General features: G+C 59.7%; 55 protein-coding genes (2 of these 55 only partly in view). 20 read left to right on the top strand and 35 right to left on the bottom strand.

All coding sequences use genetic code 11. The annotated features are described in order from the left end of the window. Together G7016_RS01875 and G7016_RS01880 are read right to left on the bottom strand one after the other, a co-directional pair. A protein-coding gene (locus tag G7016_RS01875) for a PstS family phosphate ABC transporter substrate-binding protein (protein ID WP_181111289.1) crosses the window boundary here: on the bottom strand, window positions 1-114 show its 5' portion. The gene continues 888 nt to the left of window position 1, outside the view; the window shows 114 of its 1,002 coding nt (coding positions 1-114); it begins with the start codon at window positions 112-114; the stop codon falls past the left edge of the window. Between the two features lie 147 nt (window positions 115-261). Further along, on the bottom strand, window positions 262-1,551 hold the full coding sequence (locus tag G7016_RS01880; protein ID WP_181111131.1) for an MFS transporter: 1,290 nt from the start codon (window positions 1,549-1,551) through the stop codon (window positions 262-264). A gap of 208 nt (window positions 1,552-1,759) precedes the next feature. Between G7016_RS01880 and G7016_RS01885 the strand changes: the two genes are divergently transcribed. Next, a complete protein-coding gene (locus G7016_RS01885) occupies window positions 1,760-2,161 on the top strand; it encodes an acyl-CoA thioesterase (RefSeq protein ID WP_008366910.1) in 402 nt (133 codons plus the stop codon). A gap of 55 nt (window positions 2,162-2,216) precedes the next feature. Next, window positions 2,217-3,116: a D-hexose-6-phosphate mutarotase gene (locus tag G7016_RS01890; RefSeq protein WP_181111132.1), complete on the top strand. Its 900-nt coding sequence runs from the start codon at window positions 2,217-2,219 to the stop codon at window positions 3,114-3,116. 36 nt (window positions 3,117-3,152) lie between these two features. Here the strand turns inward: G7016_RS01890 and G7016_RS01895 are convergent, their stop codons facing one another. The 4 genes from G7016_RS01895 to purE form a co-directional block, all read right to left on the bottom strand. Continuing rightward, entirely contained in the window at window positions 3,153-3,686 is a 534-nt protein-coding gene (locus G7016_RS01895) for a DUF3299 domain-containing protein (RefSeq protein WP_181111133.1), read from the bottom strand. Window positions 3,687-3,739: 53 nt separating this feature from the next. Further along, window positions 3,740-3,985 (bottom strand): GlsB/YeaQ/YmgE family stress response membrane protein, encoded by a 246-nt coding sequence (locus G7016_RS01900; RefSeq protein WP_181111134.1) that lies wholly within the window; start codon window positions 3,983-3,985, stop codon window positions 3,740-3,742. Between the two features lie 134 nt (window positions 3,986-4,119). Continuing rightward, window positions 4,120-5,202, bottom strand: coding sequence for a 5-(carboxyamino)imidazole ribonucleotide synthase (locus tag G7016_RS01905; protein WP_181111135.1), 1,083 nt, complete (start codon window positions 5,200-5,202; stop codon window positions 4,120-4,122). Between the two features lie 2 nt (window positions 5,203-5,204). Beyond that, on the bottom strand, window positions 5,205-5,696 hold the full coding sequence (gene purE / locus G7016_RS01910; protein WP_181111136.1) for a 5-(carboxyamino)imidazole ribonucleotide mutase: 492 nt from the start codon (window positions 5,694-5,696) through the stop codon (window positions 5,205-5,207). 429 nt (window positions 5,697-6,125) lie between these two features. On the opposite strand from purE, the gene G7016_RS01915 reads away from it, so the two are divergent. Next, entirely contained in the window at window positions 6,126-6,659 is a 534-nt protein-coding gene (locus tag G7016_RS01915; RefSeq protein ID WP_181111137.1) for a hypothetical protein, read from the top strand. Between the two features lie 3 nt (window positions 6,660-6,662). Here the strand turns inward: G7016_RS01915 and G7016_RS01920 are convergent, their stop codons facing one another. Further along, window positions 6,663-7,568: a LysR substrate-binding domain-containing protein gene (locus G7016_RS01920; RefSeq protein WP_181111138.1), complete on the bottom strand. Its 906-nt coding sequence runs from the start codon at window positions 7,566-7,568 to the stop codon at window positions 6,663-6,665. A 176-nt stretch (window positions 7,569-7,744) separates the two neighbouring features. Here G7016_RS01920 and G7016_RS01925 point away from each other — a divergent pair, with 176 nt between their 5' ends. The 6 genes from G7016_RS01925 (at window position 7,745) to G7016_RS01950 (ending at window position 15,168) form a co-directional block, all read left to right on the top strand. Continuing rightward, complete coding sequence (locus tag G7016_RS01925; protein ID WP_181111139.1) at window positions 7,745-9,169, top strand: aspartate ammonia-lyase; 1,425 nt, start codon at window positions 7,745-7,747, stop codon at window positions 9,167-9,169. A 229-nt stretch (window positions 9,170-9,398) separates the two neighbouring features. Next, window positions 9,399-10,814, top strand: coding sequence for an alanine/glycine:cation symporter family protein (locus tag G7016_RS01930; protein ID WP_181111140.1), 1,416 nt, complete (start codon window positions 9,399-9,401; stop codon window positions 10,812-10,814). Window positions 10,815-10,817: 3 nt separating this feature from the next. Next, on the top strand, window positions 10,818-11,825 hold the full coding sequence (locus G7016_RS01935) for an asparaginase (RefSeq protein WP_181111141.1): 1,008 nt from the start codon (window positions 10,818-10,820) through the stop codon (window positions 11,823-11,825). 61 nt (window positions 11,826-11,886) lie between these two features. Beyond that, on the top strand, window positions 11,887-12,879 hold the full coding sequence (locus G7016_RS01940; RefSeq protein ID WP_181111142.1) for an AraC family transcriptional regulator: 993 nt from the start codon (window positions 11,887-11,889) through the stop codon (window positions 12,877-12,879). 145 nt (window positions 12,880-13,024) lie between these two features. Next, window positions 13,025-14,068 carry a histone deacetylase family protein gene (locus G7016_RS01945; protein ID WP_181111143.1) on the top strand — a complete coding sequence of 348 codons (1,044 nt, stop codon included), beginning with the start codon at window positions 13,025-13,027 and terminating at the stop codon, window positions 14,066-14,068. After that, on the top strand, window positions 14,068-15,168 hold the full coding sequence (locus G7016_RS01950) for a polyamine ABC transporter substrate-binding protein (RefSeq protein WP_181111144.1): 1,101 nt from the start codon (window positions 14,068-14,070) through the stop codon (window positions 15,166-15,168). The genes G7016_RS01945 and G7016_RS01950 overlap by 1 nt, the downstream gene beginning before the upstream one ends. A gap of 39 nt (window positions 15,169-15,207) precedes the next feature. Here G7016_RS01950 and pdxR read toward each other — a convergent pair whose 3' ends face one another. Beyond that, the gene (gene pdxR / locus G7016_RS01955; protein ID WP_181111145.1) at window positions 15,208-16,749 is read right to left on the bottom strand and encodes a MocR-like pyridoxine biosynthesis transcription factor PdxR; all 1,542 of its coding nucleotides are present in this window, start codon (window positions 16,747-16,749) and stop codon (window positions 15,208-15,210) included. Between the two features lie 93 nt (window positions 16,750-16,842). On the opposite strand from pdxR, the gene G7016_RS01960 reads away from it, so the two are divergent. Genes G7016_RS01960 through G7016_RS01970 form a run of 3 tightly spaced genes read left to right on the top strand, consistent with a single transcriptional unit; the run spans window position 16,843 to window position 18,622 of the window. Then, on the top strand, window positions 16,843-17,499 hold the full coding sequence (locus G7016_RS01960; protein ID WP_181111146.1) for an FMN-binding negative transcriptional regulator: 657 nt from the start codon (window positions 16,843-16,845) through the stop codon (window positions 17,497-17,499). Beyond that, entirely contained in the window at window positions 17,496-17,942 is a 447-nt protein-coding gene (locus tag G7016_RS01965) for a GNAT family N-acetyltransferase (RefSeq protein WP_181111147.1), read from the top strand. The genes G7016_RS01960 and G7016_RS01965 overlap by 4 nt, the downstream gene beginning before the upstream one ends. Window positions 17,943-17,950: 8 nt before the next feature. Beyond that, window positions 17,951-18,622: a GNAT family N-acetyltransferase gene (locus G7016_RS01970; RefSeq protein WP_181111148.1), complete on the top strand. Its 672-nt coding sequence runs from the start codon at window positions 17,951-17,953 to the stop codon at window positions 18,620-18,622. A 61-nt stretch (window positions 18,623-18,683) separates the two neighbouring features. Here G7016_RS01970 and oadA read toward each other — a convergent pair whose 3' ends face one another. Both oadA and G7016_RS01980 read right to left on the bottom strand, forming a co-directional pair. Continuing rightward, window positions 18,684-20,492 carry a sodium-extruding oxaloacetate decarboxylase subunit alpha gene (gene oadA / locus G7016_RS01975; RefSeq protein ID WP_181111149.1) on the bottom strand — a complete coding sequence of 603 codons (1,809 nt, stop codon included), beginning with the start codon at window positions 20,490-20,492 and terminating at the stop codon, window positions 18,684-18,686. A 100-nt stretch (window positions 20,493-20,592) separates the two neighbouring features. Continuing rightward, on the bottom strand, window positions 20,593-22,008 hold the full coding sequence (locus G7016_RS01980; protein WP_181111290.1) for an acetyl-CoA carboxylase biotin carboxylase subunit: 1,416 nt from the start codon (window positions 22,006-22,008) through the stop codon (window positions 20,593-20,595). Window positions 22,009-22,170: 162 nt separating this feature from the next. Here G7016_RS01980 and G7016_RS01985 point away from each other — a divergent pair, with 162 nt between their 5' ends. Beyond that, window positions 22,171-23,112 carry a LysR family transcriptional regulator gene (locus G7016_RS01985; RefSeq protein ID WP_181111150.1) on the top strand — a complete coding sequence of 314 codons (942 nt, stop codon included), beginning with the start codon at window positions 22,171-22,173 and terminating at the stop codon, window positions 23,110-23,112. On the opposite strand, the gene G7016_RS01990 is transcribed toward G7016_RS01985, so the two are convergent. From G7016_RS01990 to G7016_RS02000, 3 genes are all read right to left on the bottom strand, one after another. Then, complete coding sequence (locus G7016_RS01990; RefSeq protein WP_181111151.1) at window positions 23,075-23,275, bottom strand: PA3496 family putative envelope integrity protein; 201 nt, start codon at window positions 23,273-23,275, stop codon at window positions 23,075-23,077. The genes G7016_RS01985 and G7016_RS01990 overlap by 38 nt on opposite strands. A gap of 90 nt (window positions 23,276-23,365) precedes the next feature. Next, entirely contained in the window at window positions 23,366-24,232 is an 867-nt protein-coding gene (gene hexR / locus G7016_RS01995; protein ID WP_181111152.1) for a transcriptional regulator HexR, read from the bottom strand. A 75-nt stretch (window positions 24,233-24,307) separates the two neighbouring features. Then, entirely contained in the window at window positions 24,308-27,193 is a 2,886-nt protein-coding gene (locus G7016_RS02000; protein WP_181111153.1) for an EAL domain-containing protein, read from the bottom strand. Between the two features lie 185 nt (window positions 27,194-27,378). Here G7016_RS02000 and uvrD point away from each other — a divergent pair, with 185 nt between their 5' ends. The 3 genes from uvrD (at window position 27,379) to G7016_RS02015 (ending at window position 31,126) form a co-directional block, all read left to right on the top strand. After that, window positions 27,379-29,565, top strand: coding sequence for a DNA helicase II (gene uvrD, locus G7016_RS02005; RefSeq protein ID WP_181111154.1), 2,187 nt, complete (start codon window positions 27,379-27,381; stop codon window positions 29,563-29,565). Window positions 29,566-29,734: 169 nt separating this feature from the next. Next, window positions 29,735-30,598 carry a Tim44 domain-containing protein gene (locus G7016_RS02010; RefSeq protein ID WP_181111155.1) on the top strand — a complete coding sequence of 288 codons (864 nt, stop codon included), beginning with the start codon at window positions 29,735-29,737 and terminating at the stop codon, window positions 30,596-30,598. A 120-nt stretch (window positions 30,599-30,718) separates the two neighbouring features. Beyond that, window positions 30,719-31,126 carry an SMI1/KNR4 family protein gene (locus G7016_RS02015; protein ID WP_181111156.1) on the top strand — a complete coding sequence of 136 codons (408 nt, stop codon included), beginning with the start codon at window positions 30,719-30,721 and terminating at the stop codon, window positions 31,124-31,126. Window positions 31,127-31,150: 24 nt separating this feature from the next. Here the strand turns inward: G7016_RS02015 and G7016_RS02020 are convergent, their stop codons facing one another. Next, the gene (locus G7016_RS02020) at window positions 31,151-32,914 is read right to left on the bottom strand and encodes a cation:proton antiporter (RefSeq protein ID WP_181111157.1); all 1,764 of its coding nucleotides are present in this window, start codon (window positions 32,912-32,914) and stop codon (window positions 31,151-31,153) included. Between the two features lie 209 nt (window positions 32,915-33,123). On the opposite strand from G7016_RS02020, the gene G7016_RS02025 reads away from it, so the two are divergent. After that, window positions 33,124-33,609, top strand: a complete 486-nt coding sequence (locus tag G7016_RS02025; RefSeq protein WP_181111158.1) for an acyl-CoA thioesterase — start codon at window positions 33,124-33,126, stop codon at window positions 33,607-33,609. 3 nt (window positions 33,610-33,612) lie between these two features. Here G7016_RS02025 and pdxY read toward each other — a convergent pair whose 3' ends face one another. Beyond that, a complete protein-coding gene (pdxY, locus tag G7016_RS02030; protein ID WP_181111159.1) occupies window positions 33,613-34,479 on the bottom strand; it encodes a pyridoxal kinase PdxY in 867 nt (288 codons plus the stop codon). 117 nt (window positions 34,480-34,596) lie between these two features. On the opposite strand from pdxY, the gene G7016_RS02035 reads away from it, so the two are divergent. Continuing rightward, window positions 34,597-34,986: a DUF3301 domain-containing protein gene (locus G7016_RS02035; protein WP_181111160.1), complete on the top strand. Its 390-nt coding sequence runs from the start codon at window positions 34,597-34,599 to the stop codon at window positions 34,984-34,986. On the opposite strand, the gene G7016_RS02040 is transcribed toward G7016_RS02035, so the two are convergent. After that, window positions 34,945-35,898, bottom strand: coding sequence for a CobW family GTP-binding protein (locus tag G7016_RS02040; protein ID WP_181111161.1), 954 nt, complete (start codon window positions 35,896-35,898; stop codon window positions 34,945-34,947). The genes G7016_RS02035 and G7016_RS02040 overlap by 42 nt on opposite strands. On the opposite strand from G7016_RS02040, the gene G7016_RS02045 reads away from it, so the two are divergent. Continuing rightward, window positions 35,897-36,271, top strand: a complete 375-nt coding sequence (locus tag G7016_RS02045; protein ID WP_181111162.1) for an NADH:ubiquinone oxidoreductase — start codon at window positions 35,897-35,899, stop codon at window positions 36,269-36,271. The two genes, G7016_RS02040 and G7016_RS02045, sit on opposite strands and share 2 nt — an antisense overlap. Window positions 36,272-36,291: 20 nt before the next feature. Here the strand turns inward: G7016_RS02045 and G7016_RS02050 are convergent, their stop codons facing one another. Further along, window positions 36,292-36,819 (bottom strand): DUF3617 domain-containing protein, encoded by a 528-nt coding sequence (locus G7016_RS02050; RefSeq protein WP_181111163.1) that lies wholly within the window; start codon window positions 36,817-36,819, stop codon window positions 36,292-36,294. A gap of 125 nt (window positions 36,820-36,944) precedes the next feature. Between G7016_RS02050 and cls the strand changes: the two genes are divergently transcribed. Further along, window positions 36,945-38,384 carry a cardiolipin synthase gene (gene cls / locus G7016_RS02055; RefSeq protein WP_181111164.1) on the top strand — a complete coding sequence of 480 codons (1,440 nt, stop codon included), beginning with the start codon at window positions 36,945-36,947 and terminating at the stop codon, window positions 38,382-38,384. Between the two features lie 50 nt (window positions 38,385-38,434). Here the strand turns inward: cls and glmS are convergent, their stop codons facing one another. The 18 genes from glmS to yidC all read right to left on the bottom strand — a co-directional run. Beyond that, window positions 38,435-40,267, bottom strand: a complete 1,833-nt coding sequence (glmS, locus tag G7016_RS02060) for a glutamine--fructose-6-phosphate transaminase (isomerizing) (protein ID WP_181111165.1) — start codon at window positions 40,265-40,267, stop codon at window positions 38,435-38,437. 4 nt (window positions 40,268-40,271) lie between these two features. Continuing rightward, entirely contained in the window at window positions 40,272-41,045 is a 774-nt protein-coding gene (locus G7016_RS02065) for a DeoR/GlpR family DNA-binding transcription regulator (protein WP_181111166.1), read from the bottom strand. A gap of 85 nt (window positions 41,046-41,130) precedes the next feature. After that, complete coding sequence (gene glmU, locus G7016_RS02070) at window positions 41,131-42,495, bottom strand: bifunctional UDP-N-acetylglucosamine diphosphorylase/glucosamine-1-phosphate N-acetyltransferase GlmU (RefSeq protein ID WP_181111167.1); 1,365 nt, start codon at window positions 42,493-42,495, stop codon at window positions 41,131-41,133. Window positions 42,496-42,572: 77 nt separating this feature from the next. Next, complete coding sequence (locus tag G7016_RS02075; RefSeq protein WP_181111168.1) at window positions 42,573-42,998, bottom strand: F0F1 ATP synthase subunit epsilon; 426 nt, start codon at window positions 42,996-42,998, stop codon at window positions 42,573-42,575. A gap of 43 nt (window positions 42,999-43,041) precedes the next feature. Further along, window positions 43,042-44,418 (bottom strand): F0F1 ATP synthase subunit beta, encoded by a 1,377-nt coding sequence (atpD, locus tag G7016_RS02080; RefSeq protein ID WP_181111169.1) that lies wholly within the window; start codon window positions 44,416-44,418, stop codon window positions 43,042-43,044. Between the two features lie 27 nt (window positions 44,419-44,445). After that, the gene (gene atpG / locus G7016_RS02085; RefSeq protein ID WP_181111170.1) at window positions 44,446-45,306 is read right to left on the bottom strand and encodes a F0F1 ATP synthase subunit gamma; all 861 of its coding nucleotides are present in this window, start codon (window positions 45,304-45,306) and stop codon (window positions 44,446-44,448) included. Between the two features lie 48 nt (window positions 45,307-45,354). Continuing rightward, window positions 45,355-46,899, bottom strand: a complete 1,545-nt coding sequence (gene atpA, locus G7016_RS02090) for a F0F1 ATP synthase subunit alpha (protein WP_181111171.1) — start codon at window positions 46,897-46,899, stop codon at window positions 45,355-45,357. 21 nt (window positions 46,900-46,920) lie between these two features. Beyond that, window positions 46,921-47,457, bottom strand: a complete 537-nt coding sequence (locus G7016_RS02095) for a F0F1 ATP synthase subunit delta (protein ID WP_181111172.1) — start codon at window positions 47,455-47,457, stop codon at window positions 46,921-46,923. A gap of 12 nt (window positions 47,458-47,469) precedes the next feature. Continuing rightward, on the bottom strand, window positions 47,470-47,940 hold the full coding sequence (locus G7016_RS02100; RefSeq protein ID WP_181111173.1) for a F0F1 ATP synthase subunit B: 471 nt from the start codon (window positions 47,938-47,940) through the stop codon (window positions 47,470-47,472). 54 nt (window positions 47,941-47,994) lie between these two features. After that, window positions 47,995-48,252: a F0F1 ATP synthase subunit C gene (atpE, locus tag G7016_RS02105; RefSeq protein WP_003097235.1), complete on the bottom strand. Its 258-nt coding sequence runs from the start codon at window positions 48,250-48,252 to the stop codon at window positions 47,995-47,997. A 159-nt stretch (window positions 48,253-48,411) separates the two neighbouring features. Then, window positions 48,412-49,281 (bottom strand): F0F1 ATP synthase subunit A, encoded by an 870-nt coding sequence (atpB, locus tag G7016_RS02110; protein WP_181111174.1) that lies wholly within the window; start codon window positions 49,279-49,281, stop codon window positions 48,412-48,414. Window positions 49,282-49,297: 16 nt separating this feature from the next. After that, on the bottom strand, window positions 49,298-49,705 hold the full coding sequence (locus G7016_RS02115) for a F0F1 ATP synthase subunit I (RefSeq protein WP_181111175.1): 408 nt from the start codon (window positions 49,703-49,705) through the stop codon (window positions 49,298-49,300). A gap of 147 nt (window positions 49,706-49,852) precedes the next feature. Next, the gene (locus G7016_RS02120; protein WP_181111176.1) at window positions 49,853-50,725 is read right to left on the bottom strand and encodes a ParB/RepB/Spo0J family partition protein; all 873 of its coding nucleotides are present in this window, start codon (window positions 50,723-50,725) and stop codon (window positions 49,853-49,855) included. A 9-nt stretch (window positions 50,726-50,734) separates the two neighbouring features. Next, complete coding sequence (locus G7016_RS02125) at window positions 50,735-51,526, bottom strand: ParA family protein (protein WP_181111177.1); 792 nt, start codon at window positions 51,524-51,526, stop codon at window positions 50,735-50,737. Between the two features lie 18 nt (window positions 51,527-51,544). Then, a complete protein-coding gene (gene rsmG, locus G7016_RS02130; protein WP_375139196.1) occupies window positions 51,545-52,189 on the bottom strand; it encodes a 16S rRNA (guanine(527)-N(7))-methyltransferase RsmG in 645 nt (214 codons plus the stop codon). Further along, window positions 52,189-54,081: a tRNA uridine-5-carboxymethylaminomethyl(34) synthesis enzyme MnmG gene (mnmG, locus tag G7016_RS02135; protein ID WP_181111179.1), complete on the bottom strand. Its 1,893-nt coding sequence runs from the start codon at window positions 54,079-54,081 to the stop codon at window positions 52,189-52,191. Before mnmG ends, rsmG begins: the two co-directional genes overlap by 1 nt. Window positions 54,082-54,523: 442 nt before the next feature. After that, on the bottom strand, window positions 54,524-55,894 hold the full coding sequence (mnmE, locus tag G7016_RS02140) for a tRNA uridine-5-carboxymethylaminomethyl(34) synthesis GTPase MnmE (protein ID WP_181111180.1): 1,371 nt from the start codon (window positions 55,892-55,894) through the stop codon (window positions 54,524-54,526). A 64-nt stretch (window positions 55,895-55,958) separates the two neighbouring features. Next, window positions 55,959-57,128 carry the 3' portion of a membrane protein insertase YidC gene (gene yidC / locus G7016_RS02145; protein WP_181111181.1) on the bottom strand. 510 nt of this gene lie beyond the right edge of the window, so 1,170 of the gene's 1,680 nt are visible here — the last part of the coding sequence; the start codon falls outside the window, past its right edge — the gene reads right to left on this strand; its stop codon occupies window positions 55,959-55,961.

The following is a 57,128-nucleotide window of genomic DNA, read 5'->3' on the forward strand; positions in this document are numbered from 1 at the left end:
ATAGTTCGCAAGGCCGGGATCAACCGTGAGGGGGCCAGGTGCTGGCGGTTCCGCCGCGCCTGCAAAGGCCGCAGCCAACGGCGCAGCCAACGGCGCAGCCAACAGGCAGATCATCACCGAAAGGCGCGGGAAGATCATAGGAATGCTCCGAGCGGCAGGACGCACGCGATCAAAGGCCGCCGTTGCAGGCAAAGGGCAGAGTGTAATTCCCAATTGTTACAGCCTGATGACCGGCCGCCCTGCCCCGCGGCCGTCCTCGGTTCATCGCCGGCGGGCGAGCAGATAGAGCCCTACCACAAAGCCCAATACACACAGCCCGGCCACGTACCACGAAGCGCCCATAGGGTTGTATTTGACCATCATCGAGACAGCCAAGGGCGTAAGCCCGCCAAATATTGCATAGGCCAGGTTGTAGGAGAACGACAGGCCGGTAAAGCGCACCACGGCCGGGAATGCTTTTACCATGACATAAGGCACGGCGCCGATCACCCCTACACACAGGCCGGTTACGGCATAGAGCGGGAACAGCCAATCGGGGTGAGCCTGCAGGCTGTGATAAAGCGTCCAGGACGTTACGCCCAGCGCAACGCTGCCTACGCTGAATACCTTACCCCCGCCAAAGCGATCGGCCAGTGTGCCTGCCAGGATGCAGCCCAGGCTCAGGAACACGATTGCCAGGCTGTTGGCCTGCAAGGCTATCTTTGCCGGGAAGCCGTAGATTTTCTGCAGCAAGGTGGGGGTCATCAGGATTACCACCACGATCGCCGCCGACAACATCCAGGTCAGCAACATGGAAAGGACCACCGCGCCCCGGTGATCACGCAACACCGCTTGCAGGGGAAGCTCGGCCGCCAACGCTTTGCGCTGCTGCAGCTCGGCGAATACCGGGGTTTCGTGCAGCCAGCGGCGAAGGTAGACCGAGAACAGGCCGAACACCCCACCCAGGATAAATGGAATTCGCCAGGCGTAGGCAGCCACTTCTTCGGGCGCGAACAAGCTGTTGATCAGCGTGGCCACAAGCGAGCCCAGAAGGATACCTGTGGTCAGCCCGCAGGTAAGGGTGCCGCAGGCATAGCCGATGTTGCGTGCCGGCACATGCTCGGATACGAATACCCAGGCTCCGGGTACCTCACCGCCAATGGCCGCGCCCTGGATCACCCGCAATATCAGCAGCAGTACGGGGGCAGCAATGCCGATCTGGGCGTAGGTGGGCAGCAAGCCCATGCACAGGGTGGGAACCGCCATCATGAAGATGCTCAGGGTGAACATCTTCTTGCGCCCCAGCAGGTCGCCAAAGTGCGCCATTACGATACCGCCCAATGGGCGGGCAAGGTAGCCAGCGGCGAAAATCCCGAAGGACTGCACCTGTTTCAGCCATTCCGGCATGTCGGCGGGGAAAAACAGCTCTCCCACCACCGCCGCGAAGAACACGAAAATGACGAAATCGTAGAATTCCAGCGCGCCGCCAAGGGCCGACAGCGATAAGGTCTTGTAATCATTACGGTTCAGCGGGCGCGTTGACGGCGCGGCGCTGGATGGCGCGGTGCTCATGTGTGCATTCTCTTATTGATCGCGTTCGGCAGCAGGCTCCGCCAGAGCAGGCGTCGGCGGGTGTAGGAAGATAGCAAATTGCTTGATAAAGCACATATATCTGTGTTTGAACGGTTATGCACAAGCAGATGGCTCTATATACTGGGCCGCAATGGCTGTCACCTTTTATGAGCCATCATTTCGAAGTCATGGGTCCGAGGCCCCCGGCATGATTGAACTCGAACAAGAAGATCCTATTCCGCAAGGCGACCTCGCCTTGCAGATCACCGCGCTCCCACGGGAAACCAACGGCTTCGGCGATATATTCGGCGGGTGGCTGGTGGCCCAGATGGACCTGGCCGGTACCGCCATGGCCAGCAAGGTCGCTGGTGGGCGTGTGGCGACCGTGGCCATCGACCGCATGGCTTTTCTGGTTCCGGTAGCCGTCGGCGCACAGTTGTCCTTCTATACGCAAACGCTGGAAATCGGCCGTAGCTCGATCCAGATGATGGTTGAGGTATGGAGCGACGACCCGCTGTCCAGCGAGTGGCGCAAGGTAACCGAGGCGGTGTTCGTGTTCGTGGCCATCGATGGCAGCGGCCGCACCCGCAGCGTTCCACCCCGGCGTTAAACTTGCCACCGGCGGCGCGGTCAACGCCACACTCCCACTGTATCGAGGAAGCGATATGTCGACCCCCACGCTGGAAAAGCTCAAGCAGGGCGAACTGGATATCTGGCGCGTGAAAACCGCCCACGCGGAGCTGCTGGTGGCCGAGCAAGGCGCGCAGGTATTGAGTTATGGCCGGACGGGCGAGCAGCCGCTGATCTGGCTCAATGACCACGCCGATTTCAAGCAAGGCAAGGCCATCCGCGCAGGCGTGCCGGTGTGTTGGCCCTGGTTCGGCAATCTGGCCCGCAACCCTGAACCTATCCAGCGCATGCGCGAGGCTACCGACCCCGCCACGGCGCACGGCCTTGTACGCACACTGAAGTGGAGCCTGGCCGAGCCAGTCATCGAGGGTGACAAGGTGAGCCTGACGTTCACCCTGCCCGAGGCCGACGGCCAGCTTCCCGGCTGGCCCCACGCAGCACGCCTCGAGCTGAAAATCGAGCTGGCCGACACCCTGACGCTTTCACTTGCCACGCTCAACCTTGGGGTAGAACCCCTGCACCTGAGCCAGGCCTTGCACACCTACTTCGCCGTCAGCGATGTGCGCCAGGTAGCCGTGGAAGAAGTGGCGGGGCTGGAATACATCGAAACCCTCGAAGACTGGGCGCGCCGTAACCAGAACGGTCGGCTGGAAGTGACTGGCGAGACCGACCGCATCTACCTTCAAACACCGCCGCGGTTGACCATCGCCGACAGTGAATGGAAGCGGCGCATCCTGATCGATACCCAGGGTTCGGCGAGCGCGGTGATCTGGAACCCCTGGATCGAGCGTGCCGCCGCCCTTCCGGATATGGCCAACGACGGCTGGCAGCGCATGTTCTGCATCGAAACGGCCAACGTGATGGCAGATGCCAAGGTACTCGGCCCTGGCGAATCCCATACCTTGGCAGTGACCATTTCCAGCGAAGCGCTGTAACGTTCCAATGCCGCGCCCCGGCTCCGGGGTGCGGATCTACAGATCGTTGTCTTCTACTACCCGCACCTTGCTGGCGTCCATCGCGTAGGCGGCGTCGGCGAGGTCGTTGCTCACCTGTTCAATCTTGAGCGTACCGATCGCCCACAACGGGGTGTAGATGTCGCTCAACTTCAAACCCTTGGGGTAGCGGATAAGAATCAACTGATTGGGCGGTGGCGGCGGTACGTGGATACACGCACCCGGGTAGGGCACCAGAAAGAACAGCGTGCTGCGGCCCTTGGCATCGGTTTCCAAGGGAACCGGATAACCACCGATTCGAATGGTCTTGCCATCCATTGCCGGCACGGTCTTGGTGGAATACATCACCGCGGGCAGCCCCTTGGGGTTCTTCAGCCCACCTTTGCCGGTGAAGGAGCCGGAAGCTTCCGGGGTGTTGTGGTCGATTTCCGGCATGTCCTCCAGGGCTTTCTGGTCGGACTTCGGCATCAGGGCCAACCAGTCCGTTTCCGGTGGCTCTCCCCAGGCCAGGGTGCAGAACGACAACAAGCAGGCAAGCAGTACAACGCGCATCAACGATGAGTCTCCAGAAACGGGGGCGAATTTCAGCCCCCGTTTCCGAGGGATCAATCCTTTTTGATCATGCCGTAGATCACCAGCAGAATGATCGCGCCAACCAGTGCGCCGAGGAAACCTGCCCCTTCGCCTGCCTGATAGATGCCCAGTGCCTGCCCGCCGTAGGTGGCAGCCAACGAACCGCCAATGCCGAGCAGGATGGTCATGATCCAGCCCATGCTGTCATTGCCGGGTTTCAGAAAGCGCGCCAGCAAGCCAACGATCAAGCCGATTACGATGGTTCCGATAATGCCCATTAAGTATCCCTCTCGGTAACAGGGCCGGCTGTGTGGCAACCGGCGTCTTGCAATGAGAGGGCGAGGCGCCACGGAGGTTCCGCTTCGGTATGCGCTTCGGACCCGCTACGGCACCGGTACGGCCCCCACTACAGTCAATCGGCGACAAGGGCCTGCACGTTGGCGATGCCTTGACGCAGAGCAGCGGCATCAGCGCAGCGAACAGTCGCGTGCCCTACCTTGCGCCCAGGCTTGAACGCCTTGCCATAGTGATGCAGATGGCAACCGTCGATGGCAATCACCTGTTCCACGGGCGGCACTTCGCCGATGAAATTGAGCATCGCGCTTTCACCAACCTTGGCGGTAGACCCCAATGGCAAGCCGGCAATCGCCCGCAGGTGATTCTCGAACTGGCTGCATTCCGCGCCTTCGATGGTCCAATGGCCGGAGTTGTGCACCCGAGGCGCAATCTCGTTGGCCTTCAGCCCGCCATCCACTTCGAAGAACTCGAAGGCAAGCACACCCACGTAATCGAGCTTTTCCAGCACGCGCCCGACGTAGTCTTCGGCCAGTGCCTGCAACGGGTGGCTGCTGCTGGCAATCGAAAGTTTCAGGATGCCCGCTTCGTGGGTGTTGTGGGCCAGAGGGTAGAAGCGCGTTTCACCGTCCCGGGCGCGCACCGCTACCAGCGATACTTCCCCGCTAAAAGGCACAAAACCTTCAAGCAGGCAGGGCACGCTACCAAGCTCGGCAAACGTGCCCGCCACATCGGCGGCGCTGCGCAGCACCTTCTGGCCCTTGCCGTCATAGCCCAGGGTGCGGGTTTTCAATACCGCAGGCAGGCCGATGCTGGCGACTGCCGCGTCCAGGTCCGCCTGGGATTGAATATCGGCGAAATCGGGCGTGGGTATACCCAGCTCCCGGAACAGGCTTTTTTCGAACCAGCGGTCGCGGGCAATGCGCAGGGCTTGAGCACTGGGATACACCGGAACGAAGCCCGAAAGGAAATCGACGGTTTCTGCCGGAACGCTTTCGAACTCGAAAGTGACCAGATCTACCGCCTCGGCCAACTGGCGCAGGTGCTGCTCGCTGGAATACCCCGCAAGCACATGCTCGCCCAGCTCGGCGGCACAGGCGTCAGGCGCCGGATCGAGAAAGCTGAAGCGCATGCCCAGCGGCGCCCCCGCCAAGGCAAGCATCCGGCCCAGCTGGCCGCCACCGATAACACCGATTTTCATGGTCAGGCCTCGCGCGGGTCCGGGTTGTCCAGCACAGTCGTGGTTTGCTCGGTGCGGAAGCGCACCAGCGCATCGTGAAATTGCGGGTATTTGCCACCCAGGATGCTAGCAGCCAGCAACGCGGCGTTGATCGCCCCGGCCTTGCCGATGGCCAACGTTGCCACTGGAACGCCAGCGGGCATTTGCACGATGGACAGCAGTGAATCCACGCCCGAAAGCATCGACGACTGAACCGGCACGCCCAGCACCGGGAGGTGGGTTTTGGCTGCACACATGCCTGGCAGATGAGCAGCACCGCCAGCACCGGCGATGATCACTTCCAGGCCTCGCCCTTCGGCTTCGTCCGCGTACTGGAACAGCAGGTCGGGCGTGCGGTGAGCGGAAACCACCTTCACCTCGTAGGGGATACCGAGCTTTTCCAGCATGTCGGCGGTGTGGCTAAGGGTGGACCAATCGGACTTCGAGCCCATGATCACGCCAACCAGTGCACTCATCGTCGAGCCTCTTCATTTCGGGCGCCTGTGGCGCGACAGAAAACAACAAGCCACGCGGCAAAGCGGCGTGGCTTGACTTGGGTCGAAAGCCGGATCACCCACCGGCCAGAGGCCGCGCAGTATACCTCAACAGTCGGCGAAAGGGCGCAATTGTGACCGCCCCTGTGCCGACGGCCCGATGCATGTTTCGCACTGTGAGGAAGGAACATCCCCCACGTAATGGTCGCTGCTACAGCCTCCCGCTACCTTCGCCCACTTTGGTCAGATGGGCCCGGGCATAGACGCCCTTTGTCGAAGGAAGGATCCCATGCAAAAAACCATTTACGCTGTACGCTGCCAGCACCCTTGGCGCCCTCGCGGGCCTTGTGCTCTATAACCCCGCCGCTTTTGCCCAAGCTCTGCCGATCCGTCTGAATGTGGCTGTGCACGATGATGTACCTGCCTCGCAGCGAGGATCTGGAGGCCAGGTACCTCAAGCCATGGGTAAAGGAAATGGAAAGGTTTTGCGGCCGTAAAGTCGAGCTGCGCCTCAACGAAAACGTCGCGGGTATTTCGAACGCGGATTACCGTGTGGCGGATCGAAAACCACTCTGGGATCTGCTACTTCACCATAATGCTCAGGTTTGGGGGCAAGACAACAGCGACTGGAACTACCGGCTGGACAAGACCCTGCTACTGGTTCCAGGAAGCATTCCGGCGCAGGGTCCGGAACAAAGCGAAGTGCTCGGCGAGGGCCTGATACGCAATAGCGCGGGTTGGGCCTCACTGAAAACCTTCGCTGCCGCCGGTCACGAGCTAGGCCACATGTTCGGGGCCACCCACGAAGGCGCCGAAGTGTTGTTCAACGGATGGTTCTGCGAAACCTATACCCACCCGTACAGGCAAGCACTGCGCTCGAACTGCTATCGCTACAGTGACCGTAATCGAGAGGCCATCAATGCCTATCTGTCCGTAGCACCTTGAGGCTTAGCCCCGCTGGCCCGGCGCTTCAAGCTTGCGCCATAGCAACCGCACACTGGCCTTGCGCACAAGTGAGCAACGATAGAGCCTGATCTCAAGTGGAATGTGCCAGGGCGGCGCCCCGCACACCACCAACTCGCCGCGGTTGAGCTCTGCAGTTACGCTCAACCGCGGGACCCACGCCACCCCCAGCCCCTGCAGCGCCATGGCTTTGAGGCTATCCGCCATGGCGGTTTCGTATACCGTGGTGTAACGCAAGCCACGCTGTCGCAGCAACGCATTCACTGACCGCCCGAGGAAAGCGCCAGCCCCATAGGCAAGCAAAGGAACGCTGGCGCCGCTGTCCAGGTTGTACAGCGCGCTGCCGTCGGCCGCCGCTGAACACACTGGCAGCATTTCCGTAGCGCCCAGGTGCAGCGAGGGGAAGATCTCCGGGTCCATCTGCAACGTCGCTTCAGGGTCATAGAACGCTAGCATGATGTCGCAACCGCCTTCGCGCAGCGCATGGATAGCATCGCCCACGTTGGTTGCCACCAGCCGTGTAGCCATCGGCAGGCCTTCGTTACGCAGCCGCGCGATCCAGCCTGGAAAGAAGCCCAGCGCGAGCGAGTGGGCTGCGGCTACCTGCACAACTTCGCCCGGGCCGCCCTCCAGATGGTGAAGGTGACGCAATACCTCGGCCACCTGGTCAACCACATTGCGCGCGGTCACCAGAAACAGCTGGCCGGCCTCTGTCAACTCGATAGGGGTTTTGGCGCGGTTAACCAGGGTAAGGCCCAACGCTGCTTCGAGGCTACGAATGCGCCGGCTGAATGCCGGCTGGGTGACGAACCGCCGCTCCGCCGCTTGCGAAAAGCTACGGGTAGCGGCCAGGGCGCTGAGGTCTTCAAGCCATTTGGTTTCAAGGTTCATCAAAGAGCCTTCCGTTCAGCAAGGGGACACGCTCGGGAGCGACCATTCGTCACACCCATCGTTATGCCGTTTGTGCATGGGGCAGCGCGCAACAGCATTGGCGGCATTATCGCCTCAAAGCGCAGTATTAGCAGCATTCCGGTGCTTACCGGGTTCACTCAGAGCTAACCGCTATCATGTCCTCCGCTGCATCTTCGCGCATCGAAAAAGACCTCCTCGGCACCCTCGAAGTCCCCGCTGATGCTTATTTCGGCATCCAGACCCTGCGCGCCGTCAACAACTTCCGGCTTTCCGGCGTGCCACTGTCGCACTACCCCAAGCTTGTCGTTGCGCTGGCGATGGTCAAGCAGGCTGCCGCCGACGCCAACCGTGAACTTGGCCACCTCAGCAACAGCAAGCATGCGGCGATCAGCGAAGCCTGTGCGCGGATTATCCGCGGCGATTTCCACGACCAGTTCGTGGTAGACATGATCCAGGGCGGCGCCGGCACCTCTACCAACATGAATGCCAACGAGGTGATCGCCAACATTGGCCTGGAGGCCATGGGCAAGCAGAAGGGTGAATACCAGTACCTGCACCCCAACAACGACGTGAACATGGCGCAGTCGACCAACGACGCCTACCCCACGGCCATCCGCCTGGGCCTGCTGCTAGGCCACGACGCCCTGCTTGCCAGCCTCGATAGCCTGATCCAGGCCTTCGCCGCAAAAGGCGCGGAGTTCGCTCATGTGCTGAAGATGGGCCGTACGCAGTTGCAGGACGCTGTGCCCATGACCCTGGGCCAGGAGTTCAAAGCGTTCGCCACCACCTTGGGCGAAGACCTGCAACGCCTGCGCAGCCTCGCGCCGGAACTGCTCACCGAAGTGAACCTGGGCGGTACCGCCATCGGCACCGGGATCAACGCCGACCCGCGCTATCAGCACCTCGCGGTGGCTCGCCTGGCAACCATCAGCGGCCAGCCATTGGTACCTGCGGCCGACCTGATCGAAGCCACCTCCGACATGGGCGCGTTCGTGCTGTTCTCGGGCATGCTCAAGCGCACCGCGGTCAAGCTGTCGAAGATCTGTAACGACCTGCGCCTGCTGTCCAGCGGCCCACGCACCGGCATCAACGAAATCAACCTCCCGGCCCGTCAGCCCGGCAGCTCCATCATGCCCGGCAAGGTCAACCCGGTTATCCCCGAAGCCGTGAACATGGTGGCCTTCGAGATCATGGGCAACGACCTGGCCCTGACCATCGCCGCGGAAGGCGGCCAGTTGCAGCTCAACGTGATGGAGCCGCTGATCGCCTACAAGATCTTCGACTCGATCCGCACCCTGCAGCGCGCCATGGACATGCTGCGCGAGCACTGCGTCGTGGGCATCACGGCCAACGAACAGCGCTGCCGTGAACTGGTGGAGCACTCGATTGGGCTGGTAACGGCACTCAACCCTTACATCGGTTATGAAAACGCCACGCGTATCGCCCGCATTGCGCTGGAAACCGGCCGCGGTGTACTGGAACTGGTTCGCGAGGAAGCCTTGCTCGACGACGCCATGCTCGCCGACATCCTGCGCCCGGAAAACATGATCGCGCCGCGGCTGGTGCCGCTGAAAGCCTGATTACACACCGCATCACCAGGCTGAGGGACTAGACACCTCTCACCTTTTGCGAGCCCCGAAACGGGGCTCTTTTTTTGCCCGTTTTTCAGGCTTTTGCCTATGTTTTCAATGCCCGAACGTCAGCTTTGCACCAAGGCTGGGCAGACGATCACGCTATTGGCGGGTATAGTGCGCCCCTTTTTCGTCGGTGTGGCGTTTCGCTACCCGGCTGCCAACACGAGGAAACAATATGCTCGGGGTCCTTAATGACTTCCTGTCCGGCAAAGTGCTGATCGTGCTGATCGTCGGGCTGGGCGGCTACTTCACACTACGTTCGCGCTTCGTTCAGTTGCGCCATTTTCCCCATATGTTCAGCGTATTCGCTGACAGCCTGCGCAGCAGCTCCAGCCAACTCAGCTCTTTCCAGGCGCTGATGCTCAGCCTTGCCGGCCGGGTAGGCGCCGGCAACATCGCTGGCGTGGGCGTGGCGGTTACGCTGGGTGGCCCCGGCGCGGTGTTCTGGATGTGGGTAACGGCGCTGGTGGGCATGGCCAGCAGCTTCTTCGAATGCTCCCTCGCCCAGCTGTACAAGCGTTGCGACGACGAAGGCCAATACCGCGGCGGCCCGTCCTTTTATATCCAGCATGGGCTGGGCAAGCGCTGGCTGGGCATGGTCATGGCCGCGCTGTTACTGCTCACCTTCGGCTTCGCCTTCAATGGCTTGCAGTCTCACGCGGTCACCACCTCACTCAACGATGCCTTTGGCTTTGACGTGAAGTACTCCGGGCTGGCGCTGGCCGTGCTGATGGGCCTGGTATTCGTGGGCGGCATCAAGCGTATCGCCAAGGTCGCGGACCTTTTGGTGCCAGTGAAAACCCTGGCCTACATTGCCGTAACCGTTTACGTGATCGTGCTGCAATTCGATCAGGTGCCGCTCATGCTCGCGACCATCGTGAAGAGCGCGCTGGGTATCGATCAGGTGTTTGGCGGGCTGGTGGGCAGCGCGATCGTGCTGGGCGTAAAACGCGGTGTATTCGCCAACGAAGCCGGCCTTGGCAGCGCCCCCAACGTGGCTGCCGTGGCTGAAGTGCGCCACCCGGTTGCGCAGGGTGTAGTGCAGGCCTTCAGCGTGTTCCTCGACACCTTCGTGATCTGCACCTGCACGGCTTTGCTCATTCTGCTGTCCGGGGTGTACGGCACTGCATTCGACGGCAACGGTATCGTGCTGGCGCAGGACTCGCTGGCGGCAGTGGTAGGTCCCTGGGGCAAGGTATTCATCAGCGTAGCCCTGGCGTTGTTCGTGTTCACGTCGATGCTTTACAACTACTACCTGGGTGAGAACAACCTGCGCTTCCTGGGCGGCGGCAAGAAGATGATCTTCGTTTACCGCGTGATCGTGCTCGCCCTGGTGGTATGGGGCGCAATCGAAAACCTGGAAACGGTATTCGCCTTTGCCGACCTCACCATGACGCTGTTGGCGTTGGTGAACCTTACTGCCTTGTTCCTGCTGTTCAAGGTTGGCCTGCGCTTGCTGCGTGACTACGATGCACAACGCGCCGCCGGTATAAAAACGCCGGTGTTCGATGCGCGCCAGTACGCCGACCTTGACCTGGACACACGCGCCTGGCCCGTGACCAGCCAACCACACGAGACCAACCGGAGCTGACCCATGAGCCCTGCCCAGCCTGCTTCCCACATTCGCGTGCTCTATACCGGCGGTACCATCGGTATGCAGGCCACGGCCATCGGCCTGGCGCCTGCGGGCGGCTTCGAGGCACGGATGCAGGCTCGGCTGGACGCGTCCGGGCTGCAGACTGCGGCCTGGTCGTTCCAGGAAATGCAGCCGCTGATCGACAGCGCCAATATGTCCCCTGCTTACTGGCAACAGCTGCGAGAGGCAATTCGCCAAGCCGTGGACAGCGACGGCTGCGACGCCGTGCTGGTGCTGCATGGCACCGACACGTTGGCGTACAGCGCAGCGGCCTTGAGCTTTCAGCTGATCGGCTTGCCGGCGCCGGTTGTGTTCACAGGCTCGATGCTGCCTGCTGGCGTGGCCGACAGCGACGCCTGGGAAAACCTGGAAGGTGCTCTCGGCCTGTTGACCCAAGGCATGGAGCCTGGGGTATGGCTGCACTTCCATGGCCAGTCGATGCTCCCGACGCGGTGCGCCAAGGTACGCAGCAGCGGGCGCGACGCGTTCTCGCCGTTGCACCGGGACCACAGCGCAGCGGTTGCCGGTAAGTTGCCAGCACAACTGCATTATCAACAGCCCAAGGCCTTGGCTCGCGTAGCCGCCTTGCCCCTGGTGCCTGGGTTCGATCCGGCGTGGATAAGCGCGCTGGTAGCGACCGGCGTGCAGGGCCTGGTGCTGGAATGCTATGGCAGCGGCACCGGCCCAGGCGATGATGCAGCTTTCCTCAGTGCGTTACGCGAGGCTCGGGATCAGGGCGTGGTGATGGTGGCGGTCACTCAATGCCAGCAAGGCGGTGTGGTATTCGATGTGTATGAAGCCGGTAGCCGATTGCGCAACGCCGGCGTTGTCGCCGGTGGCGGGATGACCCGGGAAGCTGCCTTCGGCAAGTTACATGGCCTGCTGGGCATTGGCCTGGAAGCCGACGACGTGGCCTGCCTGCTTGAAGTGGACCTTTGCGGTGAGCTGACCGGCCTGCGCCGCTGAAGCAGGGCTCACCCCGCAGGCGCGAAGCTTGCACGCCTCCGGCAACTCTGGAGGCGCCCACATGCTGCACAGTCACCTCACCACGCTAAACGCCGTATCGCTGATCCTGGATGCCTTCCGCGCCGAGGGCATCGGCACGCCAGCACTGCTCTCGGGAAGCGGTATCGAAGAAGCCGACCTGGCACGGCCCGACCTGCACATCACCACCGCACAGGAGATGCAGGTCTGCGCCAACGCCTATGGCCTGCGGGACAACATCGGGCTGGAGTTGGGAGCCCGAATGCACGTGTCATCCTACGGCATGCTGGGTTACGCCCTGCTACTAAGTGCCACTTTCGGTGACGCCCTGACATTTGCGCTGCGCTACCCCGCGTTACTCGGAACGCTGTTCGAGTTACGCCTGGAGGAAGACGGTGACCTGGTGTGGCTGCGCGCCTCGAACTACACCGACCGCCCCGCGCTGGCGATCTTCAACGCTGAACTGTGCATGGCCTCGCTACGGGTGATCTGCAATGACGTGCTCGGCCAACCGCTTCCCCTGAAAGAGGCCCGCTTCAGCCACGCCCTGCCCCACTACGCTGATGATTACCAGCAAGCGTTCAATTGCCCGCTACGCTTCGGGTGTACAGACAACGCCTTTGCTTTCGAACGTGAATGGCTGGCCAAGCCTTTGCCCTTGGCCGACGCGGTTACCCACGGTGCCATGGCAGAGCGCTGTCGACGGCAGAATTCAGAATTTACCGGCCGCCAGGCCTGGCTGGGGCGCATCCGCCAGGCGCTTGCCCGGCAACTGCACGCGCCGCCTGGGCTGGAAGGGCTGGCACGGCAGATGAAGTGCTCAGGGCGCACGCTCCGCCGCCGCCTGCAGGATGTTGGCAGCAGTTACCAGGACCTGCTCGACGACCTGCGTTTCGAGCAGGCGAAACATCTGCTGGTAGAAGCGCGACTTCCCGTATACCGGATCGCAGAACAGTTAGGGTTCAGCGAAACCGCGAGCTTTCGCCACGCCTTCATCCGCTGGAGTGGCGTTTCTCCAAGTGCATTCCGCGCCTGAATGGTGCGCGCCGCCCTATGGAGGGGCGAAATATGGACACCCTCCGTGGCCACATTTATCCCCTTTTGGCCACTCCTGCCGTTCCCGCCGCCCTGCGCCCGGTTCAAGAATGGGGCACGGTAAACAGCCTGCGGAGAACAACAATATGCGTACTTACTATTCGGATGATCATCGTTTGCACCATGGTCGGTGTGAACTGATCGACGGAAAGCTGATGCCCTGCTTCGAGATGCCTTCACGCGCCGACCACGTGCTGGCCCGTGTACAACATCAGCAGTTAGGCGAGGTACTGCCCCCCGAAGACTTCGGGATGGCACCGTTGCAGCGAATACACAGCGAAGCGTATCTCGCGTTCTTCAAAGGCGCCTGGGACCGGTGGGCCACAATGGGCGAGGACGGCGACCTGCTGCCCTATACCTGGCCGGCGCGCACCCTGCGGCAGGTAAAACCCACCAGCCTGCACGGCGAGCTGGGGTACTACAGTTTCGATGGCGGCGCCCCCATTACCGCCGGTACCTGGCAGGCCGCCTATAGCGCCGCCCAAGTCGCCTTGAGTGGCGTCGCCGATATCCAACAAGGCGGCCATAGCGCGTTTTCGCTGTGCCGGCCGCCGGGGCACCATGCCGCCGCCGAGCTCATGGGCGGTTATTGCTACCTGAACAATGCGGCTATTGCTGCACAGGCGTTTCTGGATCAAGGCCGGGCGCGTGTGGCGATCCTCGATGTGGATTACCACCACGGCAACGGTACCCAATCCATTTTCTATGAGCGCAGCGATGTGCTGTTCGCATCGATCCATGGCGATCCAACAGCGGAATTTCCCTTCTTCCTCGGTTACGCCGACGAAACCGGGGAAGGCGCTGGCGAAGGGCTCAACTTCAACTACCCGTTGCCGGCTGGCAGCGGATGGAATGACTGGGCCGCTGCGCTGGATCAAGCCTGTGGAGAAATTGATGGCTATGACGCAGACGTAGTGGTGGTATCGCTCGGTGTAGATACCTTCAAGGAAGACCCGATCTCTCAGTTCAAGCTCGATAGCCCTGACTATCTGTTGATGGGCGAGCGCATCGCCCGCCTGGGCAGGCCTACGCTGTTTGTGATGGAAGGCGGGTACGCCGTCGAGGAAATTGGCATCAACGCAGTGAACGTGCTGGAAGGTTTTGAACGCGCCATCAAGGAAGCTCGATAATGACCCCATTCAAGCGACTGCTGTTGCCCGCGCTATGCGCCCTTGGCCTGATGAGCCAGGCCCAGGCCGATGAGCCTCGTACATTGAAGGTGTACAACTGGTTCGATTACATCACCCCCGAAACGCTGACCAACTTCCAGAAAGACGCCAGTGTGAAACTGGTCTACGACATCTTCGACACCAACGAAGCGCTGGAAGCCAAGTTGCTGGCGGGCAAGTCCGGCTACGACTTGGTCGTTCCGTCCAATGTGTTCCTGGCCAAGCAGATCCAGGCAGGTGTATTCCAACCGCTGGATCGCTCGAAGTTGAGCAACTGGCAGCACCTGGACCCCAAGCTGATGAAGTTGCTCGAGGCCAATGACCCGGGCAATAAATACGCTGTGCCTTACATGTATGGAACGATCCTGATCGGCTTCAACCCGGACAAGGTGAAGGCTGCACTGGGCGATAATGCGCCGGTGGATAGTTGGGACCTGGTGTTCAACGAAGCCAACCTCAAAAAGCTGCATGGGTGCGGCGTTGCCTTCCTGGATTCCCCCTCCGAGATCATGCCGCTGGCCTTGCAGCACCTTGGCCTGGACCCCAACAGCAGCAAAGCGGAGGACTACAAGAAGGCCGAGGCATTGATGGTGAAGCTCAAGCCTTACATCACCTATTTCCACTCCTCCAAGTACATGGCAGATATGGCGAACGGGGACATTTGCGTCGCCGTCGGCTACTCAGGCAGTTTTTCCCAAGCGGCCAACCGTGCCAAGGAAGCCAAGAACGGCGTAAAAGTGGACATGCGCCTGCCGAAGGAAGGTGCCCCTATCTGGTTCGACATGCTGGCAATACCGGCGGACGCCGCCAACCCCACAGACGCGCATGCCTTCATCAACTACTTGCTGCGCCCTGAAGTGATCGCACCGATCAGCGATTTCGTGGGCTATCCGAACCCCAACAAGGACGCCACAGACAAGGTTGACCCGGCCATCAGGGCCAACCCTAATCTCTACCCGACCGAGGAAGCGATGGCCAAGTTGTATACCCTCAAACCGATGGACCGAGAAGGCGAGCGCCTGCGTACGCGTTCCTGGACACGCATCAAATCGGGCAGTTGATCGCTTTCTGGCGTGCCGCCCGAGCGCGGCAAGCCAGGGTTATATTCGCCAAGCTGTTTTCAGCCGGGACACCGCTGCGCGGATAGCGTGTTCATTGATACCTGCAAAACCCAGCACCAGCCCGGCGCGCTTATCCACAGGCGTGTCGGAGCTGGGCAACCAGTAGCTGGACAACGGCTGGATATCTACAGCCGCATCAGCTGCCAACTGCACCAGTTCGGCTTCTCGATCAGCCGTGCTCACGTCCACTTTCACATGCAGCCCCGCGCTGACTGCCGGCATGGGGCTGCAGCCTGGAATACACGGGGGCCACGCGCTTAATAGCGCATTGCGTCGGCCAAGCGCTGCCTTGCGCATCCGGCGGATGTGCCTTTGAAAGTGCCCCCGGAGGATGAACTGCGTCATTACCCACTGGCTAGCCACTTCGGAATGCCGGATATCCACGGCGCGACGCCTGGCGAATGCAAGCGCCAGCCCAGGAGGTAGAACAAGGTACCCCAGCCGTAGCGCGGGGAATGCGACCTTGCCGAATGTACCTACGTAAATGACCCTGCCGTCGGGGTCCAGCGCAGCCAACGGGGCCAAGGGTGCACCGCTGTAGCGATACTCACCGTCATAATCGTCTTCAATGATCCAGCCGCCGGTTCGCCGCGCCCATTCCAGCAGCTGCAAGCGTCGCGGCAGGCTCATGGTCACTCCGGTCGGGTACTGGTGGGCGGGAGTTACATAAGCCACTTTGCAGGGTGGCGCCTGGTTCAGCGCCTGCGCACTCAAACCCTCACTGTCCACATTAATACCTACGAGGTGTGCTCCGGCACTGGCTAGCGCATGGCCCGCTGCCCGGTAACCCGGGTTCTCCACCGCAGCGTAATCTCCTGGCTCCAGAAGCAGCTGTGCACAAAGGCTTATCCCTTGCTGCGCTCCACAGGTGATTACTATCTGATCAGCAGTACAACTCAAGCCGCGGGAACTGCGTAGATAAGCAGCGACTCGGTCGCGCAGCGCCTCTTCCCCTGCGGGGTCTTGATAGGTGAAGGCACTGAGGTCGGGGTTGCGCCAAAAGGCGCTGTAAAGCTTGCCCCAAACCTCAAAAGGAAATAGGTCGAATGCAGGAATGCCTACTTGAAACGCACGTGGCGGCCCCTTTTTTGGCATTGCCAGGCCATCGGCCAATGCCAAGGAAAATGCCGACGTAAGCGGTGCGCCACTGGATGCAAATACAGTAGTTCCTGTGGATAAACCTGTGGTTAACCTAGGGGCATTTCCTGTTGATAACTCTGTGGATGAACGCGCTGGCGACGAACTGTTTTGCTTTGCCGTTGGGGTGACAGTCACATACGTGCCGTCACCCACGCGGGCTTCGGTGAACCCCTCAACCGTTAGCTGTTCATAGGCGCGCATTACAGTGTTTCGGGATAGCCCCAATACCCTTGCAAGGTCTCGGCTCGCCGGTAAGCGAACGCCACCGCTCAAACGCCCATCGAGCACTCGCTCACGCAGCTGCTCATATAACTGGCGAACCAGGCCCTGACCTTTGATGAATTCAAGGCCGCAGGGATCGAAGGGTAAGGGAGAGTTCACGTGGATTGGACCCTTGAATATTGCAGTTAATGGATCTTATAGCGGGCCAATAGGATACGTAGCATAGCGCATGTCCCTTCCGAGGAAACCGCCATGTACAACCCTACTGCGTTCAGGGATTCAGACGTAGACCGCTTGCTGGCGCAGATCAGTGACTGCGGCCTGGCGCTGCTGATTACCCACGGCAGCGAAGGCCTGCAAGCCAGCCATGTACCGCTGTTGCTCAAGCGCGAGGGGGATCAGGCCGTATTGCAAGGGCACTTGGCCAAAGCCAACCCGCAATGGCACGACCTCGCCGCAGGTACGCCTGCGCTCGTGGTGTTCAGCGGCCCGGATGCCTATGTAAGCCCGGGGTTCTATCCCAGCAAGGCAGATAACCCCAGCGTGGTGCCTACCTGGAATTACATCTCCGTGCAGGTACGCGGCACGCCATTCATCTTCCATGACCCCGAACAGTTGCATGCCGTGGTTGAAGCGCTCACCCAGCGGCATGAGGCGCAGCGCGCCGAGCCTTGGTCGATCAGCGATGCCCCCCCGGCTTACATCCAGAAGATGCTCACCGCTATCGTCGGCTTTTCCATTGCGATCGAGCACATTGAGGGCAAGCGAAAGCTCAGCCAGAACCGAAGCGCAGCCGACGTACAAGGGGTAAGAGACGCGCTGGCGGCCAGTACGCACTCGAGTGATCGAGCCCTGGCAAGCGCCATGGGCGCGTACCCTATCGTTCAACCAACAAGAGATACCCCATGAAGGCTATTGAAATCCGCTCCGTTCAGGCACACGATCAAGGCCACTGGCTACCGCTGTGGAAGGCTTACCAGGCTTTCTATGGTGTGGACATTCCGCACGCCGTCACCGAAGTGACCTGGCAGCGGATACTTGAGCCAAATGAACCCATCAACGCAGCGCTCGCCTGGTGCGATGGGCAGGCGGTAGGCATGGTGCATTGGATCTTTCACCGCTCCTGCTGGACGATCGAGAACTCTTGCTACTTGCAGGATCTAATCGTCGACGAGAGCCAGCGCGGCCTTGGAGTTGGCCGCCAATTGATCGAGCACGTCTATGCCCAGGCCAGGGGCGCCGGCTGTACCAAGGTTCACTGGCTGACCCACGAAACCAACGCCACCGCCATCGCCTTGTACGAACGTATCGCGGAGCGGCCGGGCTTTATTCAATTCCGCAAACCCCTTTAGGAGCCGTCATGGTAACCCCCGCAATGATCTGGAAACCGGTGAAGGCACCGGTCGCTGAAACCATCGAAGGGGAATACATCCGCCTCGAAAAGTTGGTGCCCGCGCGCCACAGCGAAGACCTGTGGGAAGTGTTGCAGGGCCCCGAAGCCGACCCGCTGTTCTGGGACTTCCTCCCGTACGGCCCTTTCAATAACCGAGAAACCTTCGACATCTGGCTCGACGGCTATGCCATCAGCAACGATCCGCTGGGGTTCTGTGTGGTCGACAAGCACACAGGCAAGGCCGAGGGCGTATTGAGCCTGATGTCCATCGTCCCCGCCCATGGCCGTATCGAAATCGGCCATGTAGCGTTCGGCGCTCCCATGCAGCGCACCCCCAAGGGCACCGAAGCGATCTACCTGCTGGCGCGGCAAGTATTCGCCGCAGGGTACCGTCGGGTTGAATGGAAATGCGACAACCGCAACGAACGGTCGCGCCGCGCGGCTGCCCGCTTCGGGTTCACGCCAGAGGGAGTATTCCGCCAGCATATGGTGGTGAAGAACCACAACCGCGACACCGCCTGGTTCTCCATGCTGGACTCACAATGGCCCGCCGCTGAAGAGGCCTTCCGGGCCTGGCTGGCGCCGGAGAACTTCCAGGATGGCAAGCAGGTGAAAACCCTGGAAGCGCTGCGTGGGTAAAGCCTGGTAGACGGCTGACAAAAAAAGGGGGCCGAAGCCCCCAGAGGTTAACCGTCTCGATTCAGCCTTCGATCTCGATCAATACTTCGCCAGGGGTAACGCGATCACCCTTGGCGACATGAATGGTCTTTACCGTGCCGGCGATGGGCGCCTGAATTTCGGTTTCCATCTTCATGGCTTCAGTGATCATCACCGCTTGCCCCGCCTTCACCTGGTCGCCTTCCTTGACCAGTACCTCCACGATATTTCCCGGCATGGTGGTGGTTACATCGCCCGGGGCGCTGGCCTGTTTGCGCTTGCCGATGCCGCTACCGACGAACTCGTTGAGCGGCTCGAACACCACTTCCTCAGGCATGCCATCAATGCTCAGGTAGAAGTGACGCTTGCCTTCAGCCTTCACGCCTACACCGGTGATGTCGACGCGGTAAGTTTCGCCATGCACATCGATGACGAACTCGGTCGGTACACCCTCGCCCTGCACGGAAGCCACCGCGCCGGCTTCCGGCACGGGCAGGAGGGCTTCGGGTTTGAGGGTGCCGGCGTTGCGTTCCTCTAGGAACTTGCGGCCGATGTCCGGGAACATGGCGAAGGTGAGCACGTCTTCTTCACTCTGCGCTACCTCGCCGATATCACCGCGCAGCTTATCCATTTCAGGCTTGAGCAAGTCAGCGGGGCGAACGTCAATCACGTCTTCGCTGCCAATGGCCTGCCGGCGCAAGGTTTCACTGACAGTACCTGGCGCCTTGCCATAGCCCCCCTGAAGGTACAGCTTCACTTCATTGGTAATGGTTTTGTAGCGCTCTCCTGCCAGCACGTTGAAGAACGCCTGGGTACCTACGATCTGTGAGGTCGGGGTTACCAACGGAGGGAAACCCAGGTCTTCGCGAACCCGCGGGATTTCGGCCAACACCTCGTTCATGCGGTTGAGTGCGCCCTGCTCCTTGAGCTGGTTCGCCAGGTTGGAAATCATGCCGCCAGGCACCTGGTTCACTTGCACACGCGTATCCACCGAAGTGAATTCGCTTTCGAACTGGTGGTACTTCTTGCGCACGGCATAGAAATACAGGCCGATCTCCTGAAGCAGCTCCAGGTCCAGGCCGGTGTCGTATTCGGTGCCCTTCAGCGCGGCTACCATGGATTCGGTACCCGGATGGCTGGTACCCCAGGCAAGGCTCGAAATCGCGGTGTCGATATGGTCAGCGCCGTTTTCCACGGCCTTGAGCTGACACATCGCCGCCAGCCCGGCGGTGTCGTGGGAATGAATGAACACGGGCAGGCTTTGCTCGGCCTTCAATGCCCGTACCAGTTCACCCGTGGCGTGCGGGGTAAGCAGCCCGGCCATGTCCTTGATGGCGACGGAGTCGCACCCCATGGCTTCCATCTGTTTGGCCTGCTCCACGAACGCCTGCACCGTATGCACGGGGCTGGTGGTGTAGGCGATGGTGCCTTGGGCGTGTTTGCCAGCGCTTTTCACGGCCTCGATGGCAACGCGCAGGTTTCGAATGTCGTTCATCGCATCGAAGATACGGAATACGTCGATACCATTGCTGGCGGCGCGAGCGACGAAAGCTTGCACCACGTCGTCGCTGTAGTGGCGGTAGCCCAGCAGGTTCTGGCCGCGCAACAACATTTGCAGGCGCGTGTTAGGCAGGGCTGCGCGCAGCTGGCGCAGGCGCTCCCAAGGGTCTTCCTTGAGGAAGCGTACACAGGCGTCGAAGGTGGCACCACCCCAGACTTCCAGCGACCAGTACCCGACCTTGTCGAGTTTGTCGCAGATCGGCAGCATGTCTTCGGTACGCATGCGGGTAGCCAGCAGGGACTGATGAGCATCGCGTAGCACGGTGTCGGTAACGAAGATCTTCTTGGGCATCTCAAAAGCTCCTTGGGCCGCAAGCTTCAAGCCGTAAGCTGCAAGTGAAAGCCGATGTGCTCTGACTTGTAGCGTTAAACTTGCCGCTTGCCGCTACGATTCATAGCCCGGCGTGGGCGGCGATGGCGGCGGCGATGGCCAGGGCCAACTCTTCGGGTTTACGCTTGATCGAGTAGTGCGTGAGCTCCGGGTGGCTTTCCACGAAGCTGGTATTGAACTGCCCGCTGCGGAATTCCGCGTTACGCAAAATCTCTTGGTAATACGCCGCCGTGGTTTTCACACCTTGCACGCGCATGTCATCAAGGGCGCGCAGCCCACGGTCAAGGGCTTCTTCCCAGGTGAGCGCCCACACCACCAGCTTCAGGCACATGGAGTCGTAGAAAGGCGGAATGGTGTAGCCCGTATAAATAGCCGTATCGGTGCGTACGCCTGGTCCACCAGGCGCGTAATACCGGGTGATCTTGCCGAAGCTCGGCAGGAAGTTGTTCTTCGGATCTTCGGCGTTGATCCGGAACTGCAAGGCGAAACCGCGGTGCTGGATATCTTCTTGCTTCACCGACAACGGTAGCCCGGAGGCGATGCGAATCTGCTCCCGAACGATGTCCAGCCCGGTAATTTCTTCGGTAATGGTGTGCTCCACCTGTACCCGGGTGTTCATCTCCATGAAGTACACCTCGCCCTCGGCGAGCAGAAACTCCACAGTACCCGCATTCTCGTAATTGACCGCCTTGGCCGCGCGCACGGCGAGGTCGCCAATGTAGGCGCGCTGCTCCGGGGTGAGCTGGGGGCTGGGAGCAATTTCGATCAGCTTCTGGTTGCGCCGCTGTATCGAACAATCGCGCTCGAACAGGTGCACCACGTTGCCGCTGCTGTCACCGAGCACCTGGGCTTCGATGTGCTTGGGATTGACGATGCATTTTTCGAGAAACACTTCAGCCGAGCCAAACGCCTTGGTGGCCTCTGAGATCACCCGCGGAAACGCCTGCTCGAGCTCCTCACGGCTGTTGCAACGGCGAATGCCACGCCCGCCACCGCCTGACGTTGCCTTGAGCATTACCGGGTAACCGATCCGGTCACCCTCGCGCAGGGCTTCGGCAATGTCCGCCACGTTGCCTTCGGTACCCGGTGTAACCGGCACCCCGGCGGCAATCATGGTGCGGCGGGCTTCGGTCTTGTCACCCATACGGCGGATCACATCAGCCGAGGGCCCGATGAATTTCACCCCACGCTGGGCACAGATTTCGGCGAGCTCTGCGTTTTCGGACAGAAAGCCATACCCGGGGTGCAAGGCGTCACAACCCGTCTCCACTGCCAGGTTCACCAGCTTGCGCGGGTTGAGATAGCCCGCCAAGGGCTCGGCACCAATGTTGTGAGCCTCGTCTGCCCGCTTCACATGTAACGCATGGCGATCGGCGTCGGAGTAAATCGCAACCGAGCGAATGCCCATTTCGGCGCAAGCGCGCACGATACGAACTGCAATCTCGCCTCGGTTAGCGATGAGGATCTTTTTTATCACGTTGTTTCCCTCGTCCAGCATGGGCGGCACGCAATGCCTCACGGCTTGAGCAGGCACCTTTTCACCCTAACCGGCAGCAACGATAAATAATAATTAGAGTTTGTTGGGCCACCCATCAGGGAAAGCTTATAGTTAACGCTTTGCTGGGCTTCGGAGCGACGCGTGCGTAAATCCCTGATGCGAATCACCCTGCGCCAGCTCCGGGTATTCAATGAAGTGTGTGACCTTCGGTCTTTCAGCCGAGCAGCCGAGGAAATGTCGCTCACTCAGCCAGCAGTGAGTCTGCAGATCCGCCAGCTGGAGGAAGTGATCGGCCAGCCTTTGTTTGATTACGTAGGCAAGAAGCTTTACCTCACCGAGGCCGCTGAAGCACTACAAGGTGCGAGCCGGGACATCTTCGGCCGGCTGGAAAGCTTCGACATGCAGCTCTCCGACCTTCAAGGTTCGCTGCAGGGCCAACTGAAGCTGGCAGTAGAATCCAGCGCCAAATATTTCCTTCCCCACTTGTTCGCAGCCTTCAAGCGAAAGCATCCGGAAGTGAGCCTTGTACTAAGCGTAGTCAACCGTGCGCAGGCGTTGCGGCGGTTATCCGACAATCGCGATGACCTGCTGATCATGTCCATGGTGCCCCAGGACATGGACCTTGAGTTCCTGCCGTTTCTTACCAATGACATCATTGCCGTTGCACCTGTCGGCCATCCGCTGGCTCAAGAAAGGGAGTTGCGCCTTCAGGCGCTCGAGCCATGGCCGTTGCTCATCCGCGAAGCGGGCTCGGGAACACGCATGGCTTGCGAGGTGTTCCTGAAGGAAAAGCGGGTGCATTTTGGCCAGACACTGGAAGTAGGGTCGGCCGAAGCCCAGAAAGAAGCCGTGGTAGCGGGCCTTGGGGTAGCGCTGTTGAGCCGCCATGCGGTGATCGGTGAGCTGCGCAGTGGGGCGCTACGAGAATTGGCTGTGGCCGAGCTGCCCTTGCGGCGAAGCTGGTGCCTGGTACGGGCGAAAGCCAGGCGCCCGTCACCCGTGGCTGCGGCATTCCTGGCGTTTATCCGAGAGGAGCGCGCGCAGCTCAGTAGCTTGGCTGAACGCTTTGTGCATTGTCCATGACGCCGGCTTTCCAGGCGTACAGCTCAGGGTAATCGAGGGTGTCGGCCAGTAGACGTCGCTCGTCGATGCGGCTTTCAATGGCACGGCGAAACGCCATCCGCCGTGCGTCTTCTTCCTGGCGGCGGGTCTTGCTATTGGTGGAGCCTTCATAGGAACGCGCCATGATGCCTCTCCTATCGGTTCAAGGGAGCTACAGCATGGCGGTGGTGCGTTAAGTTTTGACGGCAGGCGAGTGACGTCGAGGTTACAACGGCTATTCGTCAGGGTGCTTGATCGACTTGGGCGACAAGCGAAGGCTGCGCAAGCTGCGCTTCACACTCTTGAGGTGATTCACCAGCGTTGGGCCACGAGCCATGGCCACACCCATGGCCAATACATCGATAACCACCAGGTGTGCGATGCGCGAGGTGAGCGGAGTGTAGATCTCGGTATCCTCGTGCACATCGATCGCCAGATTGACCGTAGACAGCTCGGCCAGCGGGGTTTGGCTCGGGCAGAGCGTAATCAGCGAGGCACCGGTTTCGCGAACCAGGTTGGCGGTGATCAGCAGGTCTTTCGACCGGCCCGACTGGGAAATGCACACTGCAACATCGCCAGGCTGCAAGGTCACCGCCGACATGGCCTGCATGTGCGGGTCCGAATACGCCGCAGCGGTAAGCAGGAGTCGGAAGAACTTGTGCTGAGCATCGGCCGCTACCGCGCCGGATGCCCCAAACCCGTAAAACTCGACCCGCCGCGCCTGTGCCATGGCCGTCACCGCTCGCTGCAGGGCCTGGGCGTCCAGGTGCTCGCGGACCTCCATCAGGGTGTGCAGCGTGGTATCGAAGATCTTCAGGCTGAAATCGGCGACCGAATCGTCTTCGTGAATTGCGAACTGGCCGAAGCTCGCCCCCGCAGCCAGGCTTTGAGCCAGCTTGAGCTTGAGGTCCTGGAACCCTGTGCAGCCAATGGCCCGGCAGAACCGCACGATGGTCGGCTCGCTGATGCCCACGTTGTGGGCCAGGTCTGCCATGGAGCTATGCATGACGGCCGCCGGGTCGAGAAGCACGTGATCGGCAACCTTCAGCTCCGACTTGCGCAGCAGATGGCGGGATTGGGCAATGTGTTGCAGAAGGTTCAAGAGAGAGGACTCATTTGGTGTCGGGCTGGGCCACGGTTTTTTGTAGTTATACTACATGGGTGGTCGCAGGCCCAGTCAAACAAGGGGAACGCCCTCGTTGCCACGCACGGCGAGCCATTGTTGGAACTCCACGGCCGGTACCGGTCGGCCAATCAGATAGCCTTGCACTTCATCGCAGCCCTGCCCTTTGAGCACGCGCAGCTGGCCCGCCGTTTCGACGCCCTCGGCGGTCACCTTCAAGCCAAGCCCATGGGCCATGGTGATCACCGCTTGAGTGATGGTGGCGTCGGCACTGCTATCTTCCAGTTCGCGCACAAACGCCTGATCAAGCTTCACAAAGTCCACGGGCAGGCGTTTGAGATAACTGAGGGCGGAATAACCGGTGCCAAAATCATCAATGGCCAGCTTGACCCCAAGCTGCCTCAGCTGGGCGAAGGTGGCATGAATGGCACTGACATTGTCCAGCCACTGGCTTTCTGTCAATTCGAGTTCGAGTAGCGTAGGCGCCAGCCCGCTTTCAGCCAACACCTGGCGGATCAGGCTTACAAGGTTCCCGTAGCGTAACTGCTGCCCGGATAGGTTCACCGAAACCCTCAAGTCGCCCAGACCGTGGCGCTGCCATTCGCGGGCCTGACGGCAAGCGGTCCGTAATACAAACTCGCCTATGGCCGTGATCAGGCCCGTTTCCTCTGCCAGTTCGATGAACGCGCTTGGGCCTATAAGCCCTCGCTGGGGATGACGCCAGCGTACCAGTGCCTCTACACCGCCCAGCGCTTCGGTGCTCAGGTTCAGCTTGGGCTGGTAGAACACCTCCAATTGATTCAATGCCAGCGCACGGCGCAACTGGTGCTCCAACTGCAGGCGGTCATGGGCATCGGCCTGCATCGGCTCGGTAAAGAAGTGAAAGCGATCCCCGCCCAGGCGCTTCGCCTGCTGCAGGGCCATATCCGCTTGATTCAACAGGATCGGGCCTTCACGTGCCGTATCCGGCAACAGGCTGATACCGATAGAGGCCGTAAGGGTGAGTTCGTGACCATCCAGGCGCACCGGGGCGCGGATCTTTTCCAGCAGACGTGTTGTGACGCGTATAAGGCTCGACAAGCTGGTGTAGGCGTCGAACAACACCGCAAACTCGTCCCCTGCCAGCCTTGCCACGGTGTCGGCTTCCGGTAACGCAGCGCCGATCCGCTTGGCGATCTGACGCAGCACCTGGTCGGCCGCATCGTGCCCGAAGCTGTCGTTGAGCAGCTTGAATCGGTCCAGGTCAATGTGCAGCAGCGCCAGGCTGCGGCCGTTATGCCTGAGCCGCTGGCAGGCATCGTGCAATCGCTGCCGGAACAGCCCTCGGTTGCCCAGGCCAGTGAGTTCGTCGTGATAGGAAAGGTAATGCAGGCGCTCTTCGGAAGCACGCCTGGAGGTGAGGTCGGAGCAGAACACAACCACACGGCTGAGGGCACCTTGCTCATCGAGCACAGCGCTTACCTGCAACCATTGCGGATACAGCTCGCCGTTCTGGCGGGCCTCGACCACCTCGCCTTGCCAGCCACCTCGCTCCAGCAATGCCTGGTGAATCTGTGGGAACTGGCGCCGCAGGTCCCGGCTGCAGGGCAACTCCAGCAATAGCTGGCCGACGCAAGCCGGAGCGTGATACCCGGTAATGCAGGTGAAGGCCTGGTTGATGGCCAGCACCACAAACTCTGGATCGAGCACCACAATCCCCTCGCTCATGGCTTCGAATACGGTCGCCGCCAAGCGCTGTTGTTCCTCCTGTTCACGCAACCGGGTGATATCCCGTCGCGTACCCAGCATGCGCAATACGCGCCCCCCTGGCGTGCGCTCGACCGCACGGCCGCGGTCTTCTACCCAAAGCCAACGGCCGTCGTTATGCCGTATACGGTATTCAACGCGGTAGTCCTCCGTTCGCCCCTTGAGGTGAGCGATCAGGGTGCGCTTGAGTATTGGCACATCGTCGGGGTGCAATCGCGGGCGCAAATGCTTGAGCAATATCGGCACATCTTGCTGCGCGATGCCAAACAACCGCTCCAGTTCGGTATGCAACACCTCATCGGTGCGCAAGTCCCAGTCCCATAAGCCCAGTTCGCTGGCTTCCAAGGCCAGCGCCAAGCGCGCCTGGCTCTTGCTCAACGCCTGGTTTGCCTGGTCGAGTTGCTGGCTTCGGCGGGCCACATGTTCTTCAAGATGGGCCTGGATCGCACGCAGCTCCTGCTCGGCAGCGCGGCGTCGTTCCATTTCTTCGGTCATTTCCCGGTTAAGCCGGGTAATGACAGCTTGCTCTTCCCTCAGGTTGGCGATCAGTGCCTGATTCTGAAACCGACGAAGCAGGCTGCGCTCTATCAGCCGGTTCACCTGCCAGGCGACTACGCAAAGCGAGGCCAACAGCATCAGGCCTAACCAGGCCCAGCCGCGCTGGTGTACCCCGCCCACCATGAACAGCCAGATCACCGGGGGCGCAAGGCATGGCACGGCGAAGCTGAGAAAGGCAGTAAAACTGACGGCATAAGCGATGCTTGCCGACAGCGCCGCGGCACCGAGCAGGCCGAAGATCCATGCCTGTTGCAGGAAGCTGTCGAAGGGTGCCAGCAGAATGGCGGCCCCGGCCAGCGTCAGGCCACTGGCCGCAGACCCAAGCAAGAACATCCGGCGCCAGATGGGCGCTGCCTGCCGGTTGGGCATAGAGGCATCGAACGCAGCCACCTGAATGACCCGCAGGGTCACCAGGCTCATCAGCCAGCCGAGCCATGCACTTACCAGCACATGATGCCCGGGCGACCAGAGGATCCAGGAGCACACCAGCCCAGTGAGTAACATCAAGAGCGTAGGCACCAGTGATCCCTGGTACAGCAAGCGGGTGCGTTCTACCGTGAGGCTGGCCGAAAAGTCGTTTTCGGCCACCTGCCGCGCAGGCACGGCCCGCCCTGGAGAGCGGTTTTCAAGGGCCATAAGCGTTGTTCTTGTTCGGACCTGAAGGATGCTGGCAGCATACACAAGATTTCACCGATTGCAGCCAATGGCCAATGGCCCTCTATCTAGGCGAAGGCTCGCCCTGCTGGCGGTTGACCGGCCGACGGCCCACCGGTCGTAAGCGGTGTTTGCTCAGCCATGTCCGCGCACCCTAGAATGCCGTCATGCATGACGACCTCTCTCTTTTGCTCAATTCGCTCAACGATGCCCAACGCCAGGCGGTCGCCGCCTCTGTTGGCCGTCAGTTGGTTCTCGCCGGCGCTGGCTCTGGCAAAACACGCGTGCTGGTGCACCGCATCGCCTGGCTGATGCAGGTGGAGCATGCCTCGCCCCACTCCCTGTTGGCCGTGACGTTTACCAACAAGGCGGCGGCCGAGATGCGTCACCGCATCGAACAGCTGATGGGCATAAGCCCGGCCGGCATGTGGGTAGGCACTTTCCACGGGCTGGCCCACCGGCTGCTGCGTGCCCACTGGCAAGAAGCCAAACTGAACCAGAATTTCCAGATCCTGGATGGTGACGATCAGCAGCGCCTGGTGAAGCGGGTGATTCGCGAGCTGGGGCTGGATGACCAGAAATGGCCTGCACGGCAGGCTCAGTGGTTCATCAATGGCCAGAAAGACGAAGGCTTGAGGCCGCAGCATATTCAACCCAAGGGTGACCTGTTCCTGGCCACCATGCGCAGCATCTACGAAGCGTATGAAGCCGCCTGCGAGCGTGCCGGGGTTATCGACTTTTCCGAGCTGTTACTGCGGGCATTGGACCTGTGGCGCGACAACGCCAGCTTGCTGGAGCATTACCAGCGGCGCTTCCGCCACGTGTTGGTAGATGAATTCCAGGACACCAACGCGGTGCAATATGCCTGGCTTCGCCTGTTGGCCAAGGGCGGGCAAAGCCTCATGGTAGTAGGCGACGACGACCAGTCGATCTATGGCTGGCGGGGTGCGCGCATCGAAAACATCCGCCAGTACACCACTGACTTCCCCGATGCCGAGCTGATCCGCCTGGAGCAGAATTACCGCTCCACCGCCGGTATCCTGAACGCAGCCAACGCACTGATCGCCAACAACAGTGGGCGCCTGGGCAAGGAGCTGTGGACGGACGGCAGCGACGGTGAGCCGATCAGCCTCTATGCCGCCTATAACGAGCATGACGAAGCCCGTTATGTTGTAGAAACCATCGAAAGCGCACTCAAGACCGGCCTCGCCCGCAGCGAGATTGCCATTCTCTACCGCTCCAACGCCCAGTCCCGGGTGCTTGAAGAGGCCTTGCTGAGGGAGCGCATTCCCTATCGCATCTATGGTGGGCAGCGATTCTTCGAGCGCGCCGAAATCAAGAACGCCATGGCGTACCTGCGCTTGCTCGATGGCCGTGGCAATGACGCCGCGCTGGAGCGCGTGATCAATGTACCGCCACGGGGCATAGGCGAGAAAACCCTCGAGGCCATTCGACAACATTCCCGCCAGGCCGAAGTGTCGATGTGGGAGGCCATGCGGCAGTTGGTAGCGAACAAAGGCCTTACAGGCCGCGCTGCGAATGCCCTGCAGGCTTTCATGGACCTTATCGAAGACCTTGCCGCACGCACTGAAACCATGCCGCTGCACGTGATGACCCAGACGGTTATCGAGCATGCCGGCCTTATTGTTTACCACCAGGAAGAGAAAGGCGAAAAAGGCCAGGCCCGGGTGGAAAACCTTGAGGAACTGGTAAGCGCTGCCCGCAACTTTGAAAACGCCGAGGGCGAGGAAGACCTTAGCCCGCTGGCGGCCTTCCTGGGGCACGCCTCGCTCGAAGCCGGTGATACGCAGGCCGACGAGCACGAGGACAGCATCCAGCTGATGACGCTGCACAGTGCCAAGGGCCTGGAATTCCCCTTCGTGTTCCTCGTGGGCATGGAGGAAGGGCTGTTCCCCCACAAGATGAGCCTGGAAGAACCTGGCCGCCTTGAAGAGGAGCGACGCCTGGCCTACGTGGGTATCACCCGCGCCATGCAGCAGCTGGTGATGACTTACGCCGAAACTCGCCGGCTGTATGGCAGCGAAACCTACAACAAGGTGTCGCGCTTCGTGCGGGAAATCCCGGCCAACCTGCTCAAGGAAGTGCGCTTGTCCAACAGCGTAAGCCGCCCCTTCGGCGGTGCGGCCAAGCCCAATATCGGCAGTATCTTCGGCCAGGCTGGTATCCCCGATACCGTGTTCAACCTGGGCCAGCGGGTCCAGCACGCGGTGTTCGGCGAAGGCGTGATTCTCAATTTCGAGGGTGCAGGCGCTCAGGCTCGGGTTCAGGTGAACTTCGCCGAAGGCAGCAAGTGGCTGATGCTGGGCTACGCCAAACTGGTACCGCTGGAATAATCCTGTGCGCGGGAAGGAAACTTCCCGCAGCCTGGCCTCTCTCCTACATAGAGGGGCCAAAGCCTGTAGGAAACTTCCGTAAAAGCCGGAAACAATCTCTCGCTGGCTATACCCCCTCCTGCCGTGCAACATGGCTCGCGCTATATCCATTAAAGATGGGAATGCCTTCATGCAACGATTTCTCAGCATCGCCATGGCGCTTTGCCTCAGCCTCACGCTGAGCCTGGACGCCAACGCCGCCAAACGTTTCGGTGGCGGCAAGTCTTTTGGCGCCGCGCCTAGCCATCAAACACGCCAGGCCGCGCCGTCCCAGCCATCGGCTACCACCCCGGCACAACCCGGGCGGGCACCTGGTGCGCCTAGCGGCGCTTCGCGCTGGCTCGGCCCGTTGGCCGGTATCGCCGCCGGCGGTTTGCTGGCCTCGATGTTCATGGGTGACGGGTTCGAAGGGTTCCAGTTCCTGGACTTCCTCCTCCTCGCACTGGTGGCGTTCGTGATCTTCCGCTTCATTGCCTCGCGTCGCCGCAAGCAGCAGCAACCGCAGATGGCAATGGCTGGCCATCCGGCCTATCAGCGTGAAGCTCAACCGATGGCTCAGCCTGGCTCGCCCTTCGGCGCCAGTGCCGGTGCCGGTGCGTCAGCACGGCCTGTGATTCAGGCACCGGCGTGGTTCAACGAGCAAAGCTTCCTGGGCGCGGCACGGGAACACTTCCTGTCGCTGCAGCAACACTGGGACGCCAACGAGATGGACAAGATCTCGGAATACGTGACCCCTCAAATGCTGCAGTTCCTTCGTCAGGAGCGTGCTTCGCTGGGCGAGGGCTACCAGTCCACGTATATCGATGACCTCTCGGTGCAACTGGACGGTGTGGATGACCGTGCAGACCGTACGATTGCAACCCTGACCTTCACGGGCGTATCGAAGGACTCCCGCTTCGACAAGGGTGAAGCGTTCAGCGAGAGCTGGAACATGGAACGCCAGCAAGGCGAAAACCAGCCTTGGCTTATTGCTGGTATCCGCCAGAACAGCTGATATCGCACCGCTCGGCACACAAAACCCCGGATTTCCATATCCGGGGTTTTGCTTTTTGGGGTATGGATTAGAATCCTCAGGACAAACCCGCCCATCGTTTCAAGGCATAGGTCAGTCACTGTGGAAGAAGTCATCGAACAGCTTCGGGAAGCCAATGAACCGGTTCCGGTTCCGTTGGAGTTACCCGACGAAGATCTCCTGGTCGAGATTGAAGAGCAGCTCTTCATCAACATCCCGTTCGTGTTCAAGGAGTTCCTGCTTCACGTCAGCGACGTGGTTTACGGCAGCCTCGAACCCGTCACCGTGACGGATCCGCAGTCACATACGTACCTGCCGGAAGTTGCCGCTACCGCTTGGGACCTCGGTGTTCCACGAGAGCTGATTCCTATCTGCCAGGATGGCGACGACTACTATTGCGTAGAAGAAGACGGAACCGTAGTGCTGTGGAGTGGCGAAGAAGAACTGGTCACCGAAGAGAGCTGGGAGTCCGTGTGGCACTGGGCAAGGGACGTCTGGCTGGAAAGCTGAGTCAGTCGCGCCCCTGCGCTTCGGTTAGTGGTCTGACGGGGCGCTAGGCGTCTCTAGCGTCTCTACCAATGCCGCTTGCATACGGGCGTGAATGCGGATCAGCCACCGCCAGAACAGTGCGGCGAATATCACAACCACTACCGCCACAAGTACCAGCATCTCGCGCGTTGGCAGAATGCTCGCTGATAGCGCTGCCAGCAGGAAGAGAATCACCCCCAGAAATACCACCGGAATAACCTGCGCCATCACCTGGCGCAGCGTATCGGTATGCCTGCCCGCAAATTGCGGCTTCACCCCTGCCTGAGCCAACAGTAAAGACAGTGCGCCTAGCTTGCGGTAGGCCGCGATCAGGAAAGGCATGGACAGCAGTAGCGCCAGCGCACACAGCACGCCCTTCTGGCCTTCCTCGCCTGTAATCCATGGTGAGAGCCACTGGCCGACCTGGGGCGCGAAGTGAGCACAGGTGAAGAAGATTGCAATAACCAGCGCCAGGTTTACGAAGGTGTGCATAAGGATGCGCCGTACGATGGCTGCGAAGGCCGCGGTTTCGCCCTGCAGCCGGATGTTGCGCAGCCACTCGCCATAGGTGCTGAACACCCGGGCCAACGGTGAGGGAATCCACCGCCCAAGCATCAATGCGAAAGGGTCCGCCGCTCGGATCAGATAGGGCGTGAGCAAGGTGGTAATGGCCGACACCGCGACGGCGACGGGATAAAGGAAATCGCTGGTCACTTCCAGTGTCATGCCCAGCGCGGCGATGATGAAGGAGAACTCCCCGATCTGCGAAAGGCCCATGCCCACTCGCAGTGACGTGCGCCCATCGTTGCCTGCCAGGAACGCACCCAGGCTGCAGGAGACGACCTTGCCAATCACTACCGCTGCGGTTATGACGGCGATTGGCACGGCATACTCAACCAGTACACGCGGTTCGATCATCAACCCGATGGCCACAAAGAAGATAGCGCTGAACATGTCCCGCAAGGGCTCGACCAGCCGTTCGACCTTACGGTGATGTGTCGACTCCGCCATGATCGCGCCTATCAGGAACGCACCCAGGACCATGCTGTAGCCCAGTTTCACCACCAGAAGGCAGAAGCCGAAGCACAGGCCCAACACCACCACCAGAAGCATCTCATCGCTTTTGGCTTCGGCAACATAGGCCAGCAAACGCGGCACCAACAGGATGCCCACCACCAGCGCCACGATCATGAACAGCCCAAGTTTGCCGACGGTTGCGAGTACTTCCCCGGAACTCACCGAGCCGCTCACCGCTATACCGGATAACAGGGCGATGATACCGATGCCAAGGATGTCCTCTACGATAAGCACACCGAAGATGAGCTGGGCGAAGCGATGGTGCTTCATGTTCAGGTCGTTCAGCGCTTTGACGATGATGGTGGTGGACGAGATGGCCAATATCGCACCCAGGAACAGCGCATCCATGCTGCCCCATCCAAACGCGTTGCCGATCTCGTAACCCACCCAGATCATCAAGGTGATTTCCAACAGGGCGGCGACAAAGGCGGTAGCGCCTACCTTGAACAACTTGCGCAGGCTGAATTCCAGCCCCAGACAAAACATGAGGAACACCACACCAAGCTCCGCAAGGGTCTTGATGGTTTCCTCGTCATGTATGAAGCCGAACGGAGGCGTATGCGGCCCGATGATGAAGCCGGCGGCGATATAGCCCAGCACCACTGGCTGTTTGAGCCGATGAAAGATTACCGTCACGATGCCCGCTATTAGCATGATCACGGCCAGGTCCTGAATGAAGGCGATAGCATGCACTTCGGTACACTCCAAACGTCAGGGGAATAACAACCCTAACATTCATTGGAATGTATTCCGTCCATTGGCAATATGCGGAAACAGACTTTGATATTGCACAACGGCGTTATCAATCGGGTGACGAGTCCCCGCGCCGCTGCGTCTGCAACCTATAGCTTGAGCGGTATATGAAGCCGCCCCGCCCCTGACCTTTGACCGTGAGCGCCTTTATGGAACCTGGAAATGCCGAGCTGACGATGACCGTACTGATGACCCCGGACATGGCGAATTTCTCCGGGAACGTCCACGGTGGCACCTTGCTTAAATACCTCGACGAAGTCGCCTATGCCTGCGCCAGCCGGTATGCAGGGCGTTACGTGGTGACGCTTTCCGTCGACCAGGTGATATTCCGAGAGCCTATCCATGTGGGCGAACTTGTAACCTTCCTGGCGTCCGTCAACTACACCGGCAATACGTCGATGGAAGTGGGCATCAAGGTAGTGACCGAGAATATCCAGCAGCGCAGCGTGCGCCACACCAACAGCTGCTTCTTCACCATGGTTGCGATGGACGAGAACCGACGTGCTGTTCCGGTGCCGCCGCGCTCACCTCAAACCAGTGAGGAAAAGCGTCGCTTTGCGCAGGGCCAGCAGCGTCGTCAGATCCGGCAGGAATTGGAACAACGCTATCAAGAGCTCAAAGCCGACGGCAACTGACCTTTAAAGCCGGGTAGCCTCGAACCGTACACGGGGATGAGCGATCCGGTCCTGCGCTCGCACCAGTTGAAGCTCGTAGCTGGCGCACGCTTGCGTTTCCAACATCACCTCATGCACGGCCGCCGCGGTAAATTCGAAGGCCGCTACAGGCTCATCCCCTAGCAATAGCCGAGAGAGGAACAGCCCGGAGGTCAGGTCCCCCACCCCTACTGGCTGGCGAGGAAACGCCAGCAGTGGCCGGCGCAGATGCCAGGTATCTGCTGGTGTTACCAGCAACATCTCGAAGTCCTCCGGCTTTTTGTTCTGGTACGAGAGGTGCTTGACCATGACCATAGCTGGGCCGCGGTCGAGCAAGGCGCGCGCCATCGCTACACACTCGTCCAGGGTATCCGCAGTGCGGCCGGTGAAGGTATTGAGCTCCAGCTGATTGGGGCACAGCACATCCGCTCGAGGAAGTGCCTGGGATAGCAGAAAGTCAGTGACTTCGGGCGCTACCACGCAGCCCTTTTCAGCATGCCCCATGACCGGATCACACAGGTAGATGGCTCGCGGGTTAGCGGCTTTTACTGCTGCCACCGCTTCCAGAATGGCTTGGCCTTGCTGCGGGCTGCCCAGATATCCGCTAAGGACAGCATCGCAATTACCAAGCTCGCCGATAGCGGAAACACCCCGCACCAGCTCCGGAATTTGATGCGCGGGAAGCACTTCTCCCGCCCATTGGCCATACTGGGTATGGTTGGAAAATTGTACGGTGTTCAACGGCCACACATTTACGCCGATCCGCTGCATCGCAAAGACCGCAGCGCTGTTACCCGCATGGCCAAATACCACATGGGATTGGATCGCGAGCAGATGAGGGGTGCGTTTCATTGGAAATTCCAGCGCATCAAAGGCAGTTTTCGGGTGTCTAATATTGCGTGAAAAGCGCGCTGTACGACAGACCGGGCAGGCAGTTAAGCTGAGCGAGTCCAGATGGAGCTCTTGTCGATGTTGACCCTTGAAAATCTTGCCGTGCTGCTGGTTATGGCGTGTATTGGGGCCTGGTTCTGGCATAGCCATGGGCTAAGGGAAAAAGCCCTGGCGAAGGTACGCAGCCACTGCAAGGCTCTGGACCTGGAGCTGCTGGACGAAAACGTGGCATTCAAGCGTTTCAGCTTTGTGCGCGATGCCAAAGGGCGTAAGCGTTTCGCCAGGGTGTACGGCTTCGAGTTCACCGTGACGGGCGAACAACGTCATCCGGGCACCATCACTCAATTCGGCGCGCATACCGCCCAAATTGAATTGGCGCCTTACCCTTTCGAGATCAAAAAGCAACCTACCGCAGAAATCATCGAGCTAAGCGAGTGGCGTCAGACCCACAAGCGCACCCGGCCCTGATGGGGGCAGCTGGCAGGCAGCCCAAGCCTCTTCAAGCCCGGCTGAGGGCTGCGGTTCGTCAAATATAAGCTCGAGTCGGCTATCTTTTCGCCATTCTGTAGCTCGCCATTCAATCGCCTGGTCGGGAAGCAAGTTGGCAGATACCCAGCCTTCCGGGCTATGGATAATCATCTTGGCGCGCTTCCATGGCCATTGTTCCAGCATGTGCTCGATACGCTGCAAGTCCAGTACCCGATCCGCAGCCAGCTGCCAGCCGATACTCCAATCGCTGGCCGATTGAGCAGTTACAACAGTGAAGCCGGGGGCTAGGCTGGGGGTTGGGTTATACATTCGAGCGCCAGACAGCTCATTCAGTGCCACGTGGCCGTGAGTGACCCACACGCCGCGCTGGCCCAGCATAGCTTCAACCTCCAGCCGGCGCTCGATAGCCACCAGATCCGCCTTGTTGATCAGCAGCGTGCAGGGATGCTTCAGAGCAGCCTTCACCGCATCTGGCAGTGGCGACCCTTGGAAGACCGCCAGCCCATCAACAACCACAATGGGCGGCTCCAGCGCCAATACCTTATCCCATGGCTCCGCTTTCAACTGCCGAAGCAACGGCAGCGGGTGGCTAAGCCCTGATAACTCGATCAGCAACCGATGTGGTTGCGCCAAGCGAAGCAGCCGCCCGAGCGCTACGGTGAACGGGGCGCCGTTGACGCAGCACACGCAGCCCCCTGCCACTTCGGTGATTGAGATACCATCGGTTGCAGGGCCCAGCAGCGCGGCATCCAACCCAACCTGCCCGAACTCGTTGATCAGTACAGCCCAACGCTCGCCATCCGGTCGCTGGCTTAGCCAGTGCCGGGCTACGCTTGTTTTGCCTGCGCCCAATGGGCCAGCTAGTACATAGGTAAGGATATTTTCAAGCATGCTGGATTTACGCAGACCTTCGGGGCTTGCTGTCATCTTCCTCTTGTTCTGCAATGCGCCGCAAGCTCAGGCCCAGGCCTGTATCGTGCACACTCAAGGCGATCATGTGGATGTAAAAGTCTGCCAGCAGAACCGGAATATCCCGGAAAGCCTTTTTAAATCCGGCTTCTGCCAACCGGAGCTGAAAGGACAAAAGGTAGACGTCACCTATGTGGATCAATGCCCTTCCGGCGCGTTTGGCATTTGTAGCAACGCTCACGTTGATGGGATGCCCTATCGCCAGGACATCCACTACTACGGCGTAACCAGCGACGCGCGATTCTTGAAACCGTTCTGCGAAACCCGCAGCCAGGGCAAATGGGCGCTTCCCTGAATTGAATGTTCCACGTGGAACTACTGGCGCGGCTTCACATTGCCACAGTTCGCACCGAGCCACTGGGCACGGGTTTGCATGCTGCCTTTTTGCGCTGCGCCATTGGCGTTAAAAGTACCTGCCACCTGTGTAGTGAATTCGCGGTCGCTAAGAAACGTTGCCTGCCCGGCCCCTTGAGCTTTGGGGCAGCTGAACGAAAACTTCCATACGTTACCCTTGCGCTCTGTAATCCGCTGCGTACAACCAGATTGTGGGTCCTGTAGCGGTATGTCGTTGGCCTTCACCTGCTCAGGTGTGAGGCACGAGCGAATGCCATTGCCGGCAACTGTGATGCCTTGCTTGGCCAACATCTGTTCCATCATTGCTCGTTGTTCCGGAGGCAACATGCGCAGTTGGCCCAGCATCACCTGCATATCGGGCATCGGCTGCCCCTCTACCTCCATGTTACTGGTAGTCAGTTCCCATAAGCCGGGCTGTAGCATTTGCGCCTGAGCACCCGTTGCGGCGCTCAGCGCGCATACCAATGCAACCATTCCAACGACCTTCATAGCTTACTCCTCGATTGTGCTCACGTTGGACGACAGCCCCCAGCATACGTTGCAGGTGAATGAGCTGCACATTCCGCTGTGGACAGGGTCATAAACACATTGATGCCAGGACGCCTACGCACTGCATGGACACTCACAGCGCCGCCTTTTTCGGAATTCTGCTGGCAATCATTCACAGCCTCGGCGCCATTGCGGCAGTGCACGCCTTGCTTACGGTGCGAACCGCGCAGGGCGCCATCGCCTGGGCGATGTCGTTGTTCTTCATACCCTACTTTACCTTGCTCCCTTATCTTGTCTTCGGGCGCAGTACCTTCGACGAATACATCGCTGCAAGGCGGCAAGCCAACCGCGAGATGCAGGATGCAATCGCTCATTTGAACTGGCGCCCCTGGGTTGAAGAAGCCATGGCGGCAAAAGAGTCGCAAGCGTATGCCGAGTTGAGGGCAATGCCCAGGCTTGGCCGCATGCCCTGCCTGGCCAATAACGCCGTGGGGTTGCTGGTAAATGGCGAGGCAACTTTCCAACGCATCTTTGAAGCGATCCGGGAAGCGCAGCAGGTAATACTCATCCAGTTTTTCATCATTCATGACGACCTGATCGGCCGCCGTTTACAAGCCGCCTTGCTCGAAAAAGCCGGGCAAGGCGTAGCGGTGCATTTGCTGTTCGACCGCATCGGTAGCCATGCACTGCCTAGGCATTATGTGGACACGCTTCGGCGTGCGGGTGTGCAAGTACATGCCTTCGCTGCAGGCAGAGCGGGCCTTAACCGGTTCCAGGTCAACTTCCGTAACCATCGGAAGATAGTGGTGGTGGACGGCAAGATAGGTTTCTTGGGCGGGCACAACGTAGGGGATGAATACCTGGGCGACCGCCCTCCCCTTAGCCCTTGGCGAGATACGCACGTTTGGGTCACAGGCCCGGCCGTGGCGTGCTTGCAGGAAAGCTTCGCGGAGGACTGGTTCTGGGCGGCGCGGGAACTGCCCCCTTTACTACTGCCGGACGCTTATCCGGAGGAAGGTGCGCTATGCCAGGTACTCCCCTCGGGGCCGGCCGACCCGCAGGAGACCTGCGCACTGTTCTTTATCGAGGCGATCAATAGCGCAAAACGACGCCTGTGGATTACTACCCCCTACTTCATTCCCGACGAAGCCGTCTTTGCCGCGTTGCGCCTGGCGGTGATGAAGAACGTAGACGTACGCATACTTATGCCGTCCCGCCCGGACCATCGGATCGTGTACGCCGCTTCAAGCCTCTATGCGAGCGAGGCGGTACGAGCTGGCGTGCGAATCTTCCGGTACCAGCCAGGCTTCCTTCATCAGAAGGTTGTGCTCATAGATGACGATATCAGCGCCATAGGCAGCGCTAACCTGGACAACCGCTCGTTCAGGCTCAATTTCGAGGTGATGTTGCTCACGGTCGATACGGGGTTTACCGCTGAAGTGGCCGCGATGCTGGAGCAGGATTTTTCGGAGGCGGTAGAGATGACCGTGGCGGACAGCAAGAATACCCATAGGCTGCTCAAGCTGGGCATGCGCGTGGCGCGGCTGATTTCCCCGGTGCTTTGATGTGTAGAGAGAAGGGGGCGGTTGGAGCCGCCGCCCTCCCCCCCGCAGGCTTACTCCACCGTTACCGACTTCGCCAGGTTACGCGGCTGGTCCACATCCGTGCCCTTGAGGACGGCAACGTAATAGGACAGCAGCTGCAGCGGCACGGTATAGAGGATAGGCGCCAGTGCGTCGATGATGTGAGGCATCGACACCACGGTAGTACCGGGGCCATTGCTCAGCTGGGCATCGGTATCGGCGAATACGACCAACTCTCCGCCCCGCGCCCGCACCTCCTGCAGGTTGGATTTGAGCTTTTCCAACAGCTCGTTGTTCGGCGCAACGGTCACCACTGGCATGTCGGCATCGACCAAGGCCAACGGCCCATGTTTAAGCTCGCCTGCCGGATAAGCCTCGGCGTGAATGTAGGAGATCTCCTTGAGCTTGAGCGCGCCTTCCATCGCCACCGGGAACTGAGCCCCACGCCCCAGGAACAAGGTATGGTGTTTTTCGGCAAACAGTTCCGCGACCTTCTCGACCGTGGCATCCATGGCCAAGGCTTCGCCCAACCGCACAGGCAAGCGGCGCAACTCTTCTACCAACTGTGCTTCAAGCCCTGACTCAAGCGTACCCTGCACCTGCCCGAGTGCCAGCGTGAGCAGCATCAACCCAACCAGTTGGGTGGTGAATGCCTTGGTGGAAGCGACACCGATCTCCGGCCCTGCCTGCGTCAGCAGGGTAAGGTCCGACTCTCGTACCAGAGAGCTGATACCGACGTTGCAGATCGCGAGGCTGCCCACAAACCCAAGCGCCTTGGCATAACGCAACGCTGCCAAGGTGTCAGCGGTTTCCCCTGACTGGGATATGGTGACGAACAAGGTATCCTGCGGCACGACTACCTTGCGGTAGCGGAACTCGCTGGCGACTTCGACCTGACACGGGATACCAGCCAGCCCTTCAAGCCAGTACCGTGCAACCATGCCTGCGTGATAACTGGTGCCGCACGCGACGATCTGAACGTTTCGTACCTGTTTGAACAGCGCATGAGCGCCTGGCCCGAACGCTTCCACCAACACCTGGTTTTCACCCAGTCGGCTTTCGAGCGTGCGCTGAACAACCTTGGGCTGCTCGTGGATTTCCTTGAGCATGAAATGGCGGTATTCGCCTTTGTCTGCCGCCTCCCCTCCTTCGTGGTATTGAACTACTTCACGAATAACCGGCTGACCGTCCGGGGTCCAGATGCGCAGGCTATCCTGGCGAATCTCCGCGATATCGCCCTCCTCCAGGTACATGAACCGGTCCGTCACCTGGCGTAGCGCTAACTGGTCGGACGCCAGGAAGTTTTCTCCAAGGCCCAATCCGATCACCAGAGGGCTGCCACTGCGTGCTGCAACCAGGCGGTCGGGCTCTGCAAGGCTGACCGCTGCCAGGCCGTAGGCCCCGTGTAGCTGGCCAACGGTTACCCGTAGGGCTTCGATCAGGCTACCGGCGCTTTGAAGTTCACGATGGAGGAGATGAGCAATGACTTCGGTGTCGGTTTCCGACTCGAATACATAACCCTGATCGGTCAGCATGGCCCGAAGTGGTTCGTGGTTCTCGATGATGCCGTTGTGCACAACCGCCACCCCATTGGAGAAATGAGGGTGGGCATTGCGTTCGTTAGGCGCGCCGTGAGTCGCCCAGCGAGTGTGTGCGATACCCAAGCGGCCCACGAGTGGCTGTTCCTGCAACGAAGCTTCCAGCTCGCTTACCTTGCCCGTGCGGCGGCGGCGCTCAAGCGTACCGGCGGTAGTAACCAGCGCTACGCCGGCACTGTCATAACCGCGGTACTCAAGGCGCTTGAGGCCTTCGAGCAGGATGGCCGCTATGTTACGTTCGGCGATGGCGCCAACGATTCCGCACATACATTTACTCCTGGCTAGGGGCCGCGCAGATCAACTTCACGCCGCGGGCCTGGATCGACTGACGAGCCTGCTCGGAAAGACGATCATCGGTGATAAGGGTGTGGATACTGCTCCAGGGCAGCTCCAGGTTTGGAATACGCCGGCCAACCTTGTCGGCTTCGGCCATAACGATTACTTCGCGCGCGGCCTCAGCCATCACCCTACTCAAACCGAGCAGCTCGTTGAAGGTTGTAGTGCCGCGTTCAAGGTCCAGGCCGTCTGCACCAATGAATAATTGGTCGAAGTCGTAGGAACGCAGCACCTGCTCGGCGACCAGGCCTTGAAAGGATTCGGAGTGCGGGTCCCAGGTGCCGCCTGTCATGAGCAGGACCGGTTCAGGTTCCAGTTCGCGAATAGCAGTCGCTACATGGAGCGAGTTGGTCATCACTACCAGGCCCGGCTGCTTCCCCAGCTGAGGAATCATCGCGGCCGTTGTGCTGCCACTGTCGATGATGATGCGCGCATGCTCTTTGATGAGGGATACGGCGGCTTTGGCGATCGCTAGCTTATGAACCGAAACTTTTTGGGTGGCTTCAGCGATCATTTCCTGAGGGACAGGTACAGCACCACCATAACGACGCAGCAGCAAGCCGCTGGCTTCCAGTGCCGCGAGATCTTTGCGAACCGTGACTTCGGATGTCTGGAAATGCCGCGCCAGCGCTTCTACGGTCACTTCGCCCTGCGCAGTGAGCAGGGCGAGGATGGCATGGCGCCGTTGGGGTGTGTTGCGTTTCGTCATGGTTGCGCTTTCTTTCGTTCCGAAAGTTACTGCGCGCATTCAATCGCTTGCCCCGCCTGGTGTCAACCCCAACCGGAGGTGGCTGTTATGGTTTTTTCTTTTCCGGGCGCTTCCACCCTTCTATGTTCCTTTGGCGTGCCCGCGCTACACCAAGCTGGCTCTCAGGCACGTCAGTGGTGATGGTCGAGCCAGCGGCGGTAGTGGCACCGTTGCCCACACTTACGGGGGCAACCAGGGCGTTGTTGGACCCGATAAATACATCGTCACCCAACACCGTTCGGAATTTATTGGCTCCATCGTAGTTGCAGGTAATGGTGCCAGCACCAATATTTGCCCGGGCGCCGATGCTGGCGTCTCCCAGGTAGCTAAGATGGCCAGCCTTGGCGCCTGGGCCCATGTGAGCGTTTTTGAGTTCCACGAAGTTACCCACATGCGCTTTTTCGTCCAGCACAGTACCAGGACGCAATCGAGCGAACGGGCCAGCGTCCGCACCCTCGCCTACTACAGCCCCTTCAATGTGAGTAAAGGGTTTGATGATCGCCCCGCGCTTGATCACCGAATCCCGAATGACCACATTGGCGCCAATCTGTACGTTGTCCTCAATCACTACCCTACCTTCGAGCACCACGTTGATGTCGAGGATGACATCTCGCCCCGCGATCACATCGCCGCGTATATCAAGGCGAGCTGGATCACGCAGGGTTACGCCTTCGGCCATCAACCGTTCGGCTTCGCGCATCTGATAGAAACGTTCCAGCTGTGCCAGCTGGCGGCGGTCATTGGCGCCCTGCACTTCCATCGCTTGTGAAGCGCTGTGGGTAACTATCTCCAGGCCATCCGCCACCGCCATGGCAATCACATCAGTGAGATAGTATTCGCCTTGAACATTGTTGTTCGATAAGCGCGCCATCCACCCTGCCAATTGTGCGGTCGGGAGCGCCAGAATGCCCGTATTGCCTTCGCAGACCGCCCGCTGGGCCTCGTTGGCGTCTTTATGTTCCACGATTGCCGTTACCTTCCCTTGGCCATCGCGGATGATGCGGCCGTAACCGGTAGGGTCTGGCAACTCGACCGTAAGCAGCGCCAGCTGGTTTTCGCTCGCCTTCTCAAGCAAAGCCCGGAGCGTCTCTGCGCGGATGAGGGGAACGTCACCGTACAACACAAGCGTTGTGGCCGAGGCCAAACCATTCTGGGCTTGGGCAACTGCATGTCCCGTACCCAGCTGTTCGGCCTGGACCACAAACTGAATATCTTCATCCCGGAAGGCTTCTCGCACCTGCTCTGCACCATGGCCGATCACAACGTGAATACCCACAGGGGCAAGTTGCCTGGCACTGTGGATAACATGCCCGAGCATCGAGCGGCCAGCAACCGGGTGGAGCACCTTGGGTAAAGCCGAGCGCATACGAGTGCCTTGGCCGGCAGCGAGGATAACGATATCGAGAGACATGGAAGGCCTGGGGATAAAAAAGAAAAAGGGTAGCCGAGGCTACCCTTTTACTCAATCACACAAAAAGCGTGGTGGAGTTATCCACCGTATTTTTTGCGGATCTGCTGCACGGTACGAAGCTGAGCAGCCGCTTCGGCCAAGCGGGCGGCTGCCGCGCTGTAGTCGAAATCGGAGCCTTTCTCGTGCAGGGCCTTCTCGGCAGCCTTTACGGCGTCCTGAGCAGAGGCTTCATCAAGATCGGCGGCGCGCTGCACGGTATCGGCCAAGACCTTTACCACGTTCGGCTGCACTTCAAGGAAACCACCGGAGATGTAGAACACCTCGGCTTCGCCACCTTGCTTGATCAAGCGGATCGGACCCGGTTTCAGGTCCGTAAGCAACGGCGCATGGCCTGGAGCGATACCAAGATCACCCAGGTTACCGTGCGCGATCACCATCTCTACGAGGCCGGAGAAGATCTCCCCTTCCGCGCTGACGATATCGCAATGGACAGTCATAGCCATCTACTTGCCTCAACCTGAAAGCGCCCGTTGCCGGGCGCCGGGATTACAGTTTCTTGGCCTTCTCGATCGCTTCTTCGATGCCGCCGACCATGTAGAACGCCTGTTCTGGCAAGTGGTCGTAGTCACCGTTGAGGATGCCTTTGAAGCCTGCGATGGTGTCTTTCAGGGAAACGTATTTACCCGAGGCACCGGTGAAGACTTCGGCAACGAAGAACGGCTGGGACAGGAAGCGCTGGATTTTCCGTGCACGGGAAACCAGTTGCTTGTCGCTTTCCGACAGCTCGTCCATACCGAGGATGGCGATGATGTCCTTCAGTTCCTTGTAACGCTGCAGCACGTACTGGACGCCGCGAGCGGTGTCGTAGTGCTCCTGGCCAATCACCAGCGGGTCGAGCTGGCGAGAGGTCGAATCCAGTGGGTCGACCGCCGGGTAGATACCCAACGAGGCGATGTCACGGGACAGTACCACGGTCGCGTCGAGGTGAGCGAAGGTGGTGGCTGGCGACGGGTCGGTCAGGTCGTCCGCGGGAACGTAAACAGCCTGGATCGAAGTGATCGAGCCGTTCTTGGTGGAAGTGATGCGCTCCTGAAGCACGCCCATCTCTTCTGCCAGGGTAGGCTGGTAACCTACTGCCGAAGGCATACGGCCCAGCAGTGCGGATACCTCGGTACCGGCCAGGGTGTAACGATAGATGTTGTCGACGAACAGCAGAACGTCGTTACCTTCGTCACGGAATTTCTCAGCCATGGTCAGGCCGGTCAGCGCTACGCGCAGGCGGTTTCCTGGTGGCTCGTTCATCTGGCCGTAGACAAGGGCTACCTTGTCCAGAACGTTGGAGTCCTTCATCTCGTGGTAGAAGTCGTTCCCTTCACGGGTACGCTCGCCCACACCAGCGAACACGGAGTAACCGCTGTGCTCGATGGCGATGTTACGGATCAATTCCATCATGTTGACGGTCTTGCCCACGCCGGCACCGCCGAACAGGCCAACCTTGCCGCCTTTGGCGAACGGGCAAACCAGGTCGATAACCTTGATGCCGGTTTCCAGCAGCTCGTTACCGCCCGCCTGGTCGGCGAACGATGGAGCCGAGCGGTGGATGGTCCAGCGCTCTTCTTCACCGATAGGGCCGGCTTCGTCGATCGGGTTACCGAGCACGTCCATGATACGGCCCAGGGTAGCCTTGCCAACCGGTACCGCGATGGCAGCGTTGGTGTCGACCACGTCGAGGCCACGCTTGAGGCCCTCGGTGGAACCCATCGCAATGGTGCGTACCACGCCGTCGCCCAGCTGCTGCTGAACTTCCAGGGTGGTTTCCGCGCCTTGTACCTTCAGCGCGTTGTAGATGCTCGGTACGCTGTCGCGTGGGAATTCCACGTCGATCACGGCGCCGATGATTTGAACGATACGTCCGCTACTCATAGCTGGATCCTCTGAATATTTGAACCGTTAAACCGCGGCAGCGCCGCCGACGATTTCCGAGATCTCTTGGGTGATCGCAGCCTGACGCGCCTTGTTGTAGACCAGCTGCAATTCGCTGATCAGATCACCGGCGTTATCAGTGGCATTCTTCATGGCGATCATCCGCGCCGCTTGCTCAGAAGCGTTGTTCTCCACCACTGCCTGGTAGACCTGCGACTCCACGTAACGCACCATCAGGCCGTCGAGCAGCTCTTTGGCGTCGGGTTCGTACAGGTAATCCCAGTGATGCTTGAGCGCTTGATCCGGGGTTGCAACCAACGGTACCAACTGCTCTACCACAGGCTTCTGCACCATGGTGTTGACGAACTTGTTGGACGCTACGCACAGGCGGTCGATACGGCCTTCGAGGTAGGCGTCCAGCATCACCTTGACGCTACCGATCAGATCATTGATCGACGGCTCTTCGCCCAGGTGGCTGATTGCAGCGACAACGTTACCGCCAAAGCTGCGGAAGAACGAAGCGCCTTTGCTGCCCACCACGCACAGGTCGATTTCCACGCCCTTGTCGCGATTGGCAGCCATGTCCTTGACCAGGGCCTTGAACAGGTTGGTATTCAGGCCACCGCACAGGCCGCGATCACTGCTCACCACAACGTAGCCGACACGCTTTACAGCGCGCTCGACCATGAACGGGTGACGGTATTCGGGGTTGGCGTTGGCCAGATGTCCAATTACCTGGCGGATGTGGTCCGCATAGGGACGGCTAGCAGCCATGCGCAGTTGTGCCTTGCGCATTTTGCTGACCGCCACCTTTTCCATGGCGCTGGTAATTTTTTGCGTGCTTTTGATGCTCGCAATCTTGCCGCGAATCTCTTTTGCGCCTGCCATGTTTCACCTATCAGGTTAGCAAGCGGGGGCCGAAGCCCCCGCTGCGGCTTACCAGGTCTGGGTGGCCTTGAACTTCTCGATACCCGCCTTGATACCGGCGTCGATCTCGTCGTTGAAGTCGCCCTTCACGTTGATCTTGGCCAACAGCTCGGCGTGATCGCGGTGGAAGTAAGCAATGAGCGCCTGCTCGAAGCTGCCGATCTTGGAGATTTCCACGTCGGTCAGGAAACCACGCTCGGCGGCATACAGCGACAGCGACATCTCGGCGATGGACATTGGCGCGTACTGCTTCTGCTTCATCAGCTCGGTAACGCGCTGACCATGCTCCAGCTGCTTGCGGGTCGCTTCGTCCAGGTCGGAAGCGAACTGCGCGAACGCAGCCAGTTCACGGTACTGGGCCAGCGCGGTACGGATACCACCGGACAGCTTCTTGATGATCTTGGTCTGAGCGGCACCACCCACACGGGATACCGACACACCGGCGTTGACCGCCGGGCGGATGCCCGAGTTGAACATGCCGGACTCGAGGAAGATCTGGCCGTCGGTGATCGAGATCACGTTGGTTGGAACGAACGCCGAAACGTCGCCAGCCTGGGTTTCGATCAGCGGCAGAGCAGTCAGCGAGCCGGTTTTACCGGTCACGGCGCCATTGGTGAACTTCTCTACGTATTCCTCGGATACGCGGGATGCGCGCTCCAGCAGGCGGGAGTGGAGATAGAACACGTCACCCGGGTAGGCTTCACGGCCTGGCGGACGGCGCAGCAGCAGGGAGATCTGGCGGTAAGCCACGGCCTGCTTGGACAGGTCATCGTAAACGATCAGGGCATCTTCGCCGCGGTCGCGGAAGAATTCGCCCATGGTGCAGCCCGAGTAGGGTGCCAGGTACTGCAGCGCGGCCGATTCGGAAGCCGAAGCAGCAACGATGATGGTGTTCGCCAGCGCGCCATGCTCTTCGAGCTTGCGCACGATGTTGGCGATGGTGGACTGCTTCTGACCGATAGCCACATATACACAGAAGACACCACTGTTCTTCTGGTTGATGATGGCGTCGATGGCCAGTGCGGTCTTGCCGATCTGACGGTCACCGATGATCAGCTCGCGCTGGCCACGGCCTACCGGGATCATTGCATCGACGGCCTTGTAGCCGGTCTGCAGAGGCTGATCCACGGACTTACGCCAGATAACGCCCGGCGCAACTTTTTCAACCGCGTCAGTTTCGGTGTGGCCCAGTGGGCCCTTGCCGTCAACCGGATTACCCAGAGCATCGACAACGCGACCCAGCAGGGCCTTGCCGACCGGCACTTCCAGGATACGGCCGGTGCACTTGGCACTCATGCCTTCGGCCAGAGAGGTGTAGGCACCCAGGACCACGGCACCTACCGAGTCCTGTTCCAGGTTGAGCGCCATACCAAAGACGCCGTCCGGGAACTCGATCATTTCGCCGTACATGACGTCGGTCAGACCGTGGATCCGCACGATACCGTCAGACACGCTGACTACGGTACCTTCGTTGCGGGCCTGAGAGGTGACATCGAGCTGGTCGATGCGCCCCTTGATGATTTCGCTAATTTCGGAAGGATTGAGTTGCTGCATTGCTCTGCTGCCCCTTCAAACTCAAGATTTCAGTGCTTCGGCAAGCTGCGCGATTTTTCCGCGCACCGAGCCATCGATTACCAGGTCACCGGCGCGGATGACGACACCACCAATAAGGCTGGCATCCTCCGCAGCGTGCAGTCGCACTTCCCGGCCGAGCCGTGCACTGAGAACCTTGGCGAGTTTGTCTTGCTGTTCTTGGTTCAATGCGAAGGCACTGGTGACATCCACATCCACGGATTTTTCCTGTTCGGCCTTGTACAGGTCGAACAGCGCCGAGATCTCCGGTAGAAGGAGAAGACGGTCATTTTCCGCGGCAATGTGGATGAAATTACGTGCCTGTGCATCAAACTTCTCACCGCATACCTGAATAAAGGCTGCGGCCTTTTCTGCGCTCGTCAGTCGCGGGGCCTTGAGCAATTGCCGCATGGTGCCGTCTTCCGACACCGCTGCAGCCAGGCCGAGCATGGCTGACCAATTGGCCAGTTGCTGGTGGGCCTGGGCATGCTCGAAGGCCGCCTTGGCGTAAGGTCGGGCCAACGTGGTCAGTTCTGCCATGATCGCCCTCGCTTAAATTTCAGCGGCCAGTTTGTTGACCAGCTCCGCGTGCGCGTTTTGATCGATAGACGATCCCAGGATTTTCTCTGCGCCAGTGACAGCCAGCAGGCCCACTTGGGCACGCAAGGCATCCTTGGCGCTGTTCAGTTCCTGCTCGATCTCTGCCACAGCCTGTGCTTTCACACGCTCTGCCTCGACGCGAGCCTGTTCACGGGCTTCGTCGACGATCTGAGTGCCACGCTTCTTGGCCTGCTCGATGATCTCGGCAGCTTGTGCCTTGGCTTCGCGCAGTTGTTGACCCGCTTTATCTTGGGCCAATTCCAGGTCGCGAGCAGCACGGCTGGCAGCGTCCAGACCATCAGCGATCTTCTTCTGGCGTTCCTGCAGAGCCGCGATGACCGGAGGCCATACGCACTTCATGCAGAACCACACGAAAATGAAGAACGCAACGGACTGGCCTATCAGGGTTGCATTAATGTTCACGCCAACACCTCGCTCGTTCGTTGTACATCACACCAATCACTCGAAATCGAGTGATCAGCCGGCGATCTGACCAACGAAGGGATTCGCGAAGGTGAAGAACAGGGCGATACCAACACCGATCATGGTCACGGCGTCGAGCAGGCCGGCGACGATGAACATTTTAACTTGCAGCATAGGGACCATTTCCGGTTGGCGAGCAGCGCCTTCCAGGAACTTGCCGCCCAGCAGGCCGAAGCCGATAGCGGTACCCAGTGCGCCCAGGCCGATCAGCAGAGCAACAGCGATAGCGGTCAGACCAACTACAGTTTCCATCTTTCCTCCCGACTTTTTACGTCGTATTGGTTAGGTTTTCTTAGGTTTAAAGCGGTAAAGCAAAGTATTCACAGAGCCGTCTCGACGCAGGCGCCGGGTTGCGGCTCTCCTTCCTGAGGGGTGAGCCTCGGGAAGGACATAAGACGCGCCAGACGAGCCTTAATGGTTATCTTCGTGCGCCATCGACAGGTAGACGATGGTCAGCATCATGAAGATGAACGCTTGCAGGGTAATGATCAGGATGTGGAACACTGCCCACGCCCATTGCAGCACTACGCCCAGGCCACTGAGCCAGAGCAGGCCGCTACCGAACATCACCGCGATGAGGATGAACACCAGCTCGCCGGCATACATGTTGCCGAACAACCGGAGCGCCAGCGAAATAGGCTTGGCGATCAGGGTTACGAATTCGAGCAGGAAGTTGACCGGAATCAGCAGGATCTGCACTGCAGTGTTCTTGCTGCTGAACGGGTGCAGGGTAAGTTCGCCAATGAAACCGCCGAGCCCCTTGACCTTGATGCTGTAGAAAATGATCAGGGCAAACACCGACAGGGCCATGCCCAGGGTCGCATTCGGGTCGGTAGTCGATACCGCGCGGAAGGCAATCTCGTGATCGCCCGACAGCTTGGCGGCGATCTGCGGAATCCAGTCGACCGGGATGAGGTCGATGGCATTCATCAGGAAGACCCAGGCGAAGATGGTCAGAGCCAGCGGTGCGATCACCGGGCTGCGACCATGGAAGCTGTCCTTCACACTACCGTCGACGAATTCGACCAGAACTTCCACGAAGTTCTGCAGGCCGCTTGGCTGACCGGACGTTGCCTTGCGCGCCGCGAGGCGGAACAGGAGAACGAAGATCAGGCCCAGGGCAACGGACCAGCCGAGTGTATCGACATGGAATGCCCAGAAGCCCATGGCCTTGGCCTCGGCGGCGCTATGGGCGAAGCCCCAGCTACCGTCGGCGAGCTGGCCGAAGGTGAGGTTTTGAAGGTGGTGCTGTATATAGCCCGAAGCGGTTTCTGCTGCCATGGTTGCCTCAAACGCCCTAAGGTCTCGAAAATCTTGTTCTCATGAGCAAGGGTGCGAACCAGTTGACCCCTTGGATCAACAGGAACACGCCGAACAACGCCAACGGCGCCAGCGGCTTTACCCCTACGAACGCCAGCGCAAACAGCACTGCCGTTAAAATCAGTTTTCCTGCTTCGCCGGCGTAGAACGACCGAACGATAGCCTGTGCTGCTCGGGCGCCGCTGAAACGGAACGCCTTGAACGCGAAGTAAACGTTGGGTAGCCAAGCGATCAGGCCCCCACACAAGCCTGAGTAACCGCTAACCACTCCATGCCACTGCCATAACACCAAAGCGGCCAGTAGCAATGTCACCAATTGAGCCAGCAGGACGGGAAATACAGCCCATCGATGGAAGGGCAAGCGGTTTGGCGTGCGGGTTTCCATCGTTCTGACTCCTGGAGGTCGGCCCGCCGTAAAACCACGACTTGGCATAGAATGTGCCGACAAAATGCGCGCAGAGTATAGGGGCGGTTCAGCCCCTGTTCAACTACCGGCTTGGCTTTTCCGACTGGTCGCTTGAAACTCATTGTTTCAGCGAATGTGAGCAAGCACTCCCTGGAGTTCGTCCAGCGAGTTATACCGGATCACCAACTGGCCTTTGCCCTTGTCTCCGTGTCGAATCTGCACCGCAGACCCCAGCCGCTCTGCGAGGCGTTGTTCCAGCCGAGCGATATCCGGATCGATGCGCTGCTCTTTTTCAGGCTGCTCTGTGGTGTTGAGCCACTGGCGTACCAGTGCCTCGGTTTGGCGCACGGTAAGGCCGCGTGCGACAACATGTCGCGCCCCATCAAGCTGGCGCTCGTCCGGCAGCCCTAGCAATGCCCTGGCGTGACCCATCTCAAGGTCGCCGTGAGCCAGCATCGTCTTGATGCCCTCAGGCAAAGTAATCAAGCGCAGAAGGTTGGTCACCGTAGCCCGCGATTTGCCTACCGCTTCGGCAACCTGCTGTTGGGTCAGCTGGAATTCCTGCTGCAAACGCTGTAACGCGATGGCCTCTTCCAACGGGTTGAGGTCCTCGCGCTGGATGTTCTCGATCAGGGCCATGGCGATGGCCGTTTCGTCGGGCACCTCCCGTACCATCGCCGGGATCCGCTCTTGCCCGGCCTGCTGACTGGCGCGCCAACGCCGCTCACCCGCAATGATTTCATAGCGACCGCCGCCAATGGGGCGCACTACGATCGGTTGCATGACGCCTTGGGAACGAATGGACTGAGCCAGTTCCTCAAGGGCCTGGGGGTCCATGTCACGGCGTGGCTGGTATTTCCCGCGTTGGATGACATCAAGCGGAAGGTATTGCAGTTCCTTTTCGTCCAGCCGAACCGCCTGGGCTTCAAGCACCGAGGCCGAGGGGCCGCTGAGCAGCGCGTCGAGCCCGCGGCCCAGCCCCCGTTTCTTCACAGCCATTGGATTTCCTTAAACCGCCGCAGCGGTACGAGCCTTGCGGCGTTGACGGCGAACCAATTCATTGGCCAGCTCGAGATAGGCCAGAGCGCCTCGCGACTGTTTGTCGTAAGCGAGCGCCGGCATGCCGAAGCTCGGTGCTTCAGCGAGGCGGATATTGCGTGGGATGACCGTATCGTAAAGCTGCTCGCCGAAATGCGCTTTCAACTGGGCAGAAACATCGTTGATCAAACTCAACCGCGGATCGTACATGGTTCGCAGCAAGCCTTCGATCTTGAGCTCAGGGTTGATAGCGGCGCCGATACGCTTGATGTTATCCACAAGGTCGCTGAGCCCCTCAAGCGCGAAATATTCGCACTGCATGGGGATAACTACTCCATCTGCCGCTACCAGTGCGTTCAAGGTAAGCATCGATAGCGAGGGCGGGCAGTCGATCAGAATGAAATCGTAGTTTTCACGGATCGGCGCCAGCGCGTTTCGCAGGCGGCTTTCCTTCATCTGCATTTCGAGCAGCACGACTTCAGCGGCGGTAAGGTCTCTGTTGGCAGGCAGCAGCTGATAGCCGCCGTGCTCGGAGAAGTGCATGGCTTCGCTGAGATCGCATTCTCCGATCAACAGATCATAGACCGAACGCTCGAGCGCATGCTTATCCACACCGCTGCCCATCGTGGCATTACCTTGCGGGTCGAGGTCGATCAACAGCACCCGCCGCTTGGTAGCGACCAGTGAGGCCGCGAGGTTGATGCAGGTCGTGGTTTTACCGACCCCGCCTTTCTGGTTCGCGATCGCGAATACCTTAGCCATTGTCGCTCGTGTTCCCCGTCATGCCTTGCGGCGCAATATCAGTAGATGCCTTTGGCCCTGGCAACCTGGCACGGCCAAAGCATGCGCGCTATCAATTTCAAAGTCAGCAGGCAATGCTACCAGTTCGTCCGCGGGATGCTGACCTTTCATGGCCAACCAGCGGCTTGAGTTATCCCCAAGGTGACGGGTCCAGGTAGCAAAATCCTCGAGGCTGCTAAATGCCCTTGAAACAATCCCGTCGTAGGGAGCCTCAGGTTTATGAGCCTCCACACGGCTGTGGATGACGTCAAGGTTGGTCAGTTTCAGTTCCAGCTTCACCTGGGTCTGGAAGCGGGTTTTCTTGCCATTGCTGTCCAGGGTGGTCACGTATTTGTCCGGGTACAGGATGGCCAGCGGAATCCCCGGCATGCCACCTCCGCTGCCTACGTCCAGCCAGCGCGAGCCTGCGCCGATGTACGAAGCAATGCTCAAACTGTCCAGCAGGTGGCGGGAAACCATTTCGTCAGGATCACGCACCGCCGTCAGGTTGTATGCCTTGTTCCATTTGATCAACAGCGCCAGATAGGCCAGCAGCTGATCTTCTTGCTCCAACGTCAGAGCCACGCCCAAGGCACGGGCACCTGTGGACAACTCGTTACGCTGCTGAGGAGTAATCGAATCGATCAAGCACTTTGCTCCACTTGCCGAACAGCACCGCGTTTTTTAAGGTGAATCATCAACAACGAAATGGCCGCCGGCGTCACTCCAGGAATACGCGAGGCCTGGCCTAACGTTTCCGGGCGTGCCTGGGACAGCTTCGACTGAATTTCCTTCGACAGGCCAGAGATGCCCGGATAGTCGATATCCACAGGCAAGCGGACATTTTCGCTAGCTCTGAGTTTTTCGATCTCCTCCTGCTGACGATCGATATAACCGGCGTATTTGACCTTGATCTCTACCTGTTCGGCCACCTGTGGATCAATTTCGATGGCGCCGGTAAGCGCCGTCAGGCCGGCGTAGTCGATTTCTGGTCGGCTCAGCAGGTTCAAGAGATTGTATTCGTGGGCCAATGGCGTTCCGTAGCGTTGAGCCAGAGCGTCGCCGACGGGGGTGGACGGGCGCACCCATGTACTTTTCAGGCGCTGCTCTTCGCGCTCGATCGCCTCCCGCTTCGTACAGAACGCTGCCCAACGCACATCATCGACCAGGCCCAGACGGCGGCCCGTTTCTGTCAATCGCAGGTCGGCATTGTCTTCGCGAAGGACCAACCGGTATTCCGCACGGGACGTAAACATCCGATACGGTTCCTGGGTTCCCAAGGTAATCAGGTCATCCACCAATACCCCGATGTACGCTTCATCGCGGCGGGGGCACCATGCCTCTTGCCCTTTCGCCCGCAACGCAGCGTTCGTTCCCGCCAACAACCCTTGTGCACCAGCCTCTTCGTAACCTGTGGTTCCGTTGATCTGGCCAGCGAAGAACAGCCCACCGATGGCTTTGGTTTCGAGGCTGTATTTCAGGTCCCGGGGATCGAAGTAGTCGTACTCGATCGCGTAACCAGGACGCATGATGTGGGCGTTTTCCATCCCGCGAATGGACCGGACAATCTGCAGTTGTACATCGAATGGCAGAGAGGTGGAGATCCCGTTCGGGTACAGCTCGTGGGTGGTCAGGCCCTCGGGCTCAATGAATACCTGGTGGCTGTCCTTGTCCGCGAACCTGTGGATCTTGTCTTCGATAGACGGGCAGTACCGCGGGCCCACTCCCTCGATCACGCCCGAATACATTGGCGAACGATCAAGGTTTGCCGCGATGATTTCATGGGTTTTGGCATTGGTATGGGTGATCCAGCAGCTCACTTGCCGCGGATGCATGTCGGCACTGCCCATGAATGACATGACGGGGATCGGCGTATCGCCTGGCTGCTCGGTCATCACGGAAAAGTCCACAGACTTCCCATCGATACGGGGCGGGGTGCCGGTTTTCAACCGACCTACACGCAGAGGCAGCTCGCGAAGGCGCTTGGCCAAGGCAATCGAAGGTGGATCACCGGCACGGCCACCTGAGTAGTTATCAAGCCCGATGTGGATAAGGCCACCCAGGAAGGTCCCGGCCGTCAGTACTACTGCATCGGCCAGAAAACGAAGGCCCATCTGCGTGACAACACCACGTACCTCGTCGCCCTCGACAATCAGGTCGTCACACGCCTGCTGAAATATCCACAGGTTCGGCTGGTTTTCCAGAATATCCCGCACAGCTGCCTTGTACAGAACGCGATCAGCTTGAGCGCGCGTAGCGCGAACTGCAGGCCCTTTGCGATTGTTCAAGACACGGAACTGAATACCGCCTTTGTCGGTAGCCAATGCCATGGCCCCGCCTAGCGCGTCGATTTCCTTTACCAGATGGCTCTTGCCAATACCGCCGATGGCGGGGTTGCAGCTCATCTGGCCCAGGGTTTCGACGTTGTGAGTAAGCAATAGCGTGCGAGCGCCCATTCGCGCGGAAGCGAGCGCAGCCTCGGTACCGGCATGGCCTCCGCCGATGACGATCACTTCAAAACGGGAAGGGAAATCCACCACGCACCTCGTGCCTGTTCATATGGGTAATTGGGATAGCTGCGCAGTATAGGGAATTTGCGTGGCTGAATGAAACCGTCTGTGCAAAAAATAGCCAGCCGAGGATGAATGGTTGTTAACAAAAACATAAAAGAAGAGAGATTTATAAAAGCTTTGTTTTTATGTTTATTCTTAGTAAGGCCCACTTCTGTGGATAACCATCCGTAGGCCTTGGCACGCGGAGTTTACAGCCGTGTGGAAAACTGTCGATAGGTACCCCTGGGGGTTTGTGATAAGCCAAGATAAGCTGTGCATAACATCGTACTTACCCACAACGGGCTTTTGTGCACGGTTTTCGCCTTGGGTTATGAAGAGCCCTCAGGTAGGGTTTTCCACAGGGCTTATCCGCAGATTGTGGGCAAAAAAAAGCCGACCCAAAGGCCGGCTTGAAAAAAAAAGAGGGTTATTTTCCGATACAGAAACTTGTGAAAATCCGTCCAAGCAGGTCATCCGAAGTAAATGCCCCCGTGATTTCACCCAGGCACTGCTGCGCCAGCCGTAAATCTTCCGCCAGCAGCTCGCCGGCTGCGGCATGAACCAGCTGGTTACGGCCGTGATCTAGGTACTGTTGCGCCTGACGGAGCGCTTCCAAGTGCCTGCGGCGGGCGCTGAAGCTACCTTCGGCGGTTTGCTCGTAACCCATCACTGCCTTCAGGTGGTCTCGAAGCAAGCCCAGGCCTGCGCCAGTATCCAATGCGCTCAAGGTTAATGTGGCCTGGCCATCAGCAGCCATATGCAGGCCGGGCTGTTCACCCGTGAGGTCTGCCTTGTTACGTACGAGGGTGACACGTTCGAGTGATGGCGCTGTGTCCAGGAACTCAGGCCAGAGCGCGTGGGGATCTGCCTCCGAGTCGCTATTGGCATCCACCACCAAGAGAATGCGATCGGCGTCCTGAATGGCCTTCAGCGCTCGCTCAACCCCTATCTTTTCCACCAGGTCGCCCGTGTTTCTCAGCCCTGCAGTATCGATGACGTGCAGCGGCATGCCGTCGATGTGAATATGTTCCTTGAGAATATCCCGCGTAGTGCCCGCGATGTCTGTAACGATCGCCGCTTCGCGTCCCGCCAGAAGATTCAACAGGCTGGACTTGCCAGCGTTGGGGCGCCCTGCAATGACCAAGGTCATGCCATCGCGCACCAGTGCGCCCTGGCTGGCTTCTGCAAGCACCGTGGCCAGAGAATCGCGAACCGCTTCCAGTTTGGCCAAAACGAGCCCGTCTGCCAGGAAGTCGATTTCTTCCTCGGGAAAGTCTATCGCCGCTTCCACATAGATCCGCAGCTGGATCAGAGCTTCGGTAAGTGCCTCCACCCGTTGAGAGAACGCACCCTGTAACGAGCGCACGGCGTTGCGTGCGGCCTGCTCGGAACTGGCTTCGATCAGATCGGCGATAGCTTCTGCCTGTGCCAGATCCAGCTTGTCGTTCAGAAATGCCCGCTCGCTGAACTCGCCAGGGCGGGCCAATCGACAGCCCAGGCCTGTACAGCGCCGCAGCAGCATGTCCAGCACAACAGGCCCACCATGGCCGTGCAGTTCAAGTACATCTTCCCCTGTAAAGGAGTTCGGTCCCTGGAACAGGATCGCCAGGCCCTCATCCACCACCTCGCCCCGCTCGCCATGGAAAGCACCATGATGCGCATAGCGAGGGACAAGCGGCCGGCGCAGGATCTCGTCCGCGATCCGCTTTGCGTCGGCTCCGGACACACGGACGATGCCTACGCCTCCACGCCCCTGTGCAGTGGCAATGGCTGCGATGGTGTCTTTAGAAAGGTTCATGAGTTATCCACCGGAAAATGCAAAACGCCCCTATCAAGGGGCGTTTGCGAACGAGTGTAGCGGCTTAAGCCGAAGCGTTGGCGTTTGCTCGCTCAATGCTGCGGGTGATGAACCACTGCTGCAGGATCGACAACGTGTTGTTGGTGATCCAGTACAGCACAAGGCCCGCCGGGAACCACAGGAAGAAGAAGGTGAAGACAATCGGCATCAGCTTCATGACCTTGGCCTGCATCGGATCCGGTGGCGCCGGGTTCAGCCGTTGCTGAATGAACATGGTGGCGCCCATGATGATAGGCAGGATGAAGAACGGATCTTTGATGGACAGGTCGGTGATCCAGAACATCCACGGCGCCTGACGCATTTCCACGCTTTCAAGCAGTACCCAGTACAGCGCCAGGAATACAGGCATCTGCACCACGATCGGCAAGCAGCCACCAAGCGGGTTGATCTTCTCTTTCTTGTACAGCTCCATCATCGCCTGGGACATCTTCTGGCGATCGTCGCCAAACTGCTCTTTGAGCGCCGCCAGACGTGGGGCTACCGCTCGCATGCGTGCCATGGACTTGTAGCTGGCCGCTGACAGCGGGAAGAACAGCAGCTTGATCAGTACGGTCAGGCAGATGATCGACCAGCCCCAGTTGTTCAGCAAGCTGTGGATATGCTTGAGCAACCAGAAGATAGGCTGCGCGATGAACCAAAGGAAGCCGTAGTCGACGGTCAGTTCCAGGCCTGGGGACAACTCCTTCAGCTTGTTCTGGATTTTCGGGCCGGCGTACAACGTGGCGGTCGTTTCGACCTTGGCGCCGGGCGCGACGGTCATGGTCGGGCCAGTGAAGCCAACGATGTAGTTACCCTGGCTGTCCTTGCGGGTCATCACGTTGTTGCTGTCGCTGCTGGCAGGTACCCATGCGGTAACAAAGTAGTGTTGCAACCAGGCTACCCAGCCGCCCTGGACCGTTTCTTTGAACTGGCCCTTGTCGATGTCCTTCATGGGGACTTTCTTGTAGGGCTCCGAGGTTGTCCACAGGGCCGCGCCAAGGTAGGTGGCGGTGCCAGTGGCGGTGCTCGAAGAGGGATCGGAGCTCGCATCGCGCTTGAGCTGGGCAAACAGGTTGCCCACCCAGGCCTGAGTGCTCTGGTTGTCGATCAGGTAGCTGACCGTGAGGTCATACTCGCCTCGCTTCAGGCTGAAGCGTTTGATGTAGTTGACGTTGTTCTGGCTGAACAAAAGGTC

This window comes from Pseudomonas japonica (genome assembly GCF_013522925.1).
In the GTDB taxonomy this organism is placed as follows: Bacteria; Pseudomonadota; Gammaproteobacteria; order Pseudomonadales; family Pseudomonadaceae; genus Aquipseudomonas; species Aquipseudomonas japonica_A.

Coding starts and splice junctions, on each gene's coding strand:
- G7016_RS01925 (WP_181111139.1), top strand. CDS start 7,745: ATGTCCTCCGCTGCATCTTCGCGCATCGAAAAAGACCTCCTCGGCACC.
- G7016_RS02025 (WP_181111158.1), top strand. CDS start 33,124: ATGGAACCTGGAAATGCCGAGCTGACGATGACCGTACTGATGACCCCG.
- G7016_RS01970 (WP_181111148.1), top strand. CDS start 17,951: ATGGTAACCCCCGCAATGATCTGGAAACCGGTGAAGGCACCGGTCGCT.
- G7016_RS01945 (WP_181111143.1), top strand. CDS start 13,025: ATGCGTACTTACTATTCGGATGATCATCGTTTGCACCATGGTCGGTGT.
- G7016_RS02095 (WP_181111172.1), bottom strand. CDS start 47,457: ATGGCAGAACTGACCACGTTGGCCCGACCTTACGCCAAGGCGGCCTTC.
- G7016_RS01965 (WP_181111147.1), top strand. CDS start 17,496: ATGAAGGCTATTGAAATCCGCTCCGTTCAGGCACACGATCAAGGCCAC.
- G7016_RS02040 (WP_181111161.1), bottom strand. CDS start 35,898: ATGCTTGAAAATATCCTTACCTATGTACTAGCTGGCCCATTGGGCGCA.
- G7016_RS01915 (WP_181111137.1), top strand. CDS start 6,126: ATGATGTACCTGCCTCGCAGCGAGGATCTGGAGGCCAGGTACCTCAAG.
- G7016_RS01990 (WP_181111151.1), bottom strand. CDS start 23,275: ATGGCGCGTTCCTATGAAGGCTCCACCAATAGCAAGACCCGCCGCCAG.
- mnmE (WP_181111180.1), bottom strand. CDS start 55,894: ATGAACCTTTCTAAAGACACCATCGCAGCCATTGCCACTGCACAGGGG.
- G7016_RS01895 (WP_181111133.1), bottom strand. CDS start 3,686: ATGCGCGTTGTACTGCTTGCCTGCTTGTTGTCGTTCTGCACCCTGGCC.
- G7016_RS01935 (WP_181111141.1), top strand. CDS start 10,818: ATGAGCCCTGCCCAGCCTGCTTCCCACATTCGCGTGCTCTATACCGGC.
- G7016_RS02045 (WP_181111162.1), top strand. CDS start 35,897: ATGCTGGATTTACGCAGACCTTCGGGGCTTGCTGTCATCTTCCTCTTG.
- pdxY (WP_181111159.1), bottom strand. CDS start 34,479: ATGAAACGCACCCCTCATCTGCTCGCGATCCAATCCCATGTGGTATTT.
- atpE (WP_003097235.1), bottom strand. CDS start 48,252: ATGGAAACTGTAGTTGGTCTGACCGCTATCGCTGTTGCTCTGCTGATC.
- G7016_RS01905 (WP_181111135.1), bottom strand. CDS start 5,202: ATGAAAATCGGTGTTATCGGTGGCGGCCAGCTGGGCCGGATGCTTGCC.
- atpB (WP_181111174.1), bottom strand. CDS start 49,281: ATGGCAGCAGAAACCGCTTCGGGCTATATACAGCACCACCTTCAAAAC.
- G7016_RS02010 (WP_181111155.1), top strand. CDS start 29,735: ATGCAACGATTTCTCAGCATCGCCATGGCGCTTTGCCTCAGCCTCACG.
- G7016_RS02120 (WP_181111176.1), bottom strand. CDS start 50,725: ATGGCTGTGAAGAAACGGGGGCTGGGCCGCGGGCTCGACGCGCTGCTC.
- G7016_RS01950 (WP_181111144.1), top strand. CDS start 14,068: ATGACCCCATTCAAGCGACTGCTGTTGCCCGCGCTATGCGCCCTTGGC.
- atpD (WP_181111169.1), bottom strand. CDS start 44,418: ATGAGTAGCGGACGTATCGTTCAAATCATCGGCGCCGTGATCGACGTG.
- G7016_RS01900 (WP_181111134.1), bottom strand. CDS start 3,985: ATGGGCATTATCGGAACCATCGTAATCGGCTTGATCGTTGGCTTGCTG.
- atpA (WP_181111171.1), bottom strand. CDS start 46,899: ATGCAGCAACTCAATCCTTCCGAAATTAGCGAAATCATCAAGGGGCGC.
- G7016_RS01960 (WP_181111146.1), top strand. CDS start 16,843: ATGTACAACCCTACTGCGTTCAGGGATTCAGACGTAGACCGCTTGCTG.
- cls (WP_181111164.1), top strand. CDS start 36,945: ATGGACACTCACAGCGCCGCCTTTTTCGGAATTCTGCTGGCAATCATT.
- G7016_RS02125 (WP_181111177.1), bottom strand. CDS start 51,526: ATGGCTAAGGTATTCGCGATCGCGAACCAGAAAGGCGGGGTCGGTAAA.
- glmU (WP_181111167.1), bottom strand. CDS start 42,495: ATGTCTCTCGATATCGTTATCCTCGCTGCCGGCCAAGGCACTCGTATG.
- uvrD (WP_181111154.1), top strand. CDS start 27,379: ATGCATGACGACCTCTCTCTTTTGCTCAATTCGCTCAACGATGCCCAA.
- G7016_RS02000 (WP_181111153.1), bottom strand. CDS start 27,193: ATGGCCCTTGAAAACCGCTCTCCAGGGCGGGCCGTGCCTGCGCGGCAG.
- G7016_RS02035 (WP_181111160.1), top strand. CDS start 34,597: ATGTTGACCCTTGAAAATCTTGCCGTGCTGCTGGTTATGGCGTGTATT.
- purE (WP_181111136.1), bottom strand. CDS start 5,696: ATGAGTGCACTGGTTGGCGTGATCATGGGCTCGAAGTCCGATTGGTCC.
- G7016_RS01885 (WP_008366910.1), top strand. CDS start 1,760: ATGATTGAACTCGAACAAGAAGATCCTATTCCGCAAGGCGACCTCGCC.
- G7016_RS02050 (WP_181111163.1), bottom strand. CDS start 36,819: ATGAAGGTCGTTGGAATGGTTGCATTGGTATGCGCGCTGAGCGCCGCA.
- G7016_RS01920 (WP_181111138.1), bottom strand. CDS start 7,568: ATGAACCTTGAAACCAAATGGCTTGAAGACCTCAGCGCCCTGGCCGCT.
- G7016_RS02075 (WP_181111168.1), bottom strand. CDS start 42,998: ATGGCTATGACTGTCCATTGCGATATCGTCAGCGCGGAAGGGGAGATC.
- glmS (WP_181111165.1), bottom strand. CDS start 40,267: ATGTGCGGAATCGTTGGCGCCATCGCCGAACGTAACATAGCGGCCATC.
- G7016_RS02065 (WP_181111166.1), bottom strand. CDS start 41,045: ATGACGAAACGCAACACACCCCAACGGCGCCATGCCATCCTCGCCCTG.
- G7016_RS01930 (WP_181111140.1), top strand. CDS start 9,399: ATGCTCGGGGTCCTTAATGACTTCCTGTCCGGCAAAGTGCTGATCGTG.
- G7016_RS01880 (WP_181111131.1), bottom strand. CDS start 1,551: ATGAGCACCGCGCCATCCAGCGCCGCGCCGTCAACGCGCCCGCTGAAC.
- atpG (WP_181111170.1), bottom strand. CDS start 45,306: ATGGCAGGCGCAAAAGAGATTCGCGGCAAGATTGCGAGCATCAAAAGC.
- oadA (WP_181111149.1), bottom strand. CDS start 20,492: ATGCCCAAGAAGATCTTCGTTACCGACACCGTGCTACGCGATGCTCAT.
- G7016_RS02115 (WP_181111175.1), bottom strand. CDS start 49,705: ATGGAAACCCGCACGCCAAACCGCTTGCCCTTCCATCGATGGGCTGTA.
- G7016_RS01890 (WP_181111132.1), top strand. CDS start 2,217: ATGTCGACCCCCACGCTGGAAAAGCTCAAGCAGGGCGAACTGGATATC.
- G7016_RS01940 (WP_181111142.1), top strand. CDS start 11,887: ATGCTGCACAGTCACCTCACCACGCTAAACGCCGTATCGCTGATCCTG.